This is a genomic window from Vreelandella aquamarina, from assembly GCF_020075495.1.
In the GTDB taxonomy this organism is placed as follows: domain Bacteria; phylum Pseudomonadota; class Gammaproteobacteria; order Pseudomonadales; family Halomonadaceae; genus Vreelandella; species Vreelandella aquamarina_A.
The window spans coordinates 283,954-341,624 of sequence record NZ_JABYQT010000004.1 but is presented as its reverse complement, the minus strand read 5'-3'; the positions used below and the strand labels follow the sequence as shown (position 1 = coordinate 341,624).

General features: G+C 62.1%; 50 protein-coding genes (2 of these 50 only partly in view). 21 read left to right on the top strand and 29 right to left on the bottom strand.

Annotated elements, in window-relative coordinates; genetic code table 11:
- From urtC to HW452_RS09055, 8 genes are all read right to left on the bottom strand, one after another.
- Nucleotides 1-281 carry the 5' portion of an urea ABC transporter permease subunit UrtC gene (urtC, locus tag HW452_RS09090; RefSeq protein WP_224105786.1) on the bottom strand. 859 nt of this gene lie to the left of the window's left edge, so 281 of the gene's 1,140 nt are visible here — the first part of the coding sequence; its start codon is at nucleotides 279-281; the stop codon falls past the left edge of the window.
- A 3-nt stretch (nucleotides 282-284) separates the two neighbouring features.
- Nucleotides 285-1,886, bottom strand: coding sequence for an urea ABC transporter permease subunit UrtB (gene urtB / locus HW452_RS09085; RefSeq protein ID WP_224105785.1), 1,602 nt, complete (start codon nucleotides 1,884-1,886; stop codon nucleotides 285-287).
- Nucleotides 1,887-1,961: 75 nt separating this feature from the next.
- Nucleotides 1,962-3,239, bottom strand: a complete 1,278-nt coding sequence (urtA, locus tag HW452_RS09080) for an urea ABC transporter substrate-binding protein (RefSeq protein ID WP_224105864.1) — start codon at nucleotides 3,237-3,239, stop codon at nucleotides 1,962-1,964.
- 385 nt (nucleotides 3,240-3,624) lie between these two features.
- Nucleotides 3,625-5,112: a tripartite tricarboxylate transporter permease gene (locus HW452_RS09075; RefSeq protein ID WP_224105784.1), complete on the bottom strand. Its 1,488-nt coding sequence runs from the start codon at nucleotides 5,110-5,112 to the stop codon at nucleotides 3,625-3,627.
- Nucleotides 5,113-5,148: 36 nt separating this feature from the next.
- Nucleotides 5,149-5,634: a tripartite tricarboxylate transporter TctB family protein gene (locus HW452_RS09070; protein ID WP_224105783.1), complete on the bottom strand. Its 486-nt coding sequence runs from the start codon at nucleotides 5,632-5,634 to the stop codon at nucleotides 5,149-5,151.
- Nucleotides 5,635-5,729: 95 nt separating this feature from the next.
- On the bottom strand, nucleotides 5,730-6,728 hold the full coding sequence (locus HW452_RS09065) for a tripartite tricarboxylate transporter substrate binding protein (protein WP_224105782.1): 999 nt from the start codon (nucleotides 6,726-6,728) through the stop codon (nucleotides 5,730-5,732).
- Between the two features lie 174 nt (nucleotides 6,729-6,902).
- Nucleotides 6,903-7,634, bottom strand: a complete 732-nt coding sequence (locus HW452_RS09060) for a response regulator (RefSeq protein ID WP_224105781.1) — start codon at nucleotides 7,632-7,634, stop codon at nucleotides 6,903-6,905.
- Between the two features lie 34 nt (nucleotides 7,635-7,668).
- Complete coding sequence (locus tag HW452_RS09055) at nucleotides 7,669-9,336, bottom strand: ATP-binding protein (protein ID WP_224105780.1); 1,668 nt, start codon at nucleotides 9,334-9,336, stop codon at nucleotides 7,669-7,671.
- A 130-nt stretch (nucleotides 9,337-9,466) separates the two neighbouring features.
- On the opposite strand from HW452_RS09055, the gene HW452_RS09050 reads away from it, so the two are divergent.
- Nucleotides 9,467-10,174 carry a DUF481 domain-containing protein gene (locus HW452_RS09050; protein WP_263433600.1) on the top strand — a complete coding sequence of 236 codons (708 nt, stop codon included), beginning with the start codon at nucleotides 9,467-9,469 and terminating at the stop codon, nucleotides 10,172-10,174.
- 13 nt (nucleotides 10,175-10,187) lie between these two features.
- Here the strand turns inward: HW452_RS09050 and HW452_RS09045 are convergent, their stop codons facing one another.
- Genes HW452_RS09045 through HW452_RS09035 form a run of 3 tightly spaced genes read right to left on the bottom strand, consistent with a single transcriptional unit; the run spans nucleotide 10,188 to nucleotide 12,806 of the window.
- Nucleotides 10,188-10,958 (bottom strand): ABC transporter permease, encoded by a 771-nt coding sequence (locus HW452_RS09045; RefSeq protein ID WP_224105779.1) that lies wholly within the window; start codon nucleotides 10,956-10,958, stop codon nucleotides 10,188-10,190.
- Nucleotides 10,959-10,970: 12 nt separating this feature from the next.
- Nucleotides 10,971-11,753 (bottom strand): ABC transporter ATP-binding protein, encoded by a 783-nt coding sequence (locus tag HW452_RS09040; protein ID WP_224105778.1) that lies wholly within the window; start codon nucleotides 11,751-11,753, stop codon nucleotides 10,971-10,973.
- A complete protein-coding gene (locus HW452_RS09035; RefSeq protein ID WP_224105777.1) occupies nucleotides 11,754-12,806 on the bottom strand; it encodes an ABC transporter substrate-binding protein in 1,053 nt (350 codons plus the stop codon).
- A 339-nt stretch (nucleotides 12,807-13,145) separates the two neighbouring features.
- Between HW452_RS09035 and HW452_RS09030 the strand changes: the two genes are divergently transcribed.
- From HW452_RS09030 to HW452_RS09015, 4 genes are all read left to right on the top strand, one after another.
- Entirely contained in the window at nucleotides 13,146-14,699 is a 1,554-nt protein-coding gene (locus tag HW452_RS09030; RefSeq protein WP_224105776.1) for a BCCT family transporter, read from the top strand.
- Nucleotides 14,700-15,077: 378 nt separating this feature from the next.
- Complete coding sequence (locus tag HW452_RS09025) at nucleotides 15,078-16,073, top strand: TAXI family TRAP transporter solute-binding subunit (protein ID WP_224105775.1); 996 nt, start codon at nucleotides 15,078-15,080, stop codon at nucleotides 16,071-16,073.
- A 118-nt stretch (nucleotides 16,074-16,191) separates the two neighbouring features.
- A complete protein-coding gene (locus tag HW452_RS09020) occupies nucleotides 16,192-18,087 on the top strand; it encodes a TRAP transporter permease (RefSeq protein WP_224105862.1) in 1,896 nt (631 codons plus the stop codon).
- Nucleotides 18,088-18,161: 74 nt separating this feature from the next.
- Nucleotides 18,162-19,076: a LysR substrate-binding domain-containing protein gene (locus HW452_RS09015; protein ID WP_224105774.1), complete on the top strand. Its 915-nt coding sequence runs from the start codon at nucleotides 18,162-18,164 to the stop codon at nucleotides 19,074-19,076.
- A 60-nt stretch (nucleotides 19,077-19,136) separates the two neighbouring features.
- Here the strand turns inward: HW452_RS09015 and hglS are convergent, their stop codons facing one another.
- From hglS to folK, 5 genes are all read right to left on the bottom strand, one after another.
- The gene (gene hglS / locus HW452_RS09010) at nucleotides 19,137-20,498 is read right to left on the bottom strand and encodes a 2-oxoadipate dioxygenase/decarboxylase HglS (protein ID WP_224105773.1); all 1,362 of its coding nucleotides are present in this window, start codon (nucleotides 20,496-20,498) and stop codon (nucleotides 19,137-19,139) included.
- Nucleotide 20,499: 1 nt separating this feature from the next.
- Complete coding sequence (gene ydiJ / locus HW452_RS09005) at nucleotides 20,500-23,616, bottom strand: D-2-hydroxyglutarate dehydrogenase YdiJ (RefSeq protein ID WP_224105772.1); 3,117 nt, start codon at nucleotides 23,614-23,616, stop codon at nucleotides 20,500-20,502.
- The gene (locus tag HW452_RS09000) at nucleotides 23,613-24,866 is read right to left on the bottom strand and encodes a 2-aminoadipate transaminase (RefSeq protein ID WP_224105771.1); all 1,254 of its coding nucleotides are present in this window, start codon (nucleotides 24,864-24,866) and stop codon (nucleotides 23,613-23,615) included. Before HW452_RS09000 ends, ydiJ begins: the two co-directional genes overlap by 4 nt.
- A 197-nt stretch (nucleotides 24,867-25,063) precedes the next feature.
- Nucleotides 25,064-25,882: a flagellin gene (locus HW452_RS08995; protein ID WP_224105770.1), complete on the bottom strand. Its 819-nt coding sequence runs from the start codon at nucleotides 25,880-25,882 to the stop codon at nucleotides 25,064-25,066.
- A 111-nt stretch (nucleotides 25,883-25,993) separates the two neighbouring features.
- Nucleotides 25,994-26,437, bottom strand: a complete 444-nt coding sequence (gene folK, locus HW452_RS08990) for a 2-amino-4-hydroxy-6-hydroxymethyldihydropteridine diphosphokinase (protein WP_224105769.1) — start codon at nucleotides 26,435-26,437, stop codon at nucleotides 25,994-25,996.
- A 160-nt stretch (nucleotides 26,438-26,597) separates the two neighbouring features.
- Between folK and HW452_RS08985 the strand changes: the two genes are divergently transcribed.
- Nucleotides 26,598-27,344: an SDR family oxidoreductase gene (locus tag HW452_RS08985; RefSeq protein WP_224105768.1), complete on the top strand. Its 747-nt coding sequence runs from the start codon at nucleotides 26,598-26,600 to the stop codon at nucleotides 27,342-27,344.
- Between the two features lie 71 nt (nucleotides 27,345-27,415).
- Here the strand turns inward: HW452_RS08985 and ybiO are convergent, their stop codons facing one another.
- The 4 genes from ybiO to HW452_RS08965 form a co-directional block, all read right to left on the bottom strand.
- Entirely contained in the window at nucleotides 27,416-29,809 is a 2,394-nt protein-coding gene (gene ybiO, locus HW452_RS08980; protein WP_224105767.1) for a mechanosensitive channel protein, read from the bottom strand.
- 190 nt (nucleotides 29,810-29,999) lie between these two features.
- A complete protein-coding gene (locus tag HW452_RS08975) occupies nucleotides 30,000-30,434 on the bottom strand; it encodes a YqaA family protein (RefSeq protein ID WP_224105766.1) in 435 nt (144 codons plus the stop codon).
- A gap of 14 nt (nucleotides 30,435-30,448) precedes the next feature.
- Entirely contained in the window at nucleotides 30,449-31,270 is an 822-nt protein-coding gene (locus HW452_RS08970; RefSeq protein WP_224105765.1) for an IclR family transcriptional regulator, read from the bottom strand.
- 171 nt (nucleotides 31,271-31,441) lie between these two features.
- Entirely contained in the window at nucleotides 31,442-32,425 is a 984-nt protein-coding gene (locus tag HW452_RS08965) for a rhodanese-related sulfurtransferase (protein ID WP_425348098.1), read from the bottom strand.
- 223 nt (nucleotides 32,426-32,648) lie between these two features.
- On the opposite strand from HW452_RS08965, the gene HW452_RS08960 reads away from it, so the two are divergent.
- Nucleotides 32,649-33,338 (top strand): pirin family protein, encoded by a 690-nt coding sequence (locus HW452_RS08960; protein WP_224105764.1) that lies wholly within the window; start codon nucleotides 32,649-32,651, stop codon nucleotides 33,336-33,338.
- A gap of 120 nt (nucleotides 33,339-33,458) precedes the next feature.
- Here HW452_RS08960 and serA read toward each other — a convergent pair whose 3' ends face one another.
- A complete protein-coding gene (gene serA, locus HW452_RS08955; RefSeq protein WP_224105763.1) occupies nucleotides 33,459-34,703 on the bottom strand; it encodes a phosphoglycerate dehydrogenase in 1,245 nt (414 codons plus the stop codon).
- Between the two features lie 256 nt (nucleotides 34,704-34,959).
- Between serA and HW452_RS08950 the strand changes: the two genes are divergently transcribed.
- The 3 genes from HW452_RS08950 to dxs are packed head-to-tail and all read left to right on the top strand — an operon-like array spanning nucleotide 34,960 to nucleotide 38,039.
- Entirely contained in the window at nucleotides 34,960-35,244 is a 285-nt protein-coding gene (locus tag HW452_RS08950; RefSeq protein ID WP_224105762.1) for an exodeoxyribonuclease VII small subunit, read from the top strand.
- Nucleotides 35,238-36,128 carry a (2E,6E)-farnesyl diphosphate synthase gene (gene ispA / locus HW452_RS08945; RefSeq protein ID WP_224105761.1) on the top strand — a complete coding sequence of 297 codons (891 nt, stop codon included), beginning with the start codon at nucleotides 35,238-35,240 and terminating at the stop codon, nucleotides 36,126-36,128. The genes HW452_RS08950 and ispA overlap by 7 nt, the downstream gene beginning before the upstream one ends.
- On the top strand, nucleotides 36,129-38,039 hold the full coding sequence (gene dxs, locus HW452_RS08940; RefSeq protein WP_224105760.1) for a 1-deoxy-D-xylulose-5-phosphate synthase: 1,911 nt from the start codon (nucleotides 36,129-36,131) through the stop codon (nucleotides 38,037-38,039).
- A 126-nt stretch (nucleotides 38,040-38,165) separates the two neighbouring features.
- On the opposite strand, the gene cheZ is transcribed toward dxs, so the two are convergent.
- The 3 genes from cheZ to HW452_RS08925 all read right to left on the bottom strand — a co-directional run bounded on the left by cheZ (nucleotide 38,166) and on the right by HW452_RS08925 (nucleotide 41,665).
- On the bottom strand, nucleotides 38,166-38,849 hold the full coding sequence (gene cheZ / locus HW452_RS08935) for a protein phosphatase CheZ (RefSeq protein ID WP_224105759.1): 684 nt from the start codon (nucleotides 38,847-38,849) through the stop codon (nucleotides 38,166-38,168).
- Nucleotides 38,850-39,048: 199 nt separating this feature from the next.
- Complete coding sequence (locus HW452_RS08930; RefSeq protein WP_224105758.1) at nucleotides 39,049-39,336, bottom strand: MarR family transcriptional regulator; 288 nt, start codon at nucleotides 39,334-39,336, stop codon at nucleotides 39,049-39,051.
- Nucleotides 39,337-39,340: 4 nt separating this feature from the next.
- Nucleotides 39,341-41,665 carry an FdhF/YdeP family oxidoreductase gene (locus HW452_RS08925; RefSeq protein ID WP_224105757.1) on the bottom strand — a complete coding sequence of 775 codons (2,325 nt, stop codon included), beginning with the start codon at nucleotides 41,663-41,665 and terminating at the stop codon, nucleotides 39,341-39,343.
- Nucleotides 41,666-41,866: 201 nt separating this feature from the next.
- On the opposite strand from HW452_RS08925, the gene djlA reads away from it, so the two are divergent.
- On the top strand, nucleotides 41,867-42,628 hold the full coding sequence (djlA, locus tag HW452_RS08920) for a co-chaperone DjlA (RefSeq protein ID WP_224105756.1): 762 nt from the start codon (nucleotides 41,867-41,869) through the stop codon (nucleotides 42,626-42,628).
- Nucleotides 42,629-42,786: 158 nt separating this feature from the next.
- Complete coding sequence (locus tag HW452_RS08915; protein WP_224105755.1) at nucleotides 42,787-43,416, top strand: glutathione S-transferase family protein; 630 nt, start codon at nucleotides 42,787-42,789, stop codon at nucleotides 43,414-43,416.
- Nucleotides 43,417-43,427: 11 nt separating this feature from the next.
- On the opposite strand, the gene trhA is transcribed toward HW452_RS08915, so the two are convergent.
- From trhA to ribA, 4 genes are all read right to left on the bottom strand, one after another.
- Nucleotides 43,428-44,093 carry a PAQR family membrane homeostasis protein TrhA gene (gene trhA / locus HW452_RS08910; RefSeq protein ID WP_224105754.1) on the bottom strand — a complete coding sequence of 222 codons (666 nt, stop codon included), beginning with the start codon at nucleotides 44,091-44,093 and terminating at the stop codon, nucleotides 43,428-43,430.
- Between the two features lie 162 nt (nucleotides 44,094-44,255).
- Entirely contained in the window at nucleotides 44,256-44,795 is a 540-nt protein-coding gene (locus tag HW452_RS08905; RefSeq protein WP_224105753.1) for a hypothetical protein, read from the bottom strand.
- A 22-nt stretch (nucleotides 44,796-44,817) separates the two neighbouring features.
- Entirely contained in the window at nucleotides 44,818-45,987 is a 1,170-nt protein-coding gene (locus tag HW452_RS08900; protein ID WP_224105752.1) for a zinc-dependent alcohol dehydrogenase, read from the bottom strand.
- A gap of 127 nt (nucleotides 45,988-46,114) precedes the next feature.
- A complete protein-coding gene (gene ribA, locus HW452_RS08895; protein ID WP_224105751.1) occupies nucleotides 46,115-46,750 on the bottom strand; it encodes a GTP cyclohydrolase II in 636 nt (211 codons plus the stop codon).
- A gap of 232 nt (nucleotides 46,751-46,982) precedes the next feature.
- Between ribA and hemE the strand changes: the two genes are divergently transcribed.
- The 7 genes from hemE (at nucleotide 46,983) to HW452_RS08860 (ending at nucleotide 54,508) form a co-directional block, all read left to right on the top strand.
- Nucleotides 46,983-48,095 carry a uroporphyrinogen decarboxylase gene (hemE, locus tag HW452_RS08890; protein WP_224105750.1) on the top strand — a complete coding sequence of 371 codons (1,113 nt, stop codon included), beginning with the start codon at nucleotides 46,983-46,985 and terminating at the stop codon, nucleotides 48,093-48,095.
- Nucleotides 48,095-48,955, top strand: coding sequence for a polyamine aminopropyltransferase (gene speE / locus HW452_RS08885; protein WP_224105749.1), 861 nt, complete (start codon nucleotides 48,095-48,097; stop codon nucleotides 48,953-48,955). Before hemE ends, speE begins: the two co-directional genes overlap by 1 nt.
- 82 nt (nucleotides 48,956-49,037) lie before the next feature.
- On the top strand, nucleotides 49,038-50,048 hold the full coding sequence (locus HW452_RS08880) for an amino acid ABC transporter substrate-binding protein (protein ID WP_224105748.1): 1,011 nt from the start codon (nucleotides 49,038-49,040) through the stop codon (nucleotides 50,046-50,048).
- Nucleotides 50,049-50,275: 227 nt separating this feature from the next.
- The gene (locus HW452_RS08875) at nucleotides 50,276-51,295 is read left to right on the top strand and encodes an amino acid ABC transporter substrate-binding protein (protein ID WP_224105747.1); all 1,020 of its coding nucleotides are present in this window, start codon (nucleotides 50,276-50,278) and stop codon (nucleotides 51,293-51,295) included.
- A gap of 88 nt (nucleotides 51,296-51,383) precedes the next feature.
- Nucleotides 51,384-52,574, top strand: coding sequence for an amino acid ABC transporter permease (locus tag HW452_RS08870; RefSeq protein WP_224105746.1), 1,191 nt, complete (start codon nucleotides 51,384-51,386; stop codon nucleotides 52,572-52,574).
- 20 nt (nucleotides 52,575-52,594) lie between these two features.
- A complete protein-coding gene (locus HW452_RS08865) occupies nucleotides 52,595-53,695 on the top strand; it encodes an amino acid ABC transporter permease (RefSeq protein ID WP_224105745.1) in 1,101 nt (366 codons plus the stop codon).
- Between the two features lie 84 nt (nucleotides 53,696-53,779).
- Entirely contained in the window at nucleotides 53,780-54,508 is a 729-nt protein-coding gene (locus HW452_RS08860; protein WP_224105860.1) for an amino acid ABC transporter ATP-binding protein, read from the top strand.
- Between the two features lie 11 nt (nucleotides 54,509-54,519).
- Here HW452_RS08860 and HW452_RS08855 read toward each other — a convergent pair whose 3' ends face one another.
- Entirely contained in the window at nucleotides 54,520-55,119 is a 600-nt protein-coding gene (locus HW452_RS08855) for a histidine phosphatase family protein (RefSeq protein WP_224105744.1), read from the bottom strand.
- Between the two features lie 172 nt (nucleotides 55,120-55,291).
- Here HW452_RS08855 and HW452_RS08850 point away from each other — a divergent pair, with 172 nt between their 5' ends.
- Nucleotides 55,292-55,723: a host attachment protein gene (locus HW452_RS08850; RefSeq protein ID WP_224105859.1), complete on the top strand. Its 432-nt coding sequence runs from the start codon at nucleotides 55,292-55,294 to the stop codon at nucleotides 55,721-55,723.
- 230 nt (nucleotides 55,724-55,953) lie between these two features.
- Nucleotides 55,954-57,671, top strand: partial view of a methyl-accepting chemotaxis protein gene (locus HW452_RS08845; protein ID WP_224105743.1) — the 5' portion only. The gene runs 394 nt beyond the window's last position; 1,718 of the gene's 2,112 nt are visible here — the first part of the coding sequence; it begins with the start codon at nucleotides 55,954-55,956; its stop codon lies off the right edge, out of view.

Sequence of the window (57,671 nt, the reverse complement as noted above, 5' to 3'; positions counted from 1 at the left end):
TAGCCGCCGATGGCGAAAAACGCCCCGTGGCCGAGGCTCAGAATGCCCAGATACCCCCAGACGAGATCCACCGCCACGGCGAGCAGTGCGTAGCTCAGGTACTTGCCGAACAGGTTCACCGTGTAGGCGTTGACGTGCAGCGCGTGGCCTCGGGGCAGCGCCACGTGCAGCACGGTGACGATGACCAGCGCCGCCAGCAGCACGCCGAGGAAAATCTGCGTGGCGCGCTCATGAAACGGGCGGGCCAGCCAGAAGCGGCCCGAAGTCGAATGCAGGCTCATCGCTTAACCCTCCGCCGCGCGGCCCTTCTGCGGGAAGAGTCCCCGCGGGCGCTTTTGAATGAACAGGATGATGAACACCAGCACGATGATCTTGGCCAGCACCGCGCCCGCCCAGGGCTCGAGCACCTGGTTGATGACACCCAGCGATAGCCCCGCCACCAGCGTGCCCCAGAGATTCCCCACGCCGCCGAACACCACCACCATGAACGAATCGATGATGTAGTTCTGGCCCAGGTTCGGCCCCACGTTGGTGAGCTGGGAAAGCGCTACCCCGGCAAGCCCGGCAACGCCAGAGCCCAGCGCGAAGGTGAGGATATCCACTCGGGTGGCGCGAATGCCCATGGCGCGGGCCATGGCGCGGTTCTGGGTGACGGCGCGCACCTCCAGCCCCAGGCGCGTGCGGCGCATGACCAGCATCAGCGCCGCAAACACGAAGAGCGCAAAGCCCATCACGTAAAGCCGGTTCAAGGTCAGCGACAGCGCATCGTTGATGACCAGTGACCCGCTCATCCACTCCGGCGTGATCACCGTGCGGTTGAGCGGCGAGATCACCGTGCGTACCAGCTGCTGGAGGATCAGGCTGATGCCGAAGGTGGCCAGCAGCGTCTCCAGCGGGCGGCCCTTGAGGAACTGGATGACGCCTCGCTCGATGGCGATGCCGACAAGTGCGGCCACCAGAAAGCCTGCCGGGATGGAGAGCACGAGCGCCAGGCCCGGCTGGCCGGGCAGAAGCTGCTGCATCATCCAGGTGGTGTAGGCACCCAGCATCATCAGCTCGCCGTGGGCCATGTTGATCACGCCCATCACGCCAAAGGTGATGGCAAGGCCAATCGCTGCGAGCACCAGCACCGAGCCAAGGCTCAGCCCGAAGTAGAGCGTCTCGACGCCGCGGTTGAGCTTCAGGTTCTGCTCGACGCTGGCAAGCGCCGCACGGGCAGCGTCCGCCACCACCGGGTCGTCGCCGCTGGCCGCGCGGTTGAGCGCGACCCGGGCGCGTGGGTGAAGGCTCCCCGACAGCGCCTCGACGCCTGCCATCTCACCGTTTTCGGCCTGGTAGATCGCCAGCGCCTGGCCCAGGCGGCGGCGCACGTAGTCGTCCTCGGCCTCCTCGATCACGGGCACCAACGTCTCGGCAAGCGCCTCGTCCACCTCGCCCAGCAGCCGGTCGGCGGAGCTGCGCCGGCGCTCGACGTCGGGCGAGATGAGATCCACCACCGCGATGGCGCTTCGAAGCTGGTTGCGCAGCGCGTTGTTGATACCGATCCGGTCGAGCTCGCGGCGCGACATCTCGCCAAGCGCCTCGCCGGTCAGGGCATCTTCCACCGGCCAGTTGCGCCCGGCATTATCCAGCACCACCACGAAGCGGCCGTCGTCCGCGCGCTGCAAACGGCCGTCCAGAAGCGCCTGAAGCCACTCCCGGGCGCGTTCGTCGTCGCTTTGCACAATGGCGGTGATCGCTTCGCCCTTGTCGCGGTAGGAGTCCACGTCCAGGGTTTCGAGCAGCGCGGCGCCGGGGTCACTGCCTGGCGCGGCGGTTTGCGCCGCGGCACTCGGCAGAAAACCGGCCAGCAGACACAGCAGCGCCCAGAAAAGGAAACGCCTCATGAGGTTGTTCCTTCGAAAAGAAGTGAAGAGATAGCGTGCTCCCTTGCCACCCGGGCGGGCGGCAAGGGGGAAGGATTACTCAGCGAGCGCCGCTTCGGCTTCTTCGGCGGCGGTGCTGCCACCGCAGGAGCCGTTGACGACGTTGAAGTTGCCGCACGCCATGGGTTTGCGCCAGTCGGCAATCAGATCGCGGGAGCCCGGCAGGTAGTCGGACCAGGCGTCCCCGGCCACGGTGGAGGGCGTCTGCCAGACGATGTCGAACTGGCCGTTGTCCTGCACTTCACCGATCAGTACCGGCTTGGTGATGTGGTGGTTGGGCATCATCGCCGCATAGCCGCCGGAGAGATTCGGCACCGTCACGCCGATGATGGCCTCCTTGATGGCGTCGACGTCCGTGGTGCCCGCCTTGCGCACGGCTTCCGCCCACATGTTGAAGCCGATGTAATGCGCTTCCATCGGATCGTTAGTCACCGCCTCTTCGTCGCCGGTCCAGTCGATCCAGGCGTCGATGAAGTCGTAGTTCTCGTCGGTATCGACGCTCATGAAGTAGTTCCAGGCCGCCAGGTGGCCGACCAGCGGGCCGGTGTCGATGCCGGAAAGCTCCTGCTCACCCACGGAGAAGGCGATGACCGGAATGTCGGCGGCATCGATGCCCTGGTTGGCAAGCTCGCGGTAGAACGGAACGTTGGCGTCGCCGTTGATGGTGGAAACCACCGCGGTCGGCTTGCCCGCTTCACCGAAGCGGCGGATCTCGGAGACGATGTTCTGCCAGTCCGAGTGCCCAAACGGCGTGTAGTTGACCATGATGTCCTCGTCCGCCACGCCGTGCTCGTCCTTCAGGAAGGCTTCGAGGATACGGTTGGTGGTGCGCGGGTAGACGTAGTCGGTACCCACCAGGGCAAAACGTTCGATACCGACGTCGTTGATCAGGTACTCGACGGCGGGGATCGCCTGCTGGTTGGGCGCCGCCCCGGTGTAGAAGACGTTCTCAGAGGACTCCTCGCCCTCGTACTGCACCGGGTAGAAGAGCAGGCCGTTGAGCTCTTCGACCACCGGCAGCACCGCCTTGCGCGATACCGAGGTCCAGTTGCCGAAAATGACGTCCACCTCTTCCTGCTCGAGAAGCTCGCGCGCGCGCTCGGCAAACAGCGGCCAGTTGGAGGCCGGGTCGACCACCACGGCTTCAAGGTCCCGCCCCAGCAGACCGCCCGCCTCGTTCTGCTGCTCGATGAGCATCTCGACGGTGTCCTTCAGGGTCGATTCACTGATCGCCATGGTGCCGGAGAGCGAGTGCAAGATACCGACCTTGATCGGGTCGTTCTCCTGGGCCACGGCGTGGGCGCCTGAGCCCATCAGGGCGGCGGCCACGGCGGTGGACACGAGACGAGAGGACAGAACTGTGCGCGTTGACTTGGCCACGTGGATCTCCTTGCGCCCTTCGAGAGGGCTCGTTGTTTGAGTGGCGAGCCCTATCCAGAAAGCTCGCGAGGTATCGTTCTTGACGATCACCCAACAAGAAGTGCAAAGCGTGCGCCAACATGAATCGAATTCTATAAAACCTCTTTTTCTTAATGACTTGCAGAAACCAAACAACGCTTCGGCCCACGGTTACGCACCAGCAGGGCGCAGCCTTCACCAACACCTTCACGCTCGCCGCGCACCAAAACGAGCGCCTGCACCACAAGCGCCCGCGCAAAAAAAAGCGCCCGAAACGGGCGCTGAAAAAGGGGTAAGTGGTTTACGCCGCGCGCTGGCGACGCTTTTTCAAGAGCGGCAGCCCCAGGGAGAGTACCGCCAGTGCCAGCAGCGCCAGCGAAATCGGCTTGTCGATGAAGATCGACCAGTCACCGCCGGAGATCTGCAGCGCCCGACGCATGGACTCCTCCATGATGTTGCCGAGAATCAGCGCGAGAATCAGCGGTGCCGCCGGGAAGCCGAACAGGCGCATGCCAAGGCCCAGAAGGCCGAAACCGAGCAGCAGTAGCAGATCGAACACGCTGAAGCTCATGCCGTAGACGCCGATCATGCAGAAGATCAGGATCAACGAGAGCAAAAGCGGCTTGGGCAGATCCAGAATCTTGGCGATCAACGGGATCAGCGGCAGGTTCAGCACCAGCAGGAAGATATTACCGATGTACATGCTCGCCACCACGCCCCAGAACACGTCCGGGCGCTGCTCGAGCATCATCGGCCCGGGGGTCACGCCCATGACCAGCAGCGCGCCGAGCAGCACCGCCGTGGTACCGGAGCCGGGCACGCCGAGGGTCAGAAGCGGAACAAACGAGCCGGTGCAGGCCGCGTTGTTGGCGGCTTCCGGGGCGGCCACGCCCTTGATGTTGCCCTTGCCGAAGGTGTCGCCATCCTTCGCGATGCGTTTTTCCATGCTGTAGCCCAGAAACGAGCCGATGGTGGCGCCGGCGCCCGGCAGCACGCCGGTGAAAAAGCCCAGCACCGAGCTTCGGCTGACCGGGCCGGCGATCTGGCCCACTTCAGAACGGGACAGCTTGAGCGAGCCGATGGCGTTGCGTGGTGCTTCCTTGCCACCACCACCGCGCAGCAGCATGTAGAACACCTCGGCCAGCGCGAAGATGCCCAGCGCTACCACCAGAAAGTCGATACCGTCGAGCAACTGCGCCGAGCCGAAGGTGTAGCGTTCGGTGCCGGTCTGCATGTCGATGCCCACGATCGAGATCATCACCCCGACGACAGCCGCAATCAGGCCTTTCACCAGGGATTTATCCGACAGTGAAACGACGGCAGTCAACCCCAGGACCATCAGCGCGAAGTACTCTGCCGGGCCAAAGCTTACCGCCACCTTGGAAAGCAGCGGCGCTACCAGCATCAAAAACACGATGGATACCGTGCCGCCCACGAAGGAGGAGTAGGCGGCAATCGCCAGCGCCTTGCCCGCCAGGCCTTTTTTCGCCATGGGGTAGCCATCAAACGAGGTGGCCACCGTACCCGCGACACCCGGCGCGTTCAGAAGAATCGACGAGGTGGAGCCGCCGAAGATGGCGCCATAGTAGACCCCGGCCATCAGAATCAGGCCCGAGGAGGGCTCCATGGCAAAAGTGATCGGGATCATCAGCGCCAGTGCGCTGATCGGCCCAAGGCCCGGCAGCATGCCGATGATGGTGCCGGCAAATACACCGGCAAAGACATAGGCGATATTGATCGGCTCGAGCGCGATGCCAAAGCCGTACATCAGATTGTTCAAGGCATCCATGAAATCTACCCTTTTGAAGACCTGCTCGAAATCACGTTAGAAGGGCAGAACGCCCGTCGGCAGATAGACATCCATGACGCGGGTCATGGTGAGATAAAGCGCCAACACCACGCCAAGTGACGTCAGCAGGTTCACGCCGTGGCGGCGGTAGCCGTAGTAGGCAGTCAGCCCCACGCACAGGATCGTAGATGCCAGCACGAACCCGAGCGGCACCAGCAAGAAGGCGTAGGCGGCAATGGCCAGCGCCGTGACGATGACCCGCGCCCAGGGCGTCAGCCACAGGGGCCCACGAACGGTAGGGTCGTTTTCAATTTCATCGGCCCCGGCAATCGCGCCCGGCTTTTCAAAGAACAGCAGGCAGGAGAGCAGCAGAAGGGTCGCCCCCAGCACCTTGGGAAACAGGTCGGAGTCGACCGGACGCGGCAGCGGAAACGTGGGCACCTGCCACGCCATGGCCAGATAAGCCGCAGCGAACAGCCCCAGCACCATCGCCAGCCACTGGTTGGTATTCAATTTCGTCATTGGGGTTCTCCGTGAGCACGCGGGACCGTCGCGGACAGGCGTACCCGGCAGCCCACAGGGCCACCGGGTACGTACAGCATGGTTCTATAAGGTGATTATTGGCGCAGCAGGCCCAAATCGCTCAGCACGCTGCTGAACTGCTCCTGCTGCTCGTCCAGAAACACACCGAACTCTTCGCTGTTCTGATAGGCATCGATCCAGCCCAGCTGGTCACGCGCCTGCTGCCAGCCGTCGGTGTCGAGCATTTCAGCGAACAGGTCTTCGTAGTAGGTGACCGCCTCGGCAGGCATGTCCGGCGCGCCCATCACGCCACGCCAGATATCGAAGGTGTAATCCACCCCCTGCTCCTGGTAGGTCGGCACATCGGCAAGCCCGCCGCTCAGACGCTCAGGGGCGGAAACGCCCAGCGCACGAATCTGGCTGCCTTCACCCAGCTGGCCGACCGCTTCGCCGGCGCCGGTGATCACCGCTTCGATATGTCCGCCCATCAGGTTGGTCATGGCATCGCCACCACCGGAGAACGGGATGTAGTTGACGCTCGAGGCATCAAGGCCCGCCGCCGATGCAAGGCCAGCAATGGAGATATGGTCCATGGAGCCTGGGGCGCTGCCGCCACCGATGCTCAGACGGGGGTTCTCCTTGAGCGCATCGAACAGGTCATTGATGGTCTCGTACTCAGAGTCGGCGGAGACCAGCACGATGGAGTAGTCGGTAATCAGGCGTGCTACCGGGGTGAAATCGGTGTGGTCATAGCGCGAAGCGCCGGCCAGCGGCACCAGGATCAGCGGCGGGCTGGTGGCGAACAGCTTGTGCGGGTTGCCGCTGTCACGGGCGATCTGTGCCCAGGCGACCGCTCCACCGCCACCGGGGACGTTGATGGCGGCAAAGTTCTTGTCCGCCAGGCCTTCTTGCTGAATGACGCGCGAGACGGTGCGCACCAGGGTATCCCAGCCACCGCCCGGGTTGGCCGGCGCGACGAATTCGATCGACTTGCTCGGCGTCCACTCCTGGGCGTGAGCGGTCGTGGTCATTGCCGTCAGAGCGGCCATCGGCAGGGCAAGCACGGCTAGGCGCTTCAAGGAAAGCGAGGTCATTGGCGTTCTCCACATTTGAATGTTGTTGTGTGGCCCACTGTTATTTTGTCGTGGTTACGCCGCGAACGTTAGAAGACCCCTGCCCTGAACGACAAGCTTCTGGCCATAAAAGGCAAAAGATTCTTTATGGTCATTGTGTTCATTTTGTTCACGCTCCAAGCAGCTGCGCGTGCGTCAGGGAGCATCCAGCCAGACCTGGGCGGTATCGAGCACCTGGTAGCGCCGCTCGGGGCGGCCTACATCGCCATAGCCAAGCGCTGCGCTGACGTCCTTTTCGGCCACCAGAAACTCCAGGTAGCGCCGGGCCGTCGAGCGGCTGGCGCCCATGCTGCGGGCCACCTGCATGGCAGTCAGCGGTGTGCCTTCGGCGGCCAGTGCCTCGATGACCCGGTGCAGGGTAAGTCGGTCGATTCCCTTGGGCAGGGTACGCGCCGCCGGGCGCGGCGTCTCGCCAGGCTGCAGGCGGGTAAACACGTGATCCAGCTCGTCCTGACTCAATTCGTTGCGCCCGGCAAGCACCTCACGCTCACGCCGAAAACGTGCCAGCATCTGGCCCATGCGGGCAGCCTCAATGGGCTTGATCAGGTAGTCGAACACGCCGCCGCGCAGTGCCTCGGAAATCGTCTCCACCTCGCGGGCAGCTGTCACCATGACGATATCCACGTGGGTATGGTCGCGCCGGATCGCCCATAAAAGCTCCAGGCCTTCCACGTCGGGCAGGTAGGCATCCAGCAATACCAGGTGGATGCTGGCCGCGCGTTCGGCCATCAGCGCCCTGGCTTCGCTGCCGTTGCGGGCAACGCCTGCGATATAAAAGCCTTCGCTCTGCTCGATGAACGCCTTGTGAATATCGGCAATGCGGAAATCGTCTTCAACGACCAAAATGCCGTATTGCGCTTTAGACATCACGTTTTCCTCGCAGTCGGGGTCGTTTGAACGATCAGGGTACCGCACACAGGGAGCGGTCGAGCACGGCGATAAAACATGCCCCGCCCAGCTCGCTCTCCTCGAGTGTCACGGCCCCACCATGCTGGCGGCACAGGCGCGCCACCAGCGACAGCCCAATGCCGCAGTGCTTGCCGGCCTTGGTCGAAAAGCCTTCCTGGAAGATCGACTCGGCATGCGCCTCCGGCACGCCGGGGCCGTTGTCTTCCACCTCGATCAGCAGCTGCTCGCCCAGGTCGGTCAGAAACAGCCGTACCTTGGGGGAGTCCCCGTTCGGCCCGTTGAGCGCCGCGTGGCAGGCATTATCCAGCAGGTTGCCCACGACGCTCATCATTACCTCCTGGCCGGTCGCCGTGAGCGGGCAGGCAAGCGAGCTCTGCTCGTCGATCTCCATGGCCACGCCCAGCTCGCGTGCGCGGGTCAGTTTACCCAGTAACGTACCGCTGAGCACGGTATCGGCCACATGGCGCATCAAAAAGCTCATCTGCTTTTGTGCGCGTTCGGTTTCGTGATGAATCAGGGCCAGCGCCTCCTCCACGCGCTTGAGCTGCAGCAGGCCGGAAATCGTGTACAGTTTGTTGGAGAATTCATGGGCCTGGGCGCGCAGCATGTCCACGTCGCGGCTGGCCTGGGTCAGCGCCTGGGACAGATCGATGATCTCCCGTCGGCTGCGAAACGTGGCGACGGCCCCTTCGATCTCACCGTCGTGCAGAATCGGCACCCGGTTGACCACCGTCGGGTGATCGCCCAGCCACATCTGCTGGTCGAACTCCTGCTCGCCGTGGCGGAGCACTTCCAGCAGGCGCGTGTTGGGCACCACCTCTTGAATCGGCTGGCCCAGGAGCACGTGTTCATCGGGCAGGTCGAGAAAGCGCCGGGCCTGCTGATTCACCAGCGTAATATGGCCATCGCGGTTGACCGCCAGGATACCTTCGTGAATGGACTGCAGGATGGCTTCCTTTTCCATGGCCAGACGAGCAATCTCGTAGGGCTCGAGCCCCAGAATCACGCGCTTCAAGTGCTGAGAAAGCCAGTATGCGCCGGCAAAGCCCAGCACGATCATCAGCGCCACCAGCGCCCAGCCAAGGTTGGTATAGCGCGCCACATCCATCGCCACCCGGTCCATCATGAAGCCGACGGACACAAGCCCGATGATATTGCCCTCTTCATCCCAGATGGGCGTCTTTCCGCGCATGGCCGTGCCCAGCGTGCCGGTCGCTTCCGACACGTAGGATTGCCCATAAATCAGTGCCTGGTCGTTATCGCCGCCCACCATCATCTCGCCCAGGCGTTCGGGCACCGGGTGCGAGTAGCGAATCGATTGCGCATTGCCCACCACCACGTAGCGCGCACCGGTTTCCTGGCGCACCCGCTCGGCCAGCGGCTGAATGATCATCGTGGGGTCCGGGGCGTCAAAGGCGTTGATGATCTGCGGCATGCCGGCCACGGTCTTTGCCACGGCAAGCGCGCGTTCGCCCATCTGGTGGCTGATGATATCCGCCTTGCGATGATTGAGATATGTGCCCTGAGCCAGTAGCATGCCCGCCAGCAAAAGCCCCACCAGCAACATGACCTGTAGACGAAAGCTTCGCCGGTACCAACGGCGCTTGGCGCGGGTACGGCGAAAGCGTTGCAGTTCAGCGAGGGGACGAGGGTTGGTCATGGCGGAACTCTAGGTGCGCGACAGCGTCATTATGACATGCGCAGCAAAGCGGCGTAATTGCCGACTTTTGTGTCATTAACGGAGGCGTTGAGTGCTCACAGGATCAAGAACTGTCGTTTTTACGGGGATATTGCTGTCATCAGGCGCCACCCTTGCCAACCCCTTTTACGCGCCCCCTCCGCCTACCGACGACGCGCCAATTTTCAGCGGTAGCGCCGAGCTTGGCTTTACCCACCTTTCCGGCAATACCAACAGCCAGACGCTGATTGGCAAGACCCGGTTGACCTGGCTGACCGGCGACTTTACCCATTCACTGCGCGGCGACGTGCGTAACGTCAGCAAGGATGGCGAAACCAGTGCCGAACAGTACCTGATCGCCGGCCGTGAGCGGTTCGATTTCAGCGGCCCGCACTACCTGTTCGGCTTTGCCCGTTGGGAAAAGGACCGCTTTGCCGGCTACGACCAGCAGCTCTCGGCCATCGGCGGCTACGGCCGCCAGTTGCTCGATAGCCCGCGGCATTCGCTCTCGCTGGAGGCAGGCCCGGGCTATCGCAATGACCGGTTGCGTGAAGACGACAACGAGCAACTGGCCGTGACCTACACTGCCCTGGCCTATCGCTGGGGGTTTTCCGACTACGCCGATATCGAACAGGAGATGTCGGTGGAGTACACCAGCGAGAACACCACCGGCCGATCGCTCACCGCCCTGACCGCCCGGCTCAACTCCCGCATGTCGCTGCGTCTGTCCCACGAGATCAAGCACAACTCGCAACCGCCGGATGACGCCAGCGAGCGTACGGATAACACCACCAGCGCCTCACTGCTTTATCACTGGTAGGTGCTCAAAAGCATTAACACGGCTGGCCGCGGTGGGCCCAGGCAGTCATGCGCTTTTCCAGCAGGGCAAACAGTTCATACATCACCATGGCCATGGCGCTGATGACGATCAGCCCGGCGAATACCAGTCCCATGCGCATCTGCGAGCCCGCGCTCATCATCAGATAGCCGATTCCCTGATTGGACGCCACGGTTTCCGACACTACCGTACCGACAAATGCCAGGGTAATCGCTACCTTCAGCGAGGCGAAAAAGTACGGCAGCGAACGTGGCAGGCCCACTTTCAAGAGCACATCCATACGGCGTGCGCCCAGCACCCGCAGCACGTCCTCCATTTCCGGCTCAAGGGTGGCAAGGCCCGTGGCCACATTGACCACGATAGGGAAAAAGCAGATCAGAAACGCAGTCAGGATGGCGGGAATCGAGCCGATACCAAACCACACCACCAGAATCGGCACGAAGGCCACCTTGGGAATGGCGTTGAAACCGACCAGCAGCGGATAGCAGGCGTTGTACAGAAAACGCGAGGAGCCAATGATAAAGCCCAGCACCAGCCCCACGGCGACGCCAATGCCAAAGCCGATCAGCGTGGTCCAGAGTGTCTGCCAGGAGTGCGCCGCGATGGGGCCGGAATAGGTGAGCAGCGCCTGGGCGGTTTCAAGCGCGCTTGGAAAGATGAAGCTGGGTACGTCAAACAGTCGAACGAGCATCTCCCACACGGCCACCAGCACCGCCACCGCGGCCCAAGGTGCCAGACGCTCGACGCGCTTTCTCGATGGATTCATCAAGGCCCCCTTTCAATGGCTGCGCACGTCACCGATCTGGGCGCGCAGTGACTGCACCAGATCGATGAAGGGCTTTTCATAGGTCATTTCGAGCGGGCGCGGGCGCGCAAGCGAAATGGCGCGTCTTTCGATCACTCTGCCCGGGCGGCGACTCATCACATAGACCGTATCGGCCAGAAAGGCCGCCTCGCGCAGATCGTGGGTCACCAGCACGACGGTAAAGCGCTGGGCTTCCCAAAGATCGCGCAGCACGCACCAGAGTTCTTCACGGGTGAACGCGTCCAGGGCGCCAAAGGGCTCGTCGAGCATCAGAAGCCGAGGCTGATGGATCAGCGCCCGGCAGATGGAGGCACGCTGCTGCATGCCGCCGGAAAGCTGCCAGGGGTATTTATCCTCATGCTCGGCCAGCCCCACGGTGCGTAGAAGCTTGCGCGCCCAGCCGACGAACTCGTCGCGCCGTTTGCGAAACTGGTGACGGTAGGGCTTGACGATTTCCAGCGGCAGCAGCACGTTATCAAGCGTCGTGCGCCAGGGCAGCAGGTTGGCGTTTTGAAAAGCCATGCCGGAAATCTTCAGCGGCCCGGTAACCGGGCTGCCATCTACCTGCATGTGCCCCCGAGTCGGGGCATGCAGGCCGGTACAGAGTTTCATGAAGGTGGATTTCCCACATCCGGAAGGCCCTACGAAGGCCACAAACTCACCTTCGTGAATACTCAGATTGATATGCTCGATGGCATTGCCCGACCCGTCGTAGGCCAGGCTTACATCCTCAAAAGCGACAAAGGCTGACGACATCTATGGCGTCTCCAGCAGCATGCGCTCGTCAGCCGGCGGCAAGTAGCGTGAGGTAAACACGCGATCCGGTGACGGCATGGAAGGCAAATCATAGGCGTCGGCGACCAGTTGAATGGCCTCCAGCAGGCGCTGTTCATCTACTTCGCCTACGCCATTTTCACGGGCGTCAGGGGTATCCACTGCGCTTTGCAGCGCAAGCTCCAGGCGTCGAGTCTCCATGGCCGTATCGATCAGGCCGTCCCGGTTCTTGACATACGCCACGGCCGCCGCCGGATCCTGGAGCGTTTCTTCGAGCGCACGATTGAATGCCCGAAGAAACCCCTGCACGGCTTCCGAATTCTCTTCGGCGAAGGATTCACTGACGATAATGGCATTGCCGTAAAGTGGCACACCGTACTCGGGGAACGGCATGATGGTAAGCGCGTCTTCACCGATGCCGCGCTCTTCAAGGTTGAGAAGGCTGGTGAAGTAGAAACCGGTAATGGCATCCACGTCGCCTCGGACAAGCAACGTTTCGCGCAACGCAGGATCGACGTTCTGCCATTCGACGGCATCCGTTGTTAGATCATTGGCGGCGGCAAAGATGTCCCAGGCCCGGTAGCCGGTATCAAAGGCAGGCGCCGCAATGCGCTTGCCTACCAGATCCGAGGGCGACTCGATACCACTCTCCTTGAGGGCAAACACCGTGGTCGGTGTGCCGTCATAAACGACATATACTCCCTGAATGCCCGGCCCGTCGGGATTCTCCGCCAGAAACTCGATCAGTGCATTCAGGTCCCCAAAGCCCATTTCATAAGCCCCCGAGGCCACGCGGTTGATAGCCCCGGCCGACCCGCTGCCCGAGTCGATCTCAACATCGAGCCCTTCTTGCTCGAAATAGCCTTTCTGCTCTGCCATCAAAAAAGGCGCTGCCGGCCCTTCAAACCGCCAGTCCAGCTGAAAACGGACAGGCGTTGGCGCAGCGCTGGCGCTACCTGAGAGCAGCAGTGAGGCGAGTGCGCCAGCCATCAGCCGGTGACAGGTCGTTTGCGAATCGAGTATCGATGTCATCATCAAGAGCCTTGTATACAAAACGTTGCAAGGCTGCTTGCAGCAATGCGGCCAGTCTTTTGTTCATGTATTTTTTTCAACCGCTTAATAGACATAGCAAGGCTAGCCCTCGCCACCCAGGCACGCTATTGGTGCAGAAGGAGGGTTGCAGGCACCACGAGCAAACACGTTAGACTTTGGTCTATAGCCGCGATATACTGGCTACAGTTTCCTGTCCTCGCGCCATTCAATGAATGGCGCTTTTTTTTAGCTGTATACCGCGCCTTTCGGCGGTATCACGCTTCTTGATGCCCTTCTTGCAGGCTTGGGCGCCGCTCCTCTCGCCACCCAAAAGGTATTTTGATGACTCAATCGGCCCCTGATGCCGACCGCCAGACGCGCTCTTCGCTTGGCGATCCCATCGTACTCACGCTAAGCATTGGCTTCATCGTGCTTTTTCTCGCGCTCTCCCTTTACGACCTGGACCTTGTCGCCGACTCGATCAGTCGGGGCTTTGCCTGGAGCGCGCTGACCTTCGGTACCTACTTCCAGTTTCTGATGCTGTTGACGTTCTTCATCGCCATCGGGCTTGCGCTGACCCCGGCGGGCAACGCCAAGATCGGCAACCTGGAGGCACCGGAGCTGAGTACCTTCAAGTGGCTTTCGATCATCCTGTGTACGCTGCTGGGCGGTGGAGGCGTCTTCTTCGCCGCCGGCGAGCCGATCTATCACTTCGTGAACGTGCCGCCAGCCTTCGATACCGAACCAGGGGTTCCCGCCGCGGTGCCCGGGGCGCTGGCGCAGTCGTTCACCCACTGGGGGTTCGTCGGCTGGGCGATTCTTGGCTCGCTCACCGCGATCGTGCTGGCCCACGCCCACTACGTGAAAGGCCAGCCCCTGCAGCCGCGCACCCTGCTCTACCCGATCTTCGGCGAGCGCTTGATGCGTGGCCCGCTGGGTGGCGTCGTGGATACCTGCTGCATACTGGCGGTGGTGGCGGGCACCGTCGGGCCGGTCGGTTTTCTGGCCACCCAGGTCAGCCATGGCCTAGAGGTACTGTTCGGGCTGCCCAACACGTTCGTGACACGGCTTGCGGTGCTGGTGGCGCTGGGTCTTGTCTATGTGCTTTCCGCGGTCAGCGGCGTGCACAAGGGCATGCAGCTCTTGAGCCGCTTCAACGTCATGCTGGCGCTGGGCATCGGCGCGGTCATCTTTCTGTTCGGGCCAACGCTGTTTCTGTTCAACAGCTACGTTGCCGGCATGGGCACGTACATGGGCGACTTCTTCAAGATGGTCACCATGACGGCGGAAACCGCGCCGGCGGAGTGGCTGCAGTGGTGGATCGTGTTCTTCTACGCCTGGTTCATCGCCTTTGCGCCCTTGATGGCGATCTTCGTGGCGCGCATTTCCCGCGGGCGCACCATTCGCGAGATGATTCTGGCCGTGGCGGTCATCGCGCCTATCGCCACCACGGTCTGGTTCACGCTGCTCGGTGGCTCAGGCATCTATTACCAGTTGAACGGCGTGATCGACCTGACCGAGGCACTCACGAACTTCCAGTTCGACATTGCCACCCTCAGTCTGGCCCAGGCATTGCCCGGCGGCACCTGGATGGCGCTGGCGATTTTGCTGCTGACCACCATCTTCGTGGCCACCACCGGCGACTCCATGAGCTACTCCATCGCCATGGTCGGTGCTGGCCACGACAAGCCCAGCCCGTTTCTACGCGCCTTCTGGGGCGTAATCATGACGATCATGGCCGCGGTGCTTCTGGCCATGCGCGAAGGCCAGATCGCCGCCCTCCAGCAATTCATCGTGATCACCGCCGTGCCGGTCTCGCTGATTCTGCTGCCCTCGCTCTGGAACGGCCCCCAGGCAGCGTATGCGATGGCGCGTGAGCAGGGCATCATCAAGTAGGTATCAGGCCCGTTCAACGCCCAGAATATTGCATGGCCTCAGTGAGGCCATGCATTCCCTCGCTGAATATGATCGCTTCAGCCTGCCCCCTTCTCTCTGAAGGCCAGCACACGCCTAACCGTATTATCACAAGGTGCGTGAAGCCCTGGTATTGTCCAAGACAGCCTTTTTTAGCCAAACGATCATCCGTTCCCACTTCAACCATGAGAAAATGGAATGCATACGCAACTTAATTTCTTTTGTCTGTGATGCTGCGTATGTGAACAATAGCCCGTCCATTTTCCGCTCGTGTCTGGCCGCTTTTCCCCTGAAGCTCAGGCCTTGCACCACCGTGGGCGGCACTGAATCATTCCAAATAATCTAATAGCAGGAGTTAATATGAAGCCTTCCCTGTCCAAGGTCTTCTGTGGCTTGAGTGCCGGTCTTCTACTTGCTGGATGCGGTAGCGACAGCAAGCCCAATATCGCGATCGGCCCGCCCGCCAGTACCACCCAGGGCGTCTCCCAGCTCCTGTTCGACGCCTATGGCATCGGCAGCGACAAGTACAACACCTACCAGGAAGGCTTTGGCGCGGCGCTCGACGGGGTACAGGATGGCAACATCGATATCTCGATCGGCATTCTGGGGCTGCCGTCAGGCAGTATCGAGAACCTGCAGGCCTCCAGTGGCGATGTTCGCCTGCTGGGCCTGAGCGACGAGGCGATCGACTATATCGAAGCCAACAGTGCCTACCGGCGCTTCACGATCCCGGCTGGAAGCTACGCCTTCCAAGACGAGGACGTCGAAACCATCACGGCCTATGCCGTTCTGGTGGGCAATACCACTACCATCGACGAAGAACTCGGCTACGAGCTTGCACGCCTGATGCACGAACACGCCGAAGAGAACACCCACGCCCAGTCCGCCTTCATCACGCTGGAAAATGCGCTGAACGGCGCCGAAGGCCTGCCCATCCACCCGGGTGCCAAGCGTTACTACGAAGAGCAGGGTCTTACCGTCGACAACCCGGTGGCCGAGCTTGGCGATGTCGAACCCAAGCGTGAGTATGTTCTGGGCACCGGTAGCCAGGGCGGTACCTACTACCCGCTGGGCGGTGAAATGGCCACTATCTGGAACCGCTATCTGGACGGCCAGAACTTTACCAACATCGAAACCGGCGCTTCGATCGAGAACCTGGTCAGCATCCGCGACAACCGCATGGATCTGGGCATGACGGTTCACGCGCCCGCTCAGGATGCTATCGAAGGCCGTGGCGAGTTCGATGGCGGTGCGATCGACAACGTTGCCTTTATCGGTCACATCTACCCCGAAGTCATCCAGGTGGTCACCCGCGAGCGTTCCAACATCGAAAGCTTGAGCGACCTTGCCGACTGATTCTTTCTGACCGCCGCCGGTTTGGGCCGGCGGCGCCATCCGCATGAGGTTTGATCGTGGATAAAAAAAAACCCCTGACGAAGCATCGCTTCTAGAGAAGTACGACCGCGAGTCTCAGATACGCTCGCCGCTACAGCTAGGCAAATGGGCGTGGCTCATCACCCTGATGGGCGTATCGCTGACCTGTTTTCATCTTTATACCGCCTACTTTGGCACGCTGCCGTCACAGCAGCAGGGCGCGGTGCATCTTGGCATGGCGCTCGGGATGATCTTCATCCTGTTTCCGGCCACCCGGAGTGCGCCCACCCGCCAGGGCGTTCCCTGGTACGATATCGTGCTGGCCTTCGTGGCCACCTTTGCCGCTTACTATAAAATCATCTTCTATCAGGAGGTGTTGCGGGCGCGTGTCACGGGCTACTCGACCCTCGATCTGACGATTGCCGCGCTCGGCGTGCTGTTCGTGCTCGAGGCCACCCGCCGCACCGTTGGCATGCCCATCGTCGTGATGGCGGCACTTGCCATCCTGTACGCTCTATTTGGTAATCTCATCCCAAGCCCTCTGCTTTCCCATTCCGGGTTCTCGCTCGAGCAGGTGTCGCCCTACCTGTGGTTCCGGGAAAGCGGCGTGTTTGGTACGCCCTTGCAGATATCCGCTCGCTTCATCTTCCTGTTCCTGTTCTTCGGCGTGGTGCTGATGCACACCGGCGTAGGCCGCTTCTTCAATGACCTGGCGTTTGCCGTTACCGGCCGCTTTACCGGCGGCGCCGGCAAGGCGGCGGTCATGGCAAGCTCGCTGCAGGGCATGATTTCGGGCAGCTCCATCGGCAACACCGTGGCCTCGGGTTCGTTCACCATTCCGATGATGAAAAACGCGCGCTTCAAGCCCGAGGTGGCCGGCGCCGTGGAAGCTTCGGCCTCTACCGGCGGGCAGATCATGCCGCCGCTCATGGGCGCGGCGGCGTTCATCATGGTGGAGTACGTCGGTGTCTCCTACCGGGAGATCATGTTCGCCGCGCTCATTCCGGCGATTCTCTATTTCACCGGCATCTTCATTGGGGTTCACTTCGAAGCCAAGCGTCACCGCATTCTGGGACTTCCCAAGGACCAGCTGCCGAGCAAGCGTAAGCTGATGCTGGAAAAGGGCTACATGCTGCTGCCGCTGCTGGTCATCGTGACCACGATCAGCGTTGGCTTCACCGCTCAACGAGCCGCCTTGCTGGGGATCGCCTGCGCCTTTGCCGTGAGCCTGGTGCGCAAGGAGACGCGCCCGTCGCTCAAGGGCATTCTGAATATCTTCGAACAGGGCGCGCGCGTGGCCCTGCCGGTCATCGCCGCCGTGGCCTGTGCGGGCATCATTGCCGGCGTGGTGGGCATGACCGGCATGGGCGCCAAGTTCGCCGCCGGCATCATCAGTCTGGCCGATGGCGTGCTGATACTCGCACTCTTGTTCACCATGGTGGCCTGTATCGTACTGGGCATGGGGCTTCCCACCACCGCCAACTATGTGGTCACCGCCACCATTGCCGCCCCGGCGCTGATCAACGAGTTCGGCCTGCCGCCCATGGCGGTGCATCTGTTCGTGTTCTATTTCGGCATCATCGCCGATATCACACCCCCGGTCTGTTTGGCCGCCTTCGCCGGCGCCGGCATCGCCCGGGCGAACCCGATGAAGACCGGCTTCACCGCCGTCAAGCTTGCCATCGGGGCGTTCATCATCCCCTACGCGTTCATCTACAACCCGATGCTGGTGATGGTCGACCCGACACCGCTTGGTTTGATCAGTGCCTTGATCTTCTCACTTTTGGGCATCATGGGCGTCAGCAGTGCTCTGCTTGGCTACTTCGTTCGCGATTCCCGCGTCTGGGAGCGTCTGGTACTCTTGGCGGCGGGGCTTGCCATGGTCGTGCCCGAACTTCTCACCAGCGGATTGGGCCTTCTCGCCATGGCCCTGATTGGGTGGTGGCAGTCGCGCCGCAGGGATACGTTTCAGGACGCAAAGCCGCTTGCGTCATGAACCATGAGCGCCCCCTTACATCGCCCCGGTGCAGCGCCACCGGGGCGGTTCACAGGTTATCAGGAGCTCCCCGCTTGGCCTCACGTAATCTTCCGTCGACCGCCGCCATGCAGTGTTTCGAAGCGGCCGCCCGCCATATGAGCTTTACCCGGGCGGCGGACGAGCTGAGCCTGACTCAGAGTGCCGTGAGCAAGCAGGTCGCTCACCTCGAATCGATTCTTCAGCACAAACTGTTTCGCCGCGTACGGCGCAGCCTTCTGCTGACACCGGAGGGCGCCATCTTTCTGAGCGACGTGCGCAAGGTGCTCGCACAGATCGAGATGTCGACCCACACCATCATGACCTACAGCGGCAACAGCGAAGTGCTCAAGGTGGCGACGCTGCCCAGCTTCGGCAGCCGCTGGCTGGCAGACAAGCTGCCGGCGTTTCTTTCGGCGAACCCGGGCATCAGCCTGGAGTTTCATGATCGCGTGGAAGATTTCGATCTCGAACAGCAGGATATCGACATCGCGCTGTTCTACGGCCACGGCAGTTGGCCCGACCTTGCCTGTCACAAGCTTGTGGACGAAGAGATGGTGGCGGTGTGCGCCCCTTCGCTACTGGACGAGCACCCCATCGAGACGGCAAGCGATCTGGCAACGCTTTCGCTACTGCATCTGTCCACCCGCCCGGATGCCTGGCACCACTGGTTTGCAGGCCAGGGCATCGCTACCGACCGCAGCTATCACGGCACTCGGTTCGAAACCTTCCCCATGCTGGTGCGCACGGCCATGGCCGGCGGCGGCGTGGCGCTGGTGCCGCACTTCACGGTCGACGAAGAGCTGGCCGCTGGCCGGCTGACGCTCGCCTGGCCGCACCGATTGCACAGCGAAAGCGCGTACTATCTCGTCTACCCCGAGCATCTGGGCGAGCTTGGCAAGGTGCGCCGGTTCGTTGCGCATATCGTGGCGTGTGCGTCTGCCGCTTCGCCTCCCGAGCCCCCGCCATAAACGACTCAGGCTGCCCCATGGCAGCCTGAACGTTGAACCAGACATGCGAATGCAGAGCGATCAGCCTGCCAGTGCTGCCAGCACCCGCTGTTTGGACGCCTGCTCGCGCTCGGCGTACAGGGCAAGCTCGTCGGTGACCGGCGCGCCCAGCGCTTCCTCGAACGCTTCACGGTTGGCGTTACCCGCATAGGCTGCGTTCTCGCCGCCGCCCAGGTTCGACTGGAAGATGCCCGCCGCGCTGACCGGGAGGAAGTCTTCGTAGGTAATCGGCTGTGCTTCCACCAGGCCCTTCTCGAGGAGCTCTTCGATATCGGTATCGGCCTGGGCGCCAGCGGCCTTGCCGGCCTCGGTGAGGTGGTAGTGGAAGTAGGCCAGCCCCTCACGACGCATCGCTGCATCGTCATCAGGAAGGGCGGCGAATACCTTGCTCATGACCGCCTGGTGGGCCTCGTTGTCCAGCCCCGCTGCCTGCTTGCGTCCTTCGCCCAGCAGCTGGTCATAAAGCGCGCGGCCCTTGGGCGTGAGCGCCATGCCGCGCTGCTCGATCTCGCCAAAGCGAGCGGTGTGGGTGCCCTGGGCGTCGCCGGCAAAGCGGATCGACTCCTCCAGCGCCTTGAAGCTGGTCTGGCGCAGCAGGATCGGGCACTCGCGGCGCGGCGGGCCTTCGATGACCGCTTTCGGATTCATGCCCACACTCGGCATGCGCCGCTGAACTTCGTCGATATCCAGCGTACGCGGCGTCAGGTGATTGATATGCGGACCGCGGAAGCACACCACATCGGCAATCAGGCGGTGTTCGTCGTGCAGTGCCTGATAGGTGTCCAGATCCACCGTGGCGTCCTGGTGCCAGCGGAAGGTCTCGAGCGCCGCTTCGACAAACTGGTCGGCCTGCTCGGCGCTCAGCCCGCCCTGGGCTTCACACTGCTCGATCAGTTGCCGCGCCGTGGGCGTGAAGATGTCCCGCTTTGCCAGAATCTCCTCGGCCCGTTGGCGCAGGGTTTCACTTTCGATCAGTTCCAGGCGCAGCAGCGAGGTGAACACGCGAAACGGATTGCACGCCAGCGCCTCATCCTCGATGGGCCGGAACGCCGTGGAGTGCACCGGCACCCCCGCTTCCGAAAGATCGTAATAGCCCACGGGGTACATGCCCATGACGGCGAACAGGCGCCGCAGCATGGCAAGCTCGTCGGCCGAGCCCACCCGGATGGCGCCGTGGCGCTCGACGCTCAAGCGCGCAAGCTCACCCTGGGCTTCGAGGCGGCGACGCAGCTCGGGCTGCTGGGTGAGGGTTTCCTCGTTGACCTGCTCGACCAGCTCCAGCAGCGTGCCGTACTGGGGCACCTCTGCCTGATACATGGCCGACATGGCCTTGGAGAAGCGGTCACGAATCTCGTTGGCGGGAAGAAACGTCGTCTGGGTCATTTCAAGGCTCTCTCTGCGTATTGTTGGGTTGAGACATAGAAGTCGACTTCATGTATGCCAGCAGTGCCTGCATCGGGTGGGGGAGCACCTGATCGGAAAACCGCTTCACCTGGCTGCGGCACGAATACCCCGTGGCCAGTAGCCGGCCGGCGTTCTCTGTTGCCTCCACCTTCGGCTGCCAGGACTGGGCGTAGATGGTTTTCGACGTGGCCGCATTGCGGGTTTCGTGGCCGTAGGTGCCGGACATGCCGCAGCAGCCAGCCTCGTCCAGTGAAAGCGTCAGCCCGAAGGCGGCAAACACCTGCTGCCAGGCGCGGGGGCTGGCCGGGGCGTTGGTCTTCTCCGTGCAGTGCGACAACAGCTTGAAGCCTGGGTCGGTCAGTTCGAGCGTGCCAATCGCCAGGGTATCGAGACGCGTGGCCAGCCACTCCTGGAGCAGTAGTACCGCCGGCACCTGGCCCGCTCCCAGCGTCTTCACATACTCCTGGCGGTAGGTCAGGGTCATCGCCGGGTCGATCCCCACCAGGGGCACGTCGAACTCCTGCAGCGCCCGCAGCCGCCGGGCCTGCTGTTCGGCGGTGCGCGCAAACGCCCCCAGAAACCCCTGCACCTGCAGCGGCTTGCCGTTGACACTGAATGGCATCACGAAGACGCGCAGGTCAAGCCGCGTCAGCAGCTCCACCACGTCCATCACCAGCCTGGCTTCAAAGTGGGTGGTGAAGGCGTCCTGCACCACAATCACGCTCTGGGCGCGCTGCTGTTCGGTCAGCCGGGCCAGGGCGGTCGGTGTGGCCTCGGCCACGCCCCAGGCGCGCAGCTGTTTTTTCACGCTGGCCCGCGAAAGCCTTGGGGAGTCGCTCATGCCCAGGCCCTTGCGCATCAGCGCATCCACCCAGCGCTGGCCGATCACGGCGTTATACACCGGGGCAATGGCCGCCAGGGTGGGCAGCATCCGCTCGGTATGGCCGATCAGGTAATCGCGCAGCGGGCGCAGGTAGCGGCCGTGGTAGACCTCCAGAAACTGGGAACGAAACTGCGGCACGTTGACCTTGATCGGGCACTGCCCGGCGCAGGACTTGCACGCAAGGCACCCCGCCATGGCGTCGTAGACCTCGTGGGAGTAGTCGTGGTGGCGCTGGCGGCTGAGCGTGTTGATCAGGCGCTTGGGAAAGCGCAGCAGTGCCTGGCCCGTGCTTTCGTTTTGGCGCTGGCGCGACTCGTCCACCACGTCGATACCCGCCCGGGACTGCAGCCGCAGCCACTCGCGCATCAGGCTGGCGCGCCCCTTGGGCGAGTGAACGCGATCACGGGTGGCCTTCCAGGAGGGGCACATGGGGTCGTCGAGGTCGTAGTTGTAGCAGGCGCCGTTGCCGTTGCAGTACACCGCCGCGTCATACGCCTGCCAGGCGCGCTCGTCGATGGTGCGGTCCAGCTGCCCGCGGGTGGGTACGCCATCCACGCTGAGCAGGTCAGGGTCGCGGGTCCGGGCGATGAGCGCCGGGTCCTCGGCGGGCGAGGCGATCTTGCCGGGGTTCAACTGGTTGTACGGATCAAACGCCGCCTTGACCCGCTGCAAGCTGGGGTAGAGCGCGCCAAAGAATTGCGGCGCGTACTCCGAGCGTACGCCCTTGCCATGTTCGCCCCACAGCAGGCCGCCGTATTTCCGGGTCAGCGCGGCGACCTCATCGGAGATCTCGCGAATCAGCGCTTCCTGGGCCGGGTCCTTCATGTCCAGCGCCGGGCGCACGTGCAGCACGCCGGCATCCACGTGGCCGAACATGCCATAGGCAAGCCCGCGGGCGTCCAGCGCCGCGCGGAACTCGGCAATGAAGTCCGCCAGATGCTCCGGCGGCACGGCGGTGTCTTCCACGAAGGGCAGCGGGCGTTGTTCGCCCTGTACGTTACCCAAAAGCCCCACTGAGCGCTTGCGCATGGCGTAGACGGCGTTAATCTGCGCGCGGCCCTCGGCCAGGGTGTAGCCCAGACGCGCAACGGTGGTGTCCTGGCGCAGATGCTCGGTAAACGCGGCTACCTGCGCGGCCAGCACGTCAGGGTCATCGCCGCTGAATTCGATCAGGTTGATGCCGCGAATCGGTGTCTCGCCGGCCGGAAAGAACGCCGCCACGCTGTCCCAGACGAAGTCCGCCATGGCCAGCGTGAGCACCGTATCGTCGATGGTCTCGATGGACGTGGGCCGGGCGCTGCCCATCAGCGCCTTGGCGTCGCGCAGCGCGTCCATGAAGCTCGTATAGCGCACGTTGACCAGGGTGGCGTACCGGGGGATCGGCAGCACGTTGAGCACGGCTTCGCTTAGAAAGCCCAGCGTGCCTTCCGAGCCGCACAGCAGGCTGTTGAGGTTGAGCTGGCCGTGTTCATCGCGCAGGTGGGCGAGATCGAAGCCGGTCAGGCAGCGGTTCAGCGGGGGAAAGGTCGCCTCGATCGCCTCCCGCTCGCGGTCGATGATCTCGGCGGCGGTGCGGTGCACCTTGCCCAGCGCCCCCGGCTGTTGCAGCGCCTGCGGCTCCTCGTCGCTGCTCAGCGCCCGGCTGTGCAGATGCTGGCCGCCGAGCAGCACGGTGTCGAGTTCGAGCACGTGATCGCGGGTCTTGCCGTAGGTGCAGCTGCCCTGGCCGCTGGCGTCGGTGGAAATCATGCCGCCGACCGTCGCGCGGTTGGAGGTGGAGAGCTCCGGGGCGAAGAACAGGCCGTAAGGCTTGAGCGCGGCGTTGAGCTGATCCTTGATCACGCCGGCCTGCACCCGCACGCGGCGGTTCTCGACATCGATCGCCAGAATGCGGTTCATGTGGCGCGAGACATCCACCACGATGCCGTCGGTCAGCGACTGGCCGTTGGTGCCGGTGCCGCCGCCGCGAGGCGTGAGCACCACGTCGCGGTAGGGCGTTTCTGCGGCGAGCCTGGCCAGGCGCTCGAGGTCTTCGGCGTGGCGCGGAAACACGGCGGCCTGGGGCAGGCGCTGGTAGATCGAGTTGTCGGTGGCGAGCACCGTGCGCTGGGCGTAGTCCGGGGCGATCTCGCCTTCGAAGCCGCGTGTTTCAAGAGCGGTCAGAAAACGCCTGTATAACGCGTTGACCTCGGCGCCGACCTCTCTTGCCATCATGCGCGCAGCGTCTCCAGCGCCTGCTCGATCAGGCCAAGCCCTTCTTTCAATACCTCGGGCTCGGTGGTCAAGGGGGGCAGCAGGCGCAGAACGTTACGTTTACGCCCGCTGGGCATCAGCAGCACACCGGCTTCGCGCCCGGCGGCCAGCAGCGCCGCGAGATGCTCAGCGCCAGTGGCGCTCTGCGTATCCTCGAAGACGATCCCCCGCATGGCCCCGACCCCGGTCATGGCTCCCAGCATGGGAAAGCGGCCACTCGCCTGCCATGCCTGATACGCCTCGACGATCAGCGCTTCCTGGCGCTCGCCCCAGGTGCTCAGCATATCGTCCTGCATGACGTCCATGACGGCAAGGGCTGCGGCACAGGCCACGGCGTTGCCCGAGTAGGTACCGCCAAGCGCCCCCTTGGGAAGCGCGTCCATCAGCGCCGCGCGCCCGGCAAGTGCGGCCAGCGGCAGGCCCGAGGCGATACTTTTGCCCATCAGCAACAGATCGGGCTCGACCCCCAGGTGGCTAAAGCCGAAGCGCTTGCCGCTACGCCCGAACCCGGACTGAATTTCGTCGAAGATCAACACGATGCCGTGCTGGTTGCAGATATCGCGCATGGCCCGGGCAAACCGTGGGCACAGCAGACGAAAGCCGCCCTCGCCCTGAATGGGCTCGACCACCATGCACGCTACTTCATCGGCGGGTATCTCGACGTCGAATAGGCGCTCGAGCGCCGCCAGTGCCTGCTCGGCCGTCACCCCACTGTCGCGACTCGGGAAAGGAAGGTGATACACCGGGCCCGGCAAGGCGCCAAGCCCGGACTTATACGGCTTGACCTTGCCGTTCAGGTTCAGCGCCGCCAGCGTACGGCCGTGAAACGCGTCATCGAAGGCGATCACGGCCTGGCGGCCCGTGACACCGCGGGCCACTTTCAGCGCGTTTTCGGTCGCCTCGGCGCCACTATTGGTCAGCATGCAGGAGAGCGGGTAGGAGACCGGCACGAACTGGTCCAGCGCCTCCACGACCGCCAGATAGCCGCGATGCGGCACCGCGTTGAACGCCGAGTGCATCAGGGTATCTACCTGAGCCTTGACGGCTTCGACCACGGCCGGGTGGCAGTGCCCGAGATTGAGCACGCCGATGCCACCAATGAAATCGATGTAGCGCTGACCTGCTTCATCCCAGACTTCGGCATTGCGCCCGCGGGCAACACAGATCGGGTGCATGACACCCAGGGCAGCACTTACATGGGGAAGGTCCATCGCCGTTGTGTCTCCTGTCATGGCGGCTTGAATGGCCTTATCAAAGCAAATCAGGCACGTAGATCACAAACGAAAAAAAACGCCTAATCCATGCCGTATTGGAATGGATGGCGTATCTGGCGCCTGCCGGGGGCGAGACGATGGATCAAGGCGGCAAAAAAGGAATGTATCGCTTGGTAGCTATCTAAAGCCCTTCGCTAAAGCCCTTCGAGCAGCCGCAAGATCATTTGTGGCTGCTGGTTGACCTGGGCGAGCATGGCGATGCCGGCCTGCTGGAGAATCTGGGCACGAACCAGGTTAGAGACCTCGCGGGCGTAGTCGGCGTCCTGAATGCGCGACTGGGCGTTGGAGAGGTTGACGACGGCATTGTCGAGTCCTTCGATCACGCTCTCGAAGCGATTCTGCGTGGCGCCAAAGTAGCTGCGCTGCCGGTCGAGCTTGCCGATGGCCTCATCGAGCAGCGCCATGGGTTTTTCCGTGGCCGAGCCTTCCAGCACGCTGAAGCCGTCGAGGCCGAGCGCCTGGCGGTCCATTGCCACCATGCGCACGTTGATGGTGTCACCGGCGTTGGCGCCCACCTGAATGGCGAGTTCTCGCGCCCCGTTCAGCATCTTGATGCCGTTGAAACTGCTCTGCCCGGCGATGCGGTCGATCTCCTCCAGGCGCTGGTCGATCTCGTCCTGGATCGAGCGCTTGTCCTGGGCCGAGTAGGTATCGCTACTCGCCTGCACGCTGAGTTCGCGGATGCGCTGGAGGTTGTCGTTGATCTGGTTGAGCCCGCCCTCGGCGGTCTGCACCAGGGAAATCCCGTCATTGGTGTTGCGAGCCGCCTGCTGCATGCCGCGAATCTGGGCGCCCATGCGATTGGCAATGGCCTGGCCCGCCGGGTCGTCCTTGGCGCTGTTGATCCGCAGCCCCGACGAGAGCCGCTGCATGGAGGTCTGCATCATCTGCTGGCTGGTACGCAGGTTGTTCTGCACCAGCAGCGAGGTGACGTTGGTGTTCAGGCTAAACAATCCGCATCCTCGGCTGGCATGTCTTACCGGCAGGCGTTAATGGGTCAGGCGCTAATGGAATAAGGGTCAGGGGGGAAGATGTTCAAATTATCGGCCTGTAGAGAAAGATATTTAATTCTTTTTCCGCCACAGGGAGCGCCCGCTGGCGGCCAGCACTTCATCCACGGGTCGGCGAACGTAGTCGTAGGTAAAGTAGCTCGGGTCGAGCAGTTCGCTGTCCCAGGCCACGATATCCAGGTCCATGGTGCGCGGTCCCGACTTGTTGGGTCCGCGCACGCGCCCCAGCCGATTCTCGACCGCCTTCAGATAAGCGCGAAACGTTGCATGGTCAAGCGGCGTGCGTACCAGCAGTGCCGCATTGAGAAAATCCGGTTGATCCAGAAAACCGACCGGCGGCGTGGAGATCGCCTGGGAGTGGGCGATCAATTCACACTCGCTTCCCAGCAGTATAAACGCCTGGGCGAAATGGCGCTCGGGCTCGATGTTCGAGCCAATGGAAATCAGGCACTCATGCAGGGGAGCTTTTTGTTCCAGTTGCAATGCTTTCGATGACATAGCCGTGACCTGGCTCAGCACAATCCAAAGAATTCATAAGAACCGTAATGCTCCTGTTTCAGACTAGCGCTACGCTTTCAGTGTGCAAGTAGCCAATCGAAAGATCCTCGACGCCCAGGTTATGCACTCGATTTATAACCAATAATTACAGGGACATAGCATGGAACCTTATGCTGCATTAATTACCGGTGGGGCCACCCGGCTGGGGCGCTTCTTTGCCGAATCGCTGGCAGACGCCGGGTACGATATCGCCCTGCACGTCAACCGCTCGCGCGGTGAAGCCGAGGAGGTCACACGTGTTATTCGTGCCAAAGGCCAGGCGTGCGAAATATTCACCAGCGACTTTCTGCACGACCCGCTGGACGCGCTGATTGACGCAGTCTGGCAGCGCTTTCCTCGCCTGAACGTACTGATCAATAGCGCCTCCGCCTATCAGGCGGCGCCGCTTGCCCGCACCGATCTCGCCATGCTGGAGGCGCAGTTTCGGGTCAACCTGTTCACCCCGCTACTGTTGACCCAGCACTTTGCCAAACGCGTGGGAAAAGGCTGCGTGATCAATATCATCGACAACAAGGTTGCCTACCATCAGTACCCTTATGCAGCGTATCTGCTGTCCAAGAAAGGGTTGGTGGAAGTGACTCAGATGGCGGCGCTGGAATTTGCTCCGCACGTTCGGGTAAACGGCATCGCCCCCGGCGTGGTACTGCCTACTTCGCAACGCTCGCCTGACTATATCGCCTGGCGCCTGGAGGGCATTCCGCTTCATCGCCAAGGCACGCCCGCGCACCTGGTACGCGCCCTGCACTACCTGCTGGATAACGATTTCGTGACCGGGCAGGTGCTGTTCGTGGATGGCGGCGAGTCGATCCTTCTGGAAGGCCGGCATTCGGAAAATTACTCCGCCTGATACACGCCAAAAAACGCAAGAGGCCACCCGAAGGTGGCCTCGCCTGCTTATCCTCACACAGGGCGTGCGGGCTATACGTCCTCGTCATCTGGCTTGTGATGCTCGGGGTTTTCAGCCTTGGCACTCTCCCTGCGTGGGTTGTAGCGATCATCCTCGATCACATCACCCGACTTGGGTTGCCCGGCCGGGCTGCCGTCGATGGTGAACGCCTGCTGCATGACACGCAGGTTGGCGGGCGGCGCCGAACCTGACTTGTCCTGGCCGAAGTAGAGCGTGGTATGCGGGAACGGAATCTCGATACCGGCGTCGTCGAAGCGCATCTTCACCAGACGGTTGTAGGCACGGCCTACGCCCCACTGATCGCCCGGCGTGGTCTTGATGACCACACGGATATTCACCGAGCTGTCGGCAAGCGCGGTCACGCCTGCCACGGTCAGATCCGCCAGTATCTTGAAGCCATGCTCTTCGCTGGCGCGCAGATCTTCGAAGGCCAGCTGGAGCTGAGCGATCGCATCATCGATGTTCTCACGGTAGGCAATACCGTACTCGCCCACGTGATTGCCGTATTCACGCATGTAGTTGGACACGGTGTCCACGCTCGAGAACGGCACGATATGGTAGGTACCCGACAGATCGCGAATGGCCACCGAGCGAATGCTCAGCCGCTCGGCGGTGCCGGTAATGCCGCCTACGGTGACGACGTCTCCGGTGTTCATGGCATTTTCGATCTGGATGAAGACACCGGTAATCACGTCCTGCACCAGCTTCTGGGCACCGAAACCAATTGCCAGACCCAGCACCCCGGCACCGGCGATCAGCGGCCCGATATTGATGCCGATCTCGGAGAGCACGATCATGCCGGTAATGGTCACCATGGCAATGGCCAAGGCATTACGGAACAGGCTCAGCAGCGTCTTGGCGCGCGCTGAAGGCTCCCCCGTACCGGTTTCCGGGTTGAGCTTGTGCTCGATCAGACTGGCCAGCGCCAGCCAGACGCCCAGCGAAACGATCAGGATCACCGCCACGCTGATCAGGTTGCCCACGATGTGTGCACCACGCTCGGAGGCATACCAGCCCGCCAGATTGAAAGCACCCCAGGCATCCAGAATGACCATGATGACGGCCACCAGAATCACCGTTCGCAGCACGCGCAGTGCATTGGGCACGTAGCTGTTCAGGCGGTGCTCGAGCATCGGCAGCTTGCGCCGCAAGTCGTCGGAAAGCTGAATACGCCGGCCGATGGTCTGGGTCAGGAAGGTGGACGCCAGTATCCCGATCACCACGGCGGCGAGTGTCTTCAGGGTCGCAAACAGCACGAACGGCAGCGCATCCCCCGGACGCGTCAGTGTGAGCACGAACACTACCAGGAAGTACAGCAGCGCAAACAGGTGCCAGGTGCGCGCAAACAGCTGCATCGATACGCGGCTGGCAGTCATGGTGCTGTTGGCCGCGAGCGCATTCATGTTGCTGCGCAGGCGCACACGATTTTTCAGCACCACGGCCACGGCGTAGATGAACGCGATGATCATGATCACGGTACCCACCGCCTGCCCCAGCGCCGCGCCCAGGTAGAAATTGACCAGCGGCACGGCCACCATCAGGCCGTACCCGACCATGCCGATCAGCCGGGCAAGCCAGCGGTTCCAGTAGGAGGCTTCATGGGCGGAAATCGGCAGCAGGCGCAGTCCCTCGTACTTGGAGGAGAACAGCATGCGCATGACCGCCTTGAACAGCTCGATGATCAGAAACGCGTTCAAGAACAGCGAGGCGCGGGTGGAAAGCTCGCCAGTTTCACCAACGGCAAAGGTGGCCACCAGGTTACCGCCAACGTAGGCAAGCCCCACCAGCAGAAAATCGATCACCGCGGCAATGGCCACGCTTATGACAAGCCGCAGTACCGGGGTCAGGCCGGTGCCGTTCAGCGACCAGCGACTTACCTTGGCAAACGCCGATTTGCCCAACCGGCGCAGCGCGAAAAACAGCGCAAAGGTAGCCAGAATGACGATGCCAAGGTTAATCGCTGCCTGTATAAACGCGGCAGAATCAAATGAGCCGGTCCCCTGCCCGGTAAAGAGGTCGCCGACGATCGAGAACGCCTGTTCGACCTGCTGGCCGATATCGGTCACTATCCGGCTGGTAAACTCGGCAAGCTGGCGGGGAAGTGATACATCTTCAGGCGCTACGTTGCCGCCCTGCGCCGCCGCCTCGGGAGATAACTGTGCTTCCAGGCCTGCCGGCAACGCAGAAGCCTGGTTGCGCAGCAGGTCGATGAGTTCCTGCCGCGACTGATCGTTTTCGAGCAGCTCGGCAAGCGCCTCGTAGGAAGGCGCTTGTTCTGCCGGTGAGGCTGCAGGCGCTTCGCTTTCAGCGCTGAGCGTTGTCTGGGCCAGTGCAGGCGTTGCAAGCAGTGCCAGCAGCGCCATCATCCAGACACCCAGCCAGGGTAGTAATCGTAGTGGCGTCACACCTTAACCTCCATATTTGATAAATGCTTTCTTAAATCTAACGGCTGGCCCGCTTTATGCAAATCGATATGTCGACCGACATATCGCGCCAGGCTGATTGCCAGCCGATAAAGCCGCACAGGGTAACATGCGCACATAAGCGAGGTCTGGCAGTAAGTTCAACGTCATGAGAGCTTGCGGACGGGGAGCATCAGGCTTGGCAGAGCGGCAGCAAAAAGCGGTGCGCCAGGCCCAGCACCACGGCGTAGCGTACGCCCTTGGCCATCACGATCCACAGCACAGCGCGCCACCAGGGCAGGCGAAACAGCCCGGCCAGTACCGTCAGCGGGTCGCCGATGATGGGCACCCAGGAGAGCAGCAGGCTCGCCTCCCCCAGCTTGTGGTACCAGCGCTCTGCCCGGGCAAGGCTGGCAGGCGAGGCCGGAAACCAGCGCCGGTGCTGAAACTGGCGCGCATAGCGGCCCATGGCCACATTGACCAGGCTGCCCAAGGTATTGCCTGCGGTGGCGACCCACCAGAGCACGAAAGCTGGCTCCCCCAGACACCAGAGCCTGGCAAGCCATACCTCGGAGCCGCCGGGCAGCAACGTGGCGCTGGCGAAGGCGACAAGGAAAAGGCTCAGCATGAGCGGCTGCGCGTCTAGCGCGGCAGTTGGCCGCCCAACTGGGCGGTAATCTCATCGGCGACCTGGCGCACCTGCGCCCCGAGCGCCAGAAGGCGCGACTCGGGAATGCGCGCCATGGGCCCTGACACCGAAATCGCCGCCAGCGGCAGAGCGTGCTCATCGAACACGCAGGCCGCCACGCAGTGCAGGCCAATGGCATGCTCTTCGCGATCACAGGCGAACCCTTGCTGGCTGATCTGCTGCATTTCGGCGGCCAGTGACTCGGGCTGGCACAGGGTATTCTCCGTCACCTGGGCCAGCTCACCGCCGGTCATGAAACGCTCGCGCTCGTCAGCGGGCATCCACGCCAGCAGCGCCTTGCCCACGCCGGAGGCGTGCAACGGCGCCCGGGAACCCAGGCGGGTAATCATGCGCATCATCTGGGGCGATTCATGCTGGGCCAGAAACACCGCCGTATCGCCGTCGCGAATACCCAGATTGGCAGTTTCGCCGGTCTCCGCGGTCAGTCGACGCAGGAAGGGACGACTCTTGGCCACCACGTCACGCGCTTCCAGGAAGCTGTTGCCGATGCGAAAGGTCTTGACGTCGATGCGCCAAAGCCCCTGCTCGTTTTCCTGGGTGACAAAGCCCTGGCTCTGCAGCGCCTGCAGCAAGCGGTGGGTAGTGGAAGGTGCAAGCTCGGCCTTTTCGGCCACCTCGGAAAGGGCCAGCCCCCGCGGACTCGCGGCCAGATACTCCAGTAGCGTCAGACCACGTACCAGCGACTGGCTATGACCACCACCGGCCTTGGCGGCACTGGCCGGACGCCCGACCGTTCTACGCTTGGCTTCACTCACCCTGCTCTCTCCTGAAGGCACAAAACCCACAGGATAACGCGCCACCAGGGCGCTGTCGCGTTTACGGAAACGAATTCCACGAATGCAGAATGCTTAAGGAAAGGGAATCAGTGCCCCCGGCGGCCACGGGTGTGGCCGCCGGTATCTGTTCAAACGCTCAGGGCGAGCGTATCAGGCTTTTTCGCGATGGTTATAACCCAGGGGATGCGGCTCGCCGCGCGCCTTGGCAAGCTCGATCTGACGCTGGCGCTCGCGGGCGGCGGCGCGGGTCTTCTCGGGTAGCGAATCGATACAGTGCGGGCAGCTGATGCCCGGCTGATAGGCAGGTGACTGCATGTCCTCGGTGGAAACCGGCATGCGGCAGGCGTGGCACTGCTCATAGGTGCCTTCGCTCAAATCGTGCTTCACCGTGACCCGGTTATCGAACACGAAGCAATCGCCCCGCCACAGTGACTTCTCTTCCGGCACCTTTTCCAGGTAGTTCAGCACCCCGCCCTTGAGGTGGTAGACCTCTTCGAACCCCTCTTTCAGCATGAAGCTGGAAGCTTTTTCGCAGCGGATGCCGCCGGTGCAGAACATCGCGACCTTCTTGTGCTTCTCGGGATCATAGTGCTCGCGCACGTACTCGGGAAACTCGCGGAAGGTGGTAGTTTTCGGGTCGATGGCGCCTTCGAAGCTGCCGATGGCCACTTCGTAATCGTTACGCGTATCGATCACCAGTACCTCGGGGTCGGAGATCACTTCATTCCAGTCTTCCGGCTCGACATAGGTGCCCACGGTATCGTTGGGGTCGATGCCCGGCACGCCAAGGGTCACGATCTCTTTCTTGAGCTTGACCTTGGTGCGGTAGAACGGCGTTTCGTCACAAAACGACTCCTTGTGATCGATATCGGCCAGGCGCGGATCAGCGGTCAGCCAGGCAAGCAGGGCATCGATGCCTTCGCGGGTACCGGCAACGGTACCGTTGATGCCCTCCTTGGCGAGCAGCAGGGTGCCCTTGACATCGTTATCGACCATGGTCTGGCGCAGCGGCTCGCGCAGCGCCTCGAAGTCATCCAGGGTGACAAACTTGTACAGCGCCGCCACGACGATGCGCGGCATCTCGCCAACGCCAGCAACAGACTCAGCGACGGATTCAGAAACAGATACAGACATGCAGGACTCCAGGTAGTCGCCCTCGCAAAGGGCGGACCGGGTTGAAAACGCCGTAGTCTAGCGCAAACCGCGCAGCGCTTGAATGCCGGCACGTTGACGCAGGTCATCTGCCTTAAAAAAAGCGTCGATTTAATCGACGCCATCGTACTGAAAGCTTCACCCCATGCCTCGCCAGTTCGGGCGTATATTGACGCTATTCCTTCGATTCTATTGAGAGCACTGCATGAAAATCCGACGCGCCGACGAGCGCGGCTACGCCGACCACGGCTGGCTGCGCTCCTACCATACGTTTTCGTTTGCCAACTACCTGGATCCCGAACACATGGGCTTTCGCGCCCTGCGGGTGATCAATGAAGACCGCGTAGCCGGCGGCCATGGCTTTGGCGCCCACCCTCACCGCGACATGGAGATCATCTCCTACGTGCTGGAAGGTGAGATGGAGCACAAGGACAACATGGGCAACGGCGAGATCATGCGCCCGGGCGATGTGCAGCGCATGTCGGCGGGCACGGGCGTGGTGCACAGCGAATTCAATCACTCCAGTGAAAAGGGGCTGCACTTTCTGCAGATCTGGATCGAGCCCCGCGCCCTTGGCATCGCCCCCAGCTACGAGCAGAAAACCTTTCCCGCCGCCAGCCGCCAAGGCCAGTGGCGGCTGGTGGTGTCTCAGGATGGCCGCGAGGATTCGGTCAGCATCAATCAGGATGTCAATCTGTACGCCGGCCTTCTTGCAGAGGGCGAGCACATCGAGACACCCGCCACACGCCATGCCTGGCTGCACGTGGTGAAGGGTGCGCTCGAGGTCAACGGCGAGCGCCTGAGTGCTGGCGATGCGGCAGCGTTCCAGCCCGGCGAGCGCCTGAGCGTCACCGGCAAGGAGGCAAGCGACGTGCTGCTGTTCGATCTGGCCTGAGCTGTTCGACCTGGCCTGAGTAGCCAAGCCCCCTGGTCAACTGCAAGGCTACCTGTACGCAAAACGACCCCTCTCGAAAGGGGCCGTTCGTACCGCTTGCGCTTGGCTACCTTCGCTTTATCAGCTGTTGTGCGATGAGTAGAGCGTGCGGATTTTCAGGGTATGCTCGACCTGCTTCAGCGCTTCGAGTGCCTGAGGGCCGTAGGCCTTGTCCACATCGATGACCACGTAGCCGACCTTGTCATTGGTCTGCAGGTACTGGCCGGAGATGTTGATGCCATTTTCCGACAGCACGCGGTTGATCTGGGAAAGCACGCCCGGCACGTTGTCGTGAATGTGCAGAAGGCGATGCTTGTCCGGGTGCGCGGGCAGCGCCACTTCCGGGAAGTTGACCGAGGTGATGGTCGTGCCGTTGTCGGAGTAGGTGATCAGCTTCTCGGCCACTTCGATACCGATGTTCTCCTGGGCTTCCAGGGTCGAACCACCGATGTGCGGTGTCAGGATCACGTTTTCCAGGCCGCGCAGCGGGCTTTCGAACTCCTCGTTGTTGCCCTTTGGCTCCACCGGGAACACATCGATGGCAGCGCCATTGAGATGGCCCGACTTGATTGCATCGGCCAGCGGCTCGATTTCCACGACGCTGCCGCGCGAAGCGTTGATGAAGATTGCACCCTGCTTCATGGCGGCAATTTCCTTGGCACCGATCATCCAGCGGGTAGAAGGAAGGTCCGGCACGTGCAGGCTGACCACGTCAGAGCGCTCCAGCAGCTCCACAAGGCTGCCTACCTGGCTTGCGTTACCCATGCCAAGCTTGGTGATGCTGTCGAAGTAGATGACGTTGAAACCCAGGGCTTCGGCCAGCACCGAAAGCTGCGCGCCGATGCTGCCGTAACCCACGATGCCGAGCGTCTTGCCCCGCGCTTCGTGGGAGTTGCTGGCGGATTTCAGCCAGCCGCCCTGATGAGCGCGGGCATTTTTCTCCGGAATGCCGCGCAGCAGCATGATCGCCTCGGCCAGCACCAGCTCGGCTACCGAGCGCGTGTTGGAGTAAGGCGCGTTGAACACGGCAACACCGCGCTTCAACGCCGCTTCCAGGTCTACCTGATTGGTACCGATACAGAAACAGCCCACCCCGACCAGCTTCTCCGCGGCGGCAAACACCCGCTCATTGAGCTGGGTACGCGAGCGGATACCGATGAAGTGCACGTCACGGATCTTTTCGATCAGCGCCGCTTCGTCGAGCGATGTCGGCAAGTGCTCGATATTTTCATATCCGGCAGCGTGAAAATTGTCCACCGCGCTTTGGTGGACGCCCTCGAGTAGCAGGATCTTGATCTTGCTCTTGTCCAGGGACGTTTTAGCCATGCTGAATCAACCTCTATGGTCGGCGGCGTGCGCCGTGTATCGGTTCACGGGAAGGCCGTATAGTAGCACATTGCCTCTTCATCGAACCGAGGCAAGCGAATGAAATGTCTGCGTTCTCAAGATGAAAACAGTGCAAGTGCCCCTGAAAACCGCCAGGGGAAGACGCCACCCCCTGGCCTCGGTGTATACTGTGCGTTTACGTTGTGGGTACACGCGCGGCCCTGTGATCGGGCGCCAAAACAGTAGGCAGTGACCAATGAGCGATACCACACCCTCACCGCAGGATTTTGCGGCCACGGTTGAACAGCTGGAAACCATCGTAGAACGCCTGGAGTCGGGCGAGCTCTCATTGGAAGATGCGCTGGGCGCCTTCGAGCAGGGCGTGCGGCTGACCCGCGACGCCCAGCAGCGGCTGGACAGCGCCGAGCTAAAGGTACGCGCGCTGAGCGAAGACAGTGACGGCCGCCTGAGCGTCGCCTCTTTCGAGCGCGATGACGCCTCCGCAGATGACGGTGAGGCTGAGGAGACGCCCCCATGGTAGCCACGCACACAGCGTCGCTCACGGCCCTGCGCCAGACCAGCACCGCCCGGGTCGATGCGGCCCTGAACGCCCTGTTTGACGAACATGCCGTCGTGCCCCGGCTGGACGCCGCCATGCGTCACGGCCTGCTGGTGGGTGGCAAGCGCCTGCGCCCGCTGCTGGTCTATCTGGCGGGCCGGGCGTTGGGCGCGCGCGACTCGGATCTTGACGCCCCGGCCGCCGCCATCGAACTGATTCACGCCTACTCGCTGATTCACGACGACCTGCCCGCCATGGACGACGACGACCTGCGCCGCGGCCAGCCTACCGTGCATATCGCCTATGATGAAGCCACCGCCATCCTGGCCGGCGATGCGCTGCAGACCCTGGCTTTCGAAGTGCTGGCGCGCACCACCCACCCACGCCTGGGCAGCCTGGTCATGACCCTGGCCACCGCCTCGGGCCGCGCTGGCATGGTGGCAGGCCAGGCACTCGACCTGGCTGCCGTGGGCGGCCATCCGGACGTCGACGCGCTTGCCCACATGCACGCCCACAAGACCGGCGCGCTGATCGTAGCCGCCGTGCGCCTCGGCGGGCTGATCGCCGTGGATGATGCGGACCCGCGCCTGGAAGCGCTGACACGCTATGCACGCGCCATCGGCCTTGCCTTCCAGATTCATGACGATGTGCTTGATGTGACCGGCGATACCGCCACGCTTGGCAAGACATCCGGCGCCGATGCCGCCCGCGCCAAGCCAACCTACCCAAGCCTTTTGGGGCTTGATGGCGCGCAGCACAAGGCGCAAACCCTGATTGACGAGGCCATTGCCGCACTTGCGCCGTTAGGTGAGCAAGCCGCGCCCCTGGCTGAACTGGCCCACTACATGATCGAGCGCGACCACTAGATGCCCATGAAGCTGTTCGACGAGATTCCCCGCGAGCGCCCGGCAACGCCGCTGCTCGACTCCTTTGACCACCCCTCGGCGCTGCATGCCATGAATGCTCGGCAGTTGGCGCAACTGGCTGACGAACTGCGTGCCTATCTGCTCTACAGCGTGGGCGTTTCCGGCGGCCATTTCGGCGCCGGCCTCGGCGTGGTGGAACTCTCCGTGGCCTTGCACCACGCCTTTCAGACGCCCAGGGACCGCCTGGTGTGGGACGTTGGCCATCAGGCCTACCCGCACAAGATCCTGACCGGTCGCCGCGAGGCGATGCTGAGCATTCGCCAGCACAGCGGCCTGGCCGCCTTTCCACGCCGCGCCGAATCCGAGTACGACACTTTTGGCGTGGGCCACTCCAGCACCTCGATTTCAGCAGCCCTTGGCATGGCGCTGGCGGCGCAGGCCAAGGGTGACGACCGCCGCGTCTGCGCCATCATCGGCGATGGCGCGCTCACGGCCGGCATGGCCTTTGAAGCGCTGGCGCACGCCGGGCATGTCAACGCCAACATGCTGGTCGTGCTCAACGACAACGAAATGTCGATCTCGGAAAACGTGGGCGGCCTGGCCACCTACCTGGCACGGGTGCTGTCGAGCAAGCCCTACCTCAAGATCCGCGAGGAGAGCAAGAAGGTACTTTCTCATCTGCCTGGCGCCCTGGAACTGGCCCGCCGCACCGAAGAGCACATGAAAGGCATGGTCAGCCCGGCCACCCTGTTCGAGGAGATGGGTTTTCACTACGTGGGGCCCATTGATGGGCACGATCTGGAAGCCCTGACCGAGACGCTTGCCAACCTGCGCAACGCCAAGGGCCCCCAGTTCCTGCATATCAAGACGGTGAAAGGCAAAGGCTTTCTGCCCGCGGAGGCGGACCAGATCGGCTACCACGCCATCACCAAGCTGGAAAAGACCAGCAAGACGCCCGCCCCACCGCCCAAGGCACCCAGTGCCCCCAAGAAGAAGTACTGCAACGTGTTCGGCGACTGGCTGTGCGACATGGCCGAAAGCGACCCGCGTCTGATGGGCATTACCCCTGCCATGCGCGAAGGCTCGGACCTGGTACGCTTTTCCAGGGAGTTCCCGGCACGCTACTTCGACGTGGCGATTGCCGAGCAGCACGCGGTAACACTCGCCGCCGGCATGGCCTGCGAAGGCCTGAAGCCGGTGGTCGCGATCTACTCGACCTTTCTGCAGCGCGGCTACGACCAGCTGATTCACGACGTGGCGGTGCAGAACCTGGATGTCACCTTTGCCATCGACCGCGCGGGCCTGGTGGGCGAAGACGGCCCGACCCACCACGGCAGCATGGATCTCTCCTTCCTACGTTGCGTGCCCGGCATGGTGATTCTGGCGCCCGCCGATGAAGCAGAATGTCGCGCCATGCTGAGCGCTGCCTACCACTTCCCCGGCCCTGCGGCGGTGCGCTACCCGCGCGGTACCGGCCCTGGCGTGGAGATCCCTATGCATCTGGATGCCCTGCCCATCGGCAAGGCGCAGGTGCGCCGCGAAGCAACCGGCGACGGCGTGCGCGTTGCGTTACTGGCGTTTGGCAGTTTGAACGGCCCCGCCGCCGAGGTCGCCGAGCGACTGAACGCCACGCATATCAACATGCGCTCGATCAAGCCGCTGGACCGCGATGCGGTACTCCACGCCGCCGACGAGCACGAGCTGCTGGTCACACTGGAAGAGAATACGATCGCCGGTGGCGCGGGCAGCGCCGTCAGCGAGTTGCTGCACGCTGAAGGCGTACAGATCGAGATGCTCCATCTCGGCCTGCCGGATATATTTGTGGAACACGGCACCCCGGAAGAACTGCTCCGCGACTGCGGCCTGGACGCCGAAGGCATCGAGGCGGCCATCCGTCAGCGGTTGCCCTAGCGCGCTCGGGGAAAGGCCCCTTGCAGATTGACACGCGTCGCCGCCTATCCTCAACCGAATGCCGCCCGGCCACGGGCGGCCATCACAACGCGCTGCCTGGCAACGCTCAATGGCCGAGAAAGCCGCTCAAAAACCAAGCTCGTCGAGCAGATCGTCTACCTGATCCTGCCCTGATACCGCGTCAGCCTTGCCTTCCCGTACCTGCGGGCCATTGCGCAGCTTGGCATGCTCATCACGATGGTCGTCGATACTGACTCCATCGGTGACGTTAGGCACGTTGTCCACCAGGACTTGAACAAGCTGCTCTTCGATCAACTGAATGACTTCCATCATCTTCTTGATCACCTGCCCGGTAAGGTCCTGGAAGTCCTGGGCCATCATGATTTCAAGCAACTCTTTCTGCGTGGTACCGGTCGCAGCCGGAAGCGAATCACTCAGGTAGTGCTGTGTATCCTTGACAAGCGACGGATCGCTTTCCACGACGGCCAGCGCCGCTGCTGCCTGCCAACGCTGATTGAGCGCCGCCCCCTCCGCCTCGAGACTATCCTGCACAGGTTGGGCGCGCTCAACGGCATTCAAGGCCCGCTCGGCCGCCTGCTCGGTCATCGAGGCGACATAGTTGAGCCGGTCATTGGCATCGGGTATCGCCTGCGCCGCCTGGCTGATCTGCTGATCCAGGCCAAGCTCTTTCATGCTGTCCCGCAGCAGGCGCGTAAGATGGCCGATACGATGCACCATCTCATCATTGCTGTCTTTTTTGCCCAGCACCGACGGCATGGTCGTGTTGTGGGCGTTGTTAACCGTACTCATGACAATCCTCTTGTTGAGTGCCGTTGTTGATGAGCCGATAGCCATCAATCCACGTATTCGCTGGAGCTTTCAGACAGCTTGCACCAAGCGCTCAAGCCCGACACTACCTTCGGCGTAATTTCGTAAAACTTTAGTTTACTGTTTATTTTGAAGTCGTGTCTGCTATCTGGCTTTGCTGAGCCAATATGGCCAGCACTTGTCACAGGCTGGCGACCCAACACACCCGCAGCGCCGGGCTGGCCCCGCCGGCGGGTTGGGTTCTGATCCAACCCGCCTCTTCAAGCGTGGTGCAGGCGCGGCGGATCAGGGCGTGTTCGATCTCCAGGTACCGGGCGAGCAACGCGCTGGAAACGCCGTTTTCAGAAGGTGGCTGTTCATCAAGCGCCAACAGCACCAGGGCCGCCAGGGGGTCGAGCTCGGGATGAGCGGCCTGCAGGGCGTTGAGTGCGCGCTGCAGGCTCGCTGGGTCTGCGGGGCGTTCAGGCACGGGCTCAGGCGATCCGGGCGCTGGCTTGCAGGCGGATGGCGATCGACTTGGAAGCCGGGGTGTGGCTCTTGTCGCCCTTGTGGTCCAGCGGAATCAGCGGGTTGGTTTCGGGATAGTAAGCTGCCGCGCAGCCTTCGGGGGTGTCATAGGCCACGATCTTGAAGCCATCGACCCGGCGCTCGATACCGTCGCTGGATTCGCCGATCAGATCTACCCACTGCCCCGCTTCGAACCCCAACCGGTCGATGTCCGCAGCGTTCAGGAAGATCACCTGGCGGCCGTTTTCGATGCCGCGGTAGCGGTCGTTGTAGCCGTATACCGTGGTGTTGTACTGGTCGTGAGAGCGCATGGTCTGCAGCGTCAGCCAGCCACCTTCGCGGGTGGTCATCTGCTGGTGCATCACCTGGCCGGGCAGCGCGGCGGTGGAAAACTCGGCCTTGCCGCTCGGGGTAGGAAATGTCAGCTCGAACGCCGGGTTAACCAGCCAGAAACCGCGGGGCTCGCGTACGCGTTCGTTGAAGTTCTCGAAGCCCGGGATCACCGCTTCGATATGGTCGCGAATCACGTCGTAGTCTTCGCGCATCGCCGCCCAATCCACCACCTCGCTGCCCAAAAGGCGCTCGGCCAGGCCGGTGAGGATGGTGATCTCGGAAGGCAGTGCCTTGTCTACAGGGCGGTTGATGCCCGCCGAGCCGTGCACCATGCTCATGGAGTCTTCCACGGTGATCAGCTGCGGCTTGCCGGCCTTGTTGCGGTCCACCTCGGTGCGCCCTAGGCAGGGCAGAATCAGCGCGTCCTTGCCGGTCACCAGATGGCTGCGGTTCAGCTTGGTGCTGATGAACGCCGTCATGCGGCACCGGGCCATGGCCGCTTCGGTCACCCGGCTGTCGGAAATCGCGCGGGTGAAGTTGCCCGCCAGGCCGATGAACACCTTGCCCGGTGCGTCGCGCATGGCCTGCACGGCGGCCACGGAGTCCACCCCGTGTTTACGCGGCATGGGTTTGCCGTAGCGGGCTTCCAGGGCATCGAGCAGTGCATCAGAAGGCTTTTCGAAAATGCCCATGGTGCGGTCGCCCTGCACGTTGGAGTGGCCGCGTACCGGGGAAGTGCCGGCGCCCAGCTTGCCCAGGTTGCCACACAACAGCAGCAGGTTGACGATCTCGCGCACGGTGGGCACCGAGTGCACGTGCTGGGTAATCCCCATGGCCCAGCAGATGATCGTCGCCCTGGAGCGGGCGTAGAGCGCGGCGGCTTCTTCCATCTCGGCGCGGCTTAACCCGGATTGCGTCTCCAGGGTTTCCCAGGCGGTGGCTTCCACCAGGGCGCGGTAGCCGTCAAGCTCGGCGGTGTGGGCAGCCATGAAGGCGTGGTCCAGCACGTTTTCGCCTGCCGCGTCGCGCTCGAACAGCGCCTTGGCCATGCCGCGCACCACCGCCATGTCGCCGCCAAGCTTGGGGCAGAAGTAGTGCGAGCTGATCCGGTGGCTGCCGTTGTGCAGCATCTCGAGCGGCTTTTGCGGATCGGCGAACTTTTCGAGCCCGCGCTCGCGCAGCGGGTTGAAGCTGACGATCGTTGCCCCCCGCTCGGCAGCTTCGCGCAGCGTGCCCAGCATGCGCGGGTGATTGGTGCCGGGGTTCTGGCCAAACACGAAGATCGCCTCGGCGTGCTCGAAATCCTCCAACCGCACGCTGCCCTTGCCGGTGCCCAGCGCCTCGCCCAGGGCAACGCCGCTGGCCTCATGGCACATGTTGGAGCAGTCCGGCAGGTTGTTGGTACCGTAAAGCCGCGTCAGCAGTTGAAACACGTAGGCCGATTCATTACCGGCCTTGCCCGAGGTATAGAAGATCGCGTCGTCCGGGGTGGGCAGCGCCTTGAGCTCCGCGGCCAGCAGGTCCAGCGCCGCGTCCCAGTCAATCGGCTCGTAGTGGTCGGTGTCGGCGTTGTAGCGCATGGGCTCCACCAGCCGACCCTGATCTTCCAGGCGGTAGTCGTCCCAGGTCTTCAGCTCACTGACGCTATGCTGGGCAAAGAACTTCCGGGTAACCCGCTTGGAGGTGGCTTCCCAGGTAACCGCCTTGACGCCGTTTTCGCAGAACTCGAAGGATGAGCCGTGCGCCGGGTCACCCCAGGCGCAGCCCGGGCAGTCGAAGCCATCGGGCTGGTTGAGCTTGAACAGCGACCGCGCGTTGGCCGCCGCTGAACGGCTGTGCAGCAGGTGCTTGCCCACCGCCTTGAGCGCGCCCCAGCCGCCGGCCGGGTTGTGATACTCAAAAACCTTGGGATCGTGTACCGTAGAGTTTTTTGGGGCGTCCGGATCTGGCGAGGCCATAGCGTCTCCATAGGGAAGGGGGAGGGGAAGCCGTGCGGCGGATTGCGGCGGTAAACGATCACGACAACCGTTAGCCGGCTTTCTTTTCAACTATAGTAGTACGTTCGGCGCAGCACGTCTCCTGGTGAAGGCCAACCGCGCCTTGAACCGCCCTCGCCCCTATCCGGCTGCTTACCTGTTCGACTGACGCTAGAGAGAGCCATGCTACTTCTGATTGTGTTTTTTGCCCTGATCGGTCTTGCCACGGGCGGCCCCGTGGGCCTGTTGATTGGCGGTGCCCTGGGCTGGTGGTTGGGGCGGCGCCTGAGCCGGCGCCTGATGGATGCGCGCATGCGGCTGCAGGAAGGCTTCCTGGAATCGATCTTCGCGGTGATGGGCTGCCTGTGCCAGGCGGATGGCAAGGTGACCGAAGGCGAGCGCGATGTGGCCGAGCGGCTGCTTGACCAGATGCGCTTGCAGGGCGAACAGCGTGCCCGAATGCGTGCCGCCTTCGAGCGCGGCCGCGCCGATGACTTTGACCTGGATGCAGAGCTTGCAAGCGTGGGCCGCCTGACCCGCCACCAGCCGGTCATGCGTCAGGTGTTCCTGCAGGTACAGCTTTCCGCGATTGCCGCCGACGGGGTGCTGCACCCCGCCGAGCATGACATGATCCTGCGAGTGGCCCGCGGCGTGGGCTGTAGCGAAACCGAACTCCAGCAGATCGAAGCCATGCTGCACGGCGCAGCCGCCAACTCCCAGGGCGCCAGCGAAGAGGCGCTGAAAGACGCCTACCGCGTGCTGGGTGTATCCGAGGAGGCCAGCGACGCCGAGATCAAGAAAGCCTACCGTCGTCTGATGAGCCAGAATCACCCGGACAAGCTGGCGGGCAAGGGCCTGCCCGAGAGCATGCGCGACGTTGCTCAGGCGCGCACCAGCGAAATCGGCAACGCCTACGAACGCATCCGCAAGGCGCGCGAGGGCTAATCACCGCAGGGTCAGTTGGCTCGGGGCAGCTTGATCAGGCACGCAAACGCTCCAGCCTTGCGGCCAGGCCATCGACAGCCTACCCCGCACCGGCTAGATTGAAGGCGTTCTCTTTTATGCAAGTGACGTTGTTAACGCACGATTGACAGGAGTACGCCATGATTACGCTATACAGTTTTCCCCACTCTCGTTCGCTGCGGGCCACCTGGACGCTTGAAGAACTGGGCGTCGAGTACCAGTGCCAGCACGTGGCGCTGGACAAGGGCGAAGGCCACAGCCCGGCCCACCTGGCCCGCCATCCGGATGGCAAGGTGCCGGTGATGGAAGATGGCGAGCTGACCCTGTTTGAATCCTCGGCGATCTGTCGCTATCTGGCCGAGCAGTATCGCGACCAGGCGGCACTACTGCCGGAAAGCGCTGCCGAGCGTGCCCAGGTCGATCAGTGGCTCAGCTTTATCGTCACCGAAGTCGAGCAGCCGCTATGGACCCAGGCCAAGCACACCTTTGCCCTGCCCGAAGACAAGCGCGTGTCGGCCATCGTACCAACCGCCACCTGGGAGTTTCAGCGCGCCCTTGGCGCTCTCGAACGCCGCTTCCAGGGCAAGGAAACCTTGGTAGGCCACACCTTTACCCTGGCAGACCTGTTTCTGACCCATACCCTCTCCTGGGCGATCAGCATGCAACATCGCCTGCCGGACGCCTTGCTGGCCTACCATAAGCGCCATTCGGCACGCCCGGCATTAAAACGTGCCGCCGAGCGTGAACAGCAGGCCGCCGACGCCACGTAAACCAGCGGCGCTTACGCCGTATGCGGCAGCACCGTGGCCACCACGGCCACAAAGTGGCACACGCTGCCGGCCACCACGAAAAGATGCCAAATCGTGTGGTTGTAAGGAATGGCGCGCACGGCGTAGAAGATGACCCCCAGCGTATAGGTAATCCCACCGGCCGCCAGCAAGGCGATGCCGGTGGTCGAGAGGCTGGCCGCCATTTCATCAGCCGCCAGCACGATCATCCAGCCCATCAGCAGGTAGATGATGACTCTCAACACTGAAAAGCGCGCAGGCCACAGCAGTTTCAAGACGATCCCCGCCAGTGCCAGCGACCATATGGCGGCAAACAGCCCCCAGCCCGTGGGGCCGCGCATGTTCACCAGCAGAAATGGCGTATAGGTGCCGGCAATCAGCAAATAGATGGCGCAGTGATCCAGCAGTTGAAAGCGCGACTTCCAGCGCTGGTGATTGATGCCGTGATACAGGGTCGAGGCGGTGTAGAGCAGCACCAGCGTGGTGCCGTAAAGACCGAGGCTTGCCAGCTTCCAAGGATCCACCTGGGCGGCGAGGCTGGCGACGATCATCAGCGCCACCATGCCCACCAGGCTCAAGACGGCGCCGATACCGTGGGTAATGCTGTGCCAGCGCTCTTCGAGCGGGCTGAAGTCTTCGGATTTCTGGCGGTATGGCATGCTGAGACGTCCTCCACGCGGACTGGCGGGTAACCCAGGCTCATGGGCGTTCGAACAATATACTCCAGAAGCAGGCATAAAAGACCCCAGGCAATGGATCCATGAACCGTTGATCGGATCGTGCCTGGGTCGTTTGTCATACGCTTGATGCCACGCTGAGTATCAGATGGGCGGATTGGGTAGCGCATCCTGCATGTCGCTTGGAACTTCATAGCCGCGCGCCGCGCCACGAGCGCTCTCAAGCCCTTGCGGAAAACCGCTGCGGTGGCTGTAGTCCGGCGTGACGCCCGCTTGGTAGGCATGGCGCTTGGAAAGCGCCTGGGCGCAGCAGACATCGATCGCCGTCAGTACGCTGACCGCCGTCAACGCCCGGTACAGGTTCTTGCGCTTGGGGTGATGCCGGTCCTGAAGCGCATAGGTCAGCGCGGCCAGGTCTATCGCATCGCCGCCTACCCGCCCCCAGATCGACGGCGTGGGGTTATCGGACAGCGCGCCAATGCCGCTGATCATCTCCCGGGCGCCACAGGCGCGCAGCTTGTTCTCATGGCCTTCCATGCCGAGTTGGCGGGCTAGCCTGGGCGCGGCAAAGAGCTGGTAAAGCCCCATGCCCAGGCTCAGCCAACCAAGCCCGCGGGCGACTTTATCGGCGGAACTGAGCGAGCGGGTCATGCGGGCGGACGACGTATGGTGTGAGTGATGCATATCTGCCTCCATGGGATAACGTTCAGGGTTTGAGAATGACCTTGACGCAACCGTCCTGCTTTTCGCGGAAGGTGTTATACATGTCAGGCCCCTGATCCAGGCCAACGGAGTGGGTAATCACGAACGAGGGATCGATCTGGCCTTCGTCGATACGGCGCAGCAGATCATCGGTCCAGCGTTTGACGTGGGTCTGGCCGGTACGCACGGTCAGCCCCTTGTTCATCAGCGCGCCCATGGGAATCTTGTCGACCAGACCGCCATAAACACCGGGAATGGACAGCACGCCGGCGGGCCGGCACACGTAGATCATTTCACGCAGCACATGGGCCCGGTCGCTTTCCAGCATCATTGCCTGCTTGACCCGGTCATAGGCAGAGTCCAGCGAGCGCGTGGTGTGAGCTTCAAGGCCAACGGCGTCGATGCACTTTTCCGGCCCCTTGCCGTGAGTCAGCTCCTGCAGGCGACCAAGCACGCTTTCATGATCGAAGTTGATCGTGATCGCCCCGCCTGCCTGGGCCATGGAGAGACGCTCGGGAACGTTATCGATCACGATGACCTGTTTGGCGCCAAGCAGCACGGCGCTGCGGATGCAGAACTGGCCGACCGGCCCAGCGCCCCAGATGGCCACCGTGTCGGTGGGCTGGATGTCGCACTGAACCGCGGCCTGCCAGCCGGTGGGGAAAATATCCCCCAGGAACAGCACCTGCTCGTCGGTGAGAGTGCTGGGAACCTTGATATGGGTGGAGTCGGCAAAGGGTACGCGCACGTACTCGGCCTGGCCGCCGGCGTAACCGCCGGTAAGGTGGGAGTAGCCGAACAACCCCGCACCGGCGTGGCCAAAGGCTTTATCTGCCAGGGATTTATTGCGATTGGAGCGCTCGCAGACCGAGAAATTCCCCCGCAGGCACTGCTCGCATTCGCCGCAGGTGATCGTGAACGGCACCACTATGCGGTCGCCTACCTTGAGGTCCTTGGTCGCGCTGCCTACCTCCATGACTTCGCCCATGAACTCATGACCGAGCACATCGCCACACTCCATGCCGGGAATGAAATGGTCATAAAGGTGCATGTCGGAGCCGCAGATGGCGCAACTGCTTACGTTGATGATCGCATCGCGGGGGTGTTCGATCTGAGGGTCGGGAACGGTGTCGTAACGAACGTCGTTCTTACCGTGCCAGCAAAGTGCCTTCATCGTCGCTTCTCCTTAACGTAATGCCTTGGTTAGCGTCCTGCCATCATTCAACATAGCTCAGACGCTAGACAAATACGTTTAAGAAAAAGCAAGTTTGCGGGGTTTTGACCGCATTAACGCGTATTTTTCAGCCTTTTCGCTCGATATCCACGTCACTTGCCTGGGTGAAGTCACCCAGCGCCATCATGTGGCCAAGTTTGCCGGCCTTGGTGGCCAGGTACTGTTCGTTGTGCGGGTTGAGGCCGGTGGTGATGGGCAGCCGCTCGACCACGTTGACGCCGTCACGGGTCAGCGCATCCACCTTGCGGGGGTTGTTGGTCATGAGTTTGAGCGCGGTCACGCCCAGGTGGTCAAGCATCGGTACGCATAGATCATAACGGCGCATGTCGGCACCAAAGCCGAGCTGCTCGTTGGCCTCCACCGTATCCGCTCCCTGATCCTGCAGGTGGTAGGCGCGAATCTTGTTCAAGAGTCCGATTCCCCGCCCTTCCTGGCGCAGGTAAAGCAGCACGCCGCGCCCCTCTTCGGCAATACGCTTGAGCGCCTCCTGCAACTGGTAGCCACAGTCGCAGCGCATGGAGAACAGCGCATCGCCGGTCAGGCACTCGGAGTGAACGCGCCCGAGTACCGGATCCGCGGTACTGACATCACCCAGCGTCAGCGCGATATGGTCCTTGCCGGTCGCGTCATCTTCGAAACCGTGCATGGTGAACGTGGCCCAGGGGGTGGGCAGCCGGGAAGCGGCAATGAAGCGAATGGTCACGGGTTACCTCGCAGATTAACCAAACCAGTTAACCACAACAATATTGAAAAGGCGCACAGTCTATCAGGAAGTCGCCATGAGCTCACGACAGCCGGCGGCGGCTTGGGTGAGAAAGCAAGGGACATCATCGCTTGCAATTTCAAGTACAATTGTACTTATTCGGTTCCCCAGTCACGTTTCCCGACTACGTTGTTGCGTATGATGCGGGCATATTTCCCAAGGGCGAGTGTTTATGACCCCCACACCTTTGCAAAACGATCGTTTTCTCCGCGCCCTGGCGCGCCAGCCCGTCGACCGCACACCAGTGTGGATGATGCGTCAAGCGGGCCGCTACCTGCCCGAGTACCGCGCCAGCCGCGCCGATGCGGGCAGCTTCATGGACCTGTGCCGCAACCACGACCTGGCCTGCGAGGTTACCCTGCAGCCGCTCGAGCGCTACCCGCTGGACGCTGCCATCCTGTTTTCGGACATTTTGACCATTCCGGATGCCATGGGCCTCGGGCTCTATTTTGAAACCGGCGAAGGCCCCAAGTTTCGCAAGACCGTGCGCACCGCCGAGGAAGTGGCCGCGCTCAGCGTACCCGACGCCGAGCGCGACCTGGATTACGTGATGCGCGCCGTCTCTACCATCCGCCGCGAGCTGAACGGGCGCATGCCGTTGATCGGCTTTTCGGGCAGCCCCTGGACGCTGGCGACCTACATGGTGGAAGGCGGCTCCAGCAAGGATTTCCGCCACCTGAAAACCATGCTCTACGACACGCCGGATACCATGCACCAGTTGCTGGACACCCTGGCGCAGTCAGTGACCGACTACCTGAACGCCCAGATTCGCGCAGGCGCCCAGGCGGTGCAGATTTTCGATACCTGGGGCGGCGCGCTATCAACGCCTGCGTACCTTGAGTTCTCGCTGCGCTACATGGAGCAGATCGTCTCCGGCCTGATCCGCGAGCACGACGGGCGCCGCGTACCGGTGATCCTGTTCACCAAGAACGGTGGCCAGTGGCTCGAGCATATCGCCTGCGCCGGTGCCGACGCCCTCGGCATCGACTGGTCGACCGAACTTTCCAACGCCCGCGACCGCGTGGGCCACAAGGTGGCGCTGCAGGGCAACCTGGACCCCAACGTGCTGTTTGCCCGCCCGTCGGCCATTCGCGCCGAAGTGGCCCGCGTGCTGGAGAGCTACGGCCATGGCCCGGGCCACGTGTTCAACCTGGGCCACGGCATCAGCCAGTTCACCAACCCGGATAACGTCACCGCCTTCATGGAAGCGCTGCACGAGCTGAGCCCGCAGTACCACCAGGGCATTCCAACCAACTCCAACCCCTCTTTCTCAGGAGCCCATTGATGAGCGAATTACGCGACGACCAGTGGTTTACCGAAGTCTTCGATAGCCACGGCAGCGCCTTCTCGCTGAAGGTCTCTGAGAAGCTGTTGGACGTGCAGAGCGAGTACCAGCACCTGGAGGTGTACGCCACCGAGACCTACGGCAACCTGATGGTGCTCGACGGCTGCGTGATGCTCACCGACCGCGACAACTTCCTGTATCACGAAATGATTGCCCACCCGGCGCTGTTTACCCACCCCGCGCCCAAGCGCGTGGTGATCATCGGCGGCGGCGACTGCGGCACGCTGAAGGAAGTTTTGCGCCATCCGGGCGTCGAGAAGGTCACCCAGATCGATATCGACGAGGAAGTGACCAAGGCCGCCGAGCGCTTCTTCCCGGCACTGGTGGAAGCCAACGACGACCCACGCGCGGAGCTTTTGTTCGCTGATGGCGTGAAGTGGGTGGATGACGCCGCGGATGAAAGCATCGACGTGCTGATCATCGACTCCACCGACCCGGTGGGGCCTGCCGAGGGGCTGTTCAAGACCGATTTTCTGAAGCGCTGCCACCGCATCCTGAAAGCCGACGGCGTGATGGTCCAGCAGAGCGAATCACCGCTTTATCACAGCGGCTCGATCATTCGCGAGCTGCGCCACGACATGCGCGAAGCCGGGTTCGACAGCGTCGCTACACTGCCCTTCCCCCAGCCGGTCTATCCTTCCGGCTGGTGGAGCGTGACACTGGCCGGTAAAGGCACCAACGTGGAAACCTTCCGCGAAGAGGCTGCCGCTGGCCACGAAATGCCGCTACAGTACTACACAGTGGATGCCCACCGGGGCGCCCTGGCACTGCCGCCGTTCATGCGCAAGGCGTTCGGCTGACGTCTGACTGAATAGCGCGCCAGCAAGCGATGAAGGCCGGGCACTGCTCGGCCTTTTTTGTGTCATCACCAAGGAATTAACAATGAAAATCCTTAAATGGTTAAGCGTTGGCGCATGCGCCCTGGCCCCGGCGGTTGCCCTGGGCACCACCCTTGAAACGGTGCAGTCTCGTGATAGCGTGCGCTGCGGGGTGAACGCCGCCCAGCCTGGCTTCTCCTCACTGGACGATAACGATACGTATCGTGGCCTGGATACCGACGTTTGCCGGGCAATTGCCGCCGCCGCCCTTGGCGACGCCGGCAAGGTCGATTTCGTACCGCTCGATTCCGTCGAGCGCTTTACCGCCCTGCAGTCCGGCGAAGTGGACGTGCTCTCGCGCACCACGACCTGGACGTCCAGCCGCGACACCACCCAGGGCATGCACTTTACCGGGGTGAGCTACTACGATGGCCAGACCTTCATGGTGGCAAGCGATCTGGGCGTACAAAGCGCCGAAGAGCTGGATGGTGCGGCGGTGTGCACCCAGTCCGGCACCACCAGCGAGCTGAACCTTTCCGACTACTTCCGCATCAACGACATGCGCTATGACGCGGTGGTGTTTGACTCCCCCGAGCAGTCGATTGCCGGTTTCGAAGCCGGACGCTGTGACGTGCTAAGCTCCGATGCCTCGCAACTGTATGCTCAGCGCATGCAGCTGGCGAACCCTGACATGGCGGTGGTGCTGCCCGAGATCATCTCCAAGGAGCCGCTGGGCCCCGCCGTGCGCCAGGGCGACGATCAGTGGTTCAACATCGTGAAATGGTCGCTGTTTGCCATGCTCAATGCCGAAGAACTGGGCGTTTCGAGCCACAATATCGATGAACATGCCGATTCCGACAACCCGGACATCGCCCGCCTGCTCGGCCAGGACGGCAATTTTGGTGAAGGCATGGGACTCAATGACGACTGGGCTTATCAGATCGTCAAGCAAGTGGGTAACTACGCCGAAATGTTCGACCGCAACGTCGGCGCAGATTCCGATATCAAGATCGCCCGCGGCCTGAACGCCTTGTGGAAAGATGGCGGCATTCAGTACGCCCCGCCCATTCGTTAAACGCTGTTTCGACTCTTCTATTTCCGCCTGTCTGACGGTTATCGCACCATAAAAGAGCATGCGATAACCGTTTTCACGTTTTTGCACCTGAACTTTCGTAGGCATACGGTCGTTTTGCGTTGAAAAGCGCTGAATATAGCGCTGTACCCATGTTGGCACCTTCCTTGCTAGCTTTATGTGTCATGCCTTTGCATGCATAACAATATTAATCGAGGAAGGGAATTACCATGCTGAACAAGAAACATTGGTTACTACTGGCCTCTGCAGGTGCACTTACACTGACCGGTGCGGCCAACGCCGCCACCCTTGAAGATACCGTTGAACGCGGCGCCGTGCAGTGTGGCGTCAGCGATGGCCTGCCGGGCTTCTCCGCCCCCGATGGTGACGGCAACTGGCAAGGCCTGGATGTCGATGTCTGCCGCGCGGTTGCCGCGGCCGTGCTGGGCGACGCCGATGCCGTAAACTATATTTCCCTCAACGCCGTCGAGCGCTTCACCGCGCTGCAGTCCGGCGAGATCGATGTGCTCTCGCGTAACACCACCTGGACCACCACCCGCGACACCACACTGGGCCTGAACTTTGCCGGCGTGACCTTCTACGACGGTATCGGCTTCATGGTCAGCCGTGATCTGGGCATCAGCGGTGCCGACGAGCTGGACGGTGCGGCGATCTGTATCCAGAGCGGTACCACCACCGAACTCAACGTGGCCGATTACTTCCGTGCCAACGACATGGAATTCGATCCCATCGTATTTGATACCTCCGAGCAGACCGTGGGTGGCTTCCAATCTGGCCGCTGTGACGTGCTGACTTCGGATACCTCGCAGCTGGCGGCCCTGCGTATTCAACTGGATGACCCGAACGGCGCGGTCATTCTCCCCGATATCATCTCCAAGGAACCGCTGGGACCGGTCGTGCGCCAGGGCGACGACACCTGGTTCAATATCGTCAAGTGGTCGCTGTTTGCCATGCTCAATGCTGAAGAGTACGGCGTGACCAGCGAAAACGTCGACGAAATGACCAGCTCCGAAAACCCCGATATCGCCCGCCTGCTGGGCCAGGACGGCAACTACGGCGAAGGCATGGGCCTTGAGGCCGACTGGGCTTACAACATCATCAGCCAGGTGGGTAACTACGCCGAAAGCTTTGATCGCAACGTCGGCATGGATTCACCGCTCGAGATCGAGCGCGGTGTCAACGCGCTGTGGAATCAGGGTGGCTTCCACTACGCCCCGCCGATTCGCTAAGCGTCTCGCTTGACCCGGCCCGCCGTGCTTGCCAGGCAAGCACCGGCGGGCCATCTGTTCGACCTTCCGTGTAGCGGAGACGCCACCCATGTCCGTAAGACCCAACGCTCGCCCCGCTGGCCACAAGCCACCGTTCTGGCGAGACCGCGCTAAGCGCGCGCTTGTTTTTCAACTGCTGCTGACCGCCGCTGTTGCCGTATTCCTGCTGTATATCGTGGGTAACGTTCAGGACAACCTGTCTGCTCGGGGTATCACGACAGGTTTTGGCTTTTTGAATAACACTGCAGGCTTTGGCATCGTGCAAAGCCTGATCGACTACTCTTCCCAGGCGACCTACGGGCGCACCTTTCTGGTGGGCTTGCTCAATACCCTGCTGGTGGGCGGGTTGGGCGTTCTTGCGGCCACGCTGATCGGCTTTATCGTCGGCATTGCCCGCCTGTCGCCCAACTGGCTGCTGGCCAGGATGGCCACGGCCTATATCGAAACCTTTCGCAACATTCCACTGCTGCTGCAGATCTTCTTCTGGTACTTCGCCGTGCTGCGCGCCCTGCCAAGCGCTCGGGACAGCATGGCCTTTGGCGAGGTGATCTTTCTCAACGTGCGTGGTCTGTATCTGCCCGAGCCGCTGTTCGAATCCGGCTTCGGGCTGATTCCTGCGGCGTTCATTGTGGCAATCGGTGCAAGCATCGCGCTGTGTGTCTGGAACAAGCGCCGCCAGGAGGCCACCGGCAAGCGTATTCCCGCCGGCTGGATATCGCTTGTGCTGATTCTGGGGCTGCCGCTTTTAATCACGGTCGCCACCGGCGTGCCGATTACCTGGGATGTGCCGGAACTGCGTGGCTTCAACTTCCGCGGCGGTTTTACCGTGATTCCGGAGTTTCTGGCCCTGTGGATGGCGCTTTCGATCTATACCGCCGCGTTCATTGCCGAAATCGTGCGCTCCGGCATTCAGGCGATTTCCCACGGCCAGACCGAAGCCGCCCAGGCGCTCAGCCTGCCGCGCAACCTGGTGCTGCGCCTGGTGGTGATTCCCCAGGCGCTGCGGGTGATCATTCCGCCGCTGACCAGTCAGTACCTGAACCTGATCAAGAACTCATCGCTTGCCACGGCCATCGGCTACCCCGATCTGGTCTCCGTGTTTGCCGGCACCACGCTCAACCAGACGGGTCAGGCCATCGAGGTGATCGCCATGACCATGGCGGTATACCTGACCATCAGCCTGCTGGTTTCCATGTTCATGAACTGGTTCAACGCCCGCGTGGCGCTGGTCGAGCGCTAGGCACCGGTGAGGATAGCTTTATGATTCACAATAAAACCATGATCGACCAGCGCCCGGCCCCTAGTAATACCCTGGGCCCGGTGGCCTGGCTGCGTGCCAACCTGTTCAGCGGCCCGCTCAACACGCTGTTTACCCTGGTCGGGCTATACGTTCTATATCTGCTGCTGGTGCCTACTATCCAGTGGGCGTTCATCAACGCCGACTGGATCGGCACCACACGGGCCGACTGCTCGCGGGAAGGCGCCTGCTGGGTATTCGTCAACGCACGCTTCACCCAGTTCATCTACGGGCTGTATCCGCGTTCGGAGATCTGGCGGGCCAATATCGTGTTCGGCGGTTTTTTCACCCTGATCGCCTGGCTTGCCATTCCGCGCCTGCCGTTCAAGCGCTGGGTGGCGGTGTTTGCCTTGGTGGGCTTTCCGATTGCCGCCTACGTGTTGCTGCACGGCGGCTACTTTGACCTGCCCCGCGTGCCCACCCACCGCTGGGGCGGCCTGATGCTGACCCTGCTGCTCGCCTCAATAGGCATGATCGGCGCCCTGCCCATCGGCATCGTGCTGGCCCTGGGGCGACGCTCCAACATGCCTATCGTGAAGAGCTTCTGCGTCATCTTCATCGAGTTCTGGCGCGGGGTGCCGCTGATCACCGTGCTGTTCATGGCCTCGGTAATGCTGCCGCTGTTTCTGCCCTCGGGCATCAGCGTAGACCGCCTGGTGCGGGCGCTGATCGGCCTGACGCTGTTCCAGAGCGCCTACATGGCGGAGGTGATTCGTGGCGGACTCCAGGCGATTCCCAAGGGCCAGGAAGAGGCAGCGGCTGCACTGGGCATGAGCTACTGGAAACGCATGGGCCTGATCGTTCTGCCCCAAGCGCTGAAGATGATGATTCCGGGCATCGTCAATACATTCATCTCGCTGTTCAAGGACACGACGCTTGTGATGATCATCGGGCTATTCGACCTGCTGGGGATCGTGCAGGCGGCGCTTTCCGACTCCAATTGGCTGGGCTTTTCGCTGGAAGGCTACGTGTTTGCCGCCTTCGTGTTCTGGATCTTCTGTTTCAGCATGTCGCGCTACAGCCAGTATCTGGAGCGTAAGCTGAACACCGGCCACAAGCGCTGACGTCGCTTTTTTCAAGAATTTGAGCAGGATTTGACTATGACACAAGCAGCCACCAATACCCCAGGCAGCTCTACCCCTGACCTGATGGTCGAAATGCGCGGCGTCAACAAGTGGTACGGCGACTTTCACGTACTGCGTGATATCGATTTCGAAGTGAAACGCGGCGAGCGGATCGTTATCTGCGGCCCCTCGGGCTCGGGTAAATCGACACTGATTCGCTGCATCAATCATCTTGAAGAGCACCAGCAGGGCGACATCGTGGTCGGCGGCGTGCCGCTGACCCAGGACGTGAAACGCATCGAGCAGATTCGAAGAAGTGTCGGCATGGTGTTCCAGCACTTCAACCTGTTCCCCCACCTGACGGTGCTGGAGAACTGCTGCATCGCGCCCATGTGGGTACAGAAGAAGCCGCGCCGGGAAGCCGAAGAGCAGGCCATGCGCTATCTCGAACGCGTGCGCATTGCCGAGCAGGCGAAAAAGTACCCCGGCCAGCTCTCCGGCGGCCAGCAGCAGCGCGTGGCGATTGCCCGCTCGCTATGCATGCACCCGGACGTGATGCTGTTCGACGAACCCACCTCGGCGCTCGACCCGGAGATGATCAAGGAAGTACTGGACGTCATGATCGAGCTTGCCGAGGAAGGCATGACCATGCTGTGCGTGACCCACGAAATGGGCTTTGCCAAGACCGTCGCTGACCGGGTGATCTTCATGGACCAGGGGCAGATCATCGAAGAAAACGCGCCGGAGCCGTTCTTCAATAACCCGCAGTCAGAACGCACCCAGCTGTTCTTGAGCCAGATCCTGGGGCACTGATCCTCAAACGCTCAAGGCGCGCCGCCCACTTGGGTGATACTGGCGGGTAACAGGGCGGGCTGCTCACGGTGCTGGGCGAGCGGCCTGCCTTCCAGCGCGGTCAGCAGTATCTGAAGCGGGTCGCCGTGGCTCACGATCAGAATGGTTTCGCCTTGCGCCTTCCGCTCCCACTCCTCAAGCACTGCCATCATGCGTGCGGCCACTGCACTCACCGCTTCTACCCGATGGGTAGTGTGCTCGGCGCTCTGAGCGTCCAGTGCCCACACATCCGGATAGCGCGCATCCGAGCCGCCCTCCAGCTCACCGAAAAACCGCTCGCGCAGACGTTGATCCGGGCTCATCGCCAATTCGAAGGCATTGGCCACCCGGGCGGCGGTCTGCGTGGTGCGTAGAAAATCCGAGTGCACCACCCGTGTGGGAACGGGCCAGGCCCAGGCATCCACAAGGCTCGCCAGCTGCTGCTCGCCGGTATCCGATAGCCCGAAGGCATCAATGCTCCGCTCGGGGCTGCTGATGATCAGGCACTGCTGGTTTGCCTGGCTATGGCCGTGGCGCATCAACAGATAGCGATTGCGCCAATGGTCAGAGGTGTTATGAAGAGGGTTTGACATAGCTTGGTAAGCCGCCTCGAAAATGGACCTTCAACATACCACCGGTGTCTTCGAAGGAGGAGACGGCAAGCCGCCGATTGCGCTCTGGATCAATCCAAGACCTCCCGTTTGACCGAATGCCAAACGCTTGCCATGGTTAATATATCCCTAACGACACGGAGGACGTTTGATGATGACAACCTATATCGTGGTAGCCGACGCCGCTCGCGCACGTATCTTCACGCGCGACTCGCTTCACCTGCAGGAGAAGGAGAGCCTGGTACACGCCGAGGGTCGCATGCATGAAGGGGACCTGATCACCGATAGCCCCGGCGCCGACGTGCACGAATCCACGTCATCCACCGCACGCTCCTCGGCGGAGGGTGGGACTGCCTTGAAGCATGAAAATGAACTGTTTGCCAAGGAAGTCACCCAGCACCTGTATAACGCACGCGTCAATAACAGCATGGAAAAGCTGATTCTGGTCGCGCCCCCCAAGTTTCTGGGCCTGCTGCGTGAAAAGCTCGATGCCCCCACGCAGAAGCTTGTCATCCACACCTTGTCCAAAGATCTCAGCAAGGCGTCGCTTGACGACATTCAGGAGGCGGTCAGCGATATGCGTTAAGTATTTCAACGCTTATTGATCGCCTACAACTAAAGCATGGATCGCTCTCGCCGATAAACTGATTACCCCTGCATCATGTATGTAGCAATGCATACATCAGTTTATCCTTAATAGAGAGCGACCATGTTCCTCCCCCCACGTCTATCCGCCATGGCTCTGTTTGCCTCGATCTCAGCAGAGCGCCGCTTGAATGCTTCACTCTACTTCCGTATGAGTGGAGCATTCTGCGCATGAATTTCAAGTCCGTTCGTACGTTGATCACGATACTCGTCGGCAGCTGTATCGTGCTGGTAGTGGCCGCGCTGGTGATTTATTCGCTGATCGCCAATGCACGCTCTCAGGATCTGGTGGAAAACCAGACCGAAGCGCTGCTCGAGCGCAATACCGAGGCACGCCTGACGGCTATCGCCTCCGAGCAGGCAGAACGCATCAAGGGCCAGATGGAGCATGCCCTGACACTGAGTGAGAACCTGGCCCAGACCAACGCGTTGATGGGCCAGCTGGATGCGACGGGACGGCCGTCGCTCAACGTGAGCCGTCGCGAGCTTTCCCAGATAGTGCGCCAGACCGCCGTTGCCAATCCGGAACTTCTGGGCACCTACATAGGCTGGGAACCCGATGCCTTCGGGCGTGATGAGGTCTTCGCCCGCCGTGAAGGGATGGGTTACGGGGCCGATGGACGTTTCCGTCCCTTGTGGTATCGCGACGACAGCGACAATGTCGTTGTACTTCCGCTGGATGAGAACATGGAGAGCGATGTCCTCCAGCCCAGCGGCGTGCGCCAGGGTGAGTACTATCTATGTCCGCGCGACACGCAGGCGACCTGTATTGTCGACCCCGCCCCTTACGACTATGACGGCCAGGTGGTGATGGTCACCTCGTTCAGCGTCCCGGTAATGGTCGATGGCGAATTTCGTGGCGTTGCAGGGGTCGACCTGTCGGTCAACTTTATCCAGTCCATGCTCAATGATGCCAGCCAAGCACTTTATGACGGCGCAGGTGAGCTGGCCCTGATTGCCTCCGGAGGCACCTTGACGGCGCATACCGGCCACCAAGAAGCACTTGGGCAGCCGTCAGGCGACGTTCTGGACCCAGCGTTGCAAACACGCATTACAGAAGCCCAGCTGGGTGGCGTCGTTCGTCATCATGACGCTGAGCAGGGCATGCTCGAACTTTACTGGCCGTTCACCATCGGTGATCTTGAACAGCCGTGGGTCTTGATGCTGCGCCTGCCCGACCAGGCGGTATTTGCCGGCCTGAATGATCTTCAAGAGCAAATGGAAGACCAGCGCACCACGTCCACGCTTGGCATGCTGGGCATGGGACTGATCATTGCTGCTCTTGGCTTGCTGGCCAGCTGGTTGCTGGGCACGAGTATTTCTCGTCCGTTGCGCAATCTGGCCGAACGTATGCGCGATATCGCTTCCGGCGATGGTGACCTGACCCAGCGCCTGCCAGTGCGCGGGCGCAACGAAAGTGCTGAGCTGGCCATCCAGTTCAATGCCTTCGCCGTCAAGATTCACGATGTGCTGGTCGATGTACGCGCCAGCAGCGAAGCAGTTCACCATGCTGCAAGCGAGATCACCCAGGGCGGGCAGGACCTGTCGCGGCGCACCGACCAGGCCGCGGCCAGCCTGCAGCAGACCTCGACCGCCATGGAGCAGATCAGCAGCACCGTGGGCCACACCACCAGCGCCTCCCGAGAAGCCAGCGGGCTTTCCCAGACTGCCTCGCAGCTCGCCTCGCGCACCAATACCGCGTTCGAGCAGGTAGTCGTCACCATGGAAGATATCCGTGCGACCTCCTCGGAAATTCAGACCATCGTCAGCGTGATCGACGGCATCGCCTTCCAGACCAACCTGCTCGCGCTCAACGCCTCGGTAGAAGCCGCCCGGGCGGGCGAGCATGGGCGCGGGTTTGCCGTGGTGGCCGACGAAGTGCGCAAGCT

Coding starts and splice junctions, on each gene's coding strand:
- urtB (WP_224105785.1), bottom strand. CDS start 1,886: ATGAGGCGTTTCCTTTTCTGGGCGCTGCTGTGTCTGCTGGCCGGTTTT.
- urtA (WP_224105864.1), bottom strand. CDS start 3,239: ATGGGCTCAGGCGCCCACGCCGTGGCCCAGGAGAACGACCCGATCAAG.
- HW452_RS09075 (WP_224105784.1), bottom strand. CDS start 5,112: ATGGATGCCTTGAACAATCTGATGTACGGCTTTGGCATCGCGCTCGAG.
- HW452_RS09070 (WP_224105783.1), bottom strand. CDS start 5,634: ATGACGAAATTGAATACCAACCAGTGGCTGGCGATGGTGCTGGGGCTG.
- HW452_RS09065 (WP_224105782.1), bottom strand. CDS start 6,728: ATGACCTCGCTTTCCTTGAAGCGCCTAGCCGTGCTTGCCCTGCCGATG.
- HW452_RS09060 (WP_224105781.1), bottom strand. CDS start 7,634: ATGTCTAAAGCGCAATACGGCATTTTGGTCGTTGAAGACGATTTCCGC.
- HW452_RS09055 (WP_224105780.1), bottom strand. CDS start 9,336: ATGACCAACCCTCGTCCCCTCGCTGAACTGCAACGCTTTCGCCGTACC.
- HW452_RS09045 (WP_224105779.1), bottom strand. CDS start 10,958: ATGAATCCATCGAGAAAGCGCGTCGAGCGTCTGGCACCTTGGGCCGCG.
- HW452_RS09040 (WP_224105778.1), bottom strand. CDS start 11,753: ATGTCGTCAGCCTTTGTCGCTTTTGAGGATGTAAGCCTGGCCTACGAC.
- HW452_RS09035 (WP_224105777.1), bottom strand. CDS start 12,806: ATGATGACATCGATACTCGATTCGCAAACGACCTGTCACCGGCTGATG.
- HW452_RS09030 (WP_224105776.1), top strand. CDS start 13,146: ATGACTCAATCGGCCCCTGATGCCGACCGCCAGACGCGCTCTTCGCTT.
- HW452_RS09025 (WP_224105775.1), top strand. CDS start 15,078: ATGAAGCCTTCCCTGTCCAAGGTCTTCTGTGGCTTGAGTGCCGGTCTT.
- hglS (WP_224105773.1), bottom strand. CDS start 20,498: ATGACCCAGACGACGTTTCTTCCCGCCAACGAGATTCGTGACCGCTTC.
- ydiJ (WP_224105772.1), bottom strand. CDS start 23,616: ATGATGGCAAGAGAGGTCGGCGCCGAGGTCAACGCGTTATACAGGCGT.
- HW452_RS09000 (WP_224105771.1), bottom strand. CDS start 24,866: ATGGACCTTCCCCATGTAAGTGCTGCCCTGGGTGTCATGCACCCGATC.
- folK (WP_224105769.1), bottom strand. CDS start 26,437: ATGTCATCGAAAGCATTGCAACTGGAACAAAAAGCTCCCCTGCATGAG.
- HW452_RS08985 (WP_224105768.1), top strand. CDS start 26,598: ATGGAACCTTATGCTGCATTAATTACCGGTGGGGCCACCCGGCTGGGG.
- HW452_RS08975 (WP_224105766.1), bottom strand. CDS start 30,434: ATGCTGAGCCTTTTCCTTGTCGCCTTCGCCAGCGCCACGTTGCTGCCC.
- HW452_RS08965 (WP_425348098.1), bottom strand. CDS start 32,425: ATGTCTGTATCTGTTTCTGAATCCGTCGCTGAGTCTGTTGCTGGCGTT.
- HW452_RS08960 (WP_224105764.1), top strand. CDS start 32,649: ATGAAAATCCGACGCGCCGACGAGCGCGGCTACGCCGACCACGGCTGG.
- serA (WP_224105763.1), bottom strand. CDS start 34,703: ATGGCTAAAACGTCCCTGGACAAGAGCAAGATCAAGATCCTGCTACTC.
- HW452_RS08950 (WP_224105762.1), top strand. CDS start 34,960: ATGAGCGATACCACACCCTCACCGCAGGATTTTGCGGCCACGGTTGAA.
- ispA (WP_224105761.1), top strand. CDS start 35,238: ATGGTAGCCACGCACACAGCGTCGCTCACGGCCCTGCGCCAGACCAGC.
- dxs (WP_224105760.1), top strand. CDS start 36,129: ATGCCCATGAAGCTGTTCGACGAGATTCCCCGCGAGCGCCCGGCAACG.
- cheZ (WP_224105759.1), bottom strand. CDS start 38,849: ATGAGTACGGTTAACAACGCCCACAACACGACCATGCCGTCGGTGCTG.
- HW452_RS08925 (WP_224105757.1), bottom strand. CDS start 41,665: ATGGCCTCGCCAGATCCGGACGCCCCAAAAAACTCTACGGTACACGAT.
- djlA (WP_224105756.1), top strand. CDS start 41,867: ATGCTACTTCTGATTGTGTTTTTTGCCCTGATCGGTCTTGCCACGGGC.
- HW452_RS08915 (WP_224105755.1), top strand. CDS start 42,787: ATGATTACGCTATACAGTTTTCCCCACTCTCGTTCGCTGCGGGCCACC.
- trhA (WP_224105754.1), bottom strand. CDS start 44,093: ATGCCATACCGCCAGAAATCCGAAGACTTCAGCCCGCTCGAAGAGCGC.
- HW452_RS08905 (WP_224105753.1), bottom strand. CDS start 44,795: ATGCATCACTCACACCATACGTCGTCCGCCCGCATGACCCGCTCGCTC.
- HW452_RS08900 (WP_224105752.1), bottom strand. CDS start 45,987: ATGAAGGCACTTTGCTGGCACGGTAAGAACGACGTTCGTTACGACACC.
- hemE (WP_224105750.1), top strand. CDS start 46,983: ATGACCCCCACACCTTTGCAAAACGATCGTTTTCTCCGCGCCCTGGCG.
- speE (WP_224105749.1), top strand. CDS start 48,095: ATGAGCGAATTACGCGACGACCAGTGGTTTACCGAAGTCTTCGATAGC.
- HW452_RS08880 (WP_224105748.1), top strand. CDS start 49,038: ATGAAAATCCTTAAATGGTTAAGCGTTGGCGCATGCGCCCTGGCCCCG.
- HW452_RS08875 (WP_224105747.1), top strand. CDS start 50,276: ATGCTGAACAAGAAACATTGGTTACTACTGGCCTCTGCAGGTGCACTT.
- HW452_RS08870 (WP_224105746.1), top strand. CDS start 51,384: ATGTCCGTAAGACCCAACGCTCGCCCCGCTGGCCACAAGCCACCGTTC.
- HW452_RS08865 (WP_224105745.1), top strand. CDS start 52,595: ATGATTCACAATAAAACCATGATCGACCAGCGCCCGGCCCCTAGTAAT.
- HW452_RS08860 (WP_224105860.1), top strand. CDS start 53,780: ATGGTCGAAATGCGCGGCGTCAACAAGTGGTACGGCGACTTTCACGTA.
- HW452_RS08855 (WP_224105744.1), bottom strand. CDS start 55,119: ATGTCAAACCCTCTTCATAACACCTCTGACCATTGGCGCAATCGCTAT.
- HW452_RS08850 (WP_224105859.1), top strand. CDS start 55,292: ATGACAACCTATATCGTGGTAGCCGACGCCGCTCGCGCACGTATCTTC.